The sequence below is a fragment of the Candidatus Competibacteraceae bacterium genome, from assembly GCA_016713505.1.
GTDB lineage: Bacteria > Pseudomonadota > Gammaproteobacteria > Competibacterales > Competibacteraceae > Competibacter_A.
In genome coordinates this window covers 401,473-457,734 of record JADJPA010000002.1, presented here as the reverse complement: position 1 = coordinate 457,734, position 56,262 = coordinate 401,473, and the positions used below count along the sequence as shown (strand labels likewise).

Sequence of the window (56,262 nt, the reverse complement as noted above, 5' to 3'; positions counted from 1 at the left end):
CATGCAAATTCTTGAGGGGAGGACCGGGCGGGTCAACCTTGTTTCCCAGGGCGTTCGCTCGCCCTTTGCCCATCAAATACAGCTTCACTGATTGCCGCGCGGTGCTCTTGCCATAGACGACATATAGTGGCCGGCCCTCTTTTCCCGACACGAATTGATACCAAAACGTAGCGTCGTCGGGCTTGGCGTTCGCGCCGTACAGGCAATCAAACCCCCAGCATTCCTGGAGCCTCGATCGGTATTTACCCAACGTTCCAACGAGCTTGCGCATCCCGGCCCCGCCTCCGGAATGGCACGCGATCACTAGGTTCTTGACATCGAAAGCCGGCGGGAACGGCGGTTTTTGAGACTTGGCCAAGGCTTCGAGAATCCCATCGAGATAGCGCTCGCCCCATTTTCCGTCTCCCAGATCCTTGACAGTGTAATCTCCATAAAAGTTACCCTCACCATCCACTTCCTCATCGCCCAAGAAAGGTGCGATGAGCACCACATTCTTGCCGGACCTGAGCACCTGCTCCCGCACGCGCGCCGCATCGTTGAAAAAAAGAAACTTGTGATTTTTGACATAAAACCCGTGCAACCACAAAACCACGGTTAAATCCTTTTTTTTGGTCTCCAGATACTTCGGCGGCAGATAAACCGCCGTGGGTTTCAAACAAGCGTTGTCCGACCCCGAAAACAGCGTGAGACCCGGAAGCGTGCTGGCGGGATATTCCTTGAGGTTGCAGGGCATGAAAGTATCCTCCGGGATTTCAGCGGGCTAGGGCGGCGTCGCCCGCAGCGTGCAGCCGTCGAGATAATCCGCCGGCTCGATCAGATCCGAGCGCCGCTGGTAAGGCGGATTGGAGCGGACCGTCAGCGGACCGGACCCGCTCCCTTCGTACAATTCGAAATGCAGCATCGAGCTGACGTACATCTTGCCGACATAAGCGATCAGATTGCCCTCGGCCACTGGAGATCCCTTCTTGATTCCTGGAGCCAGTTTCTCGATTTCGCAGTAGCGCACTAGCTTGCCCGAATCCAATCGGAACTCGATAGCGTAGGTTCCCCGATAAAACAAGTAGGGTTTGGTCGCGACAACCCCGTTCTCGACGGCATAAATTTTGGTCCCTTTCGGCGCGATGAGATCGCAGCCCGCATGTTTTCTGTTGCCGCCATCGCGGTTCGCTCCGAAGCGGCGGCCGCCGCTTCGGTAGCTGAGAGTGGGTTTAAACGGTAACGGGAAAGTGGCCATTATTTTTTTCTCCTTCACTCAATCGTTGTGTGGAATTTTTTGACCCGAAAGCACTTTCTTAACCTGCTGGCGGAAAGCGCGTCCGTCGAACGATCCGCCGTAAAATTCGACGTGAAGTCGGCCGCCTTTCAGATAGGCCGCCGGTTCCGTCGCCCCGGCGCTCATCTCGAAGACGATGCTTTTCGCTCGATCTTGCAAACGCTGGTTCGCTGTCTTGTCTTGCTTGCAAAGGGTGTCCAGCTCGGCCCGCAACGAAGCGACAGACTTATGAAAGGCTTGAATGTCCTCGGCGCTCGCCACGTCCGTATCCAGAACGTCGCCGGTCTTGGCGGGGACGCTCGTACAAACGGCGGCGCCGCCATCGGTTGCGGCGGGTTGAGCGATAGTTTGCCCCGCAAAAAAAGCCAGTACGGCGATAAGCGTCAGGCAGGCGGGTTTCAATAACGGTCTTGTCATGCTTGAAACTCCTCGGTCATTACAAAAAGGCGGGAATAAAGGTGCGCGGGAAAGCGTCGTGCGCGAGGCTCACCACACCGACATCGGCGTTTGGCAATGCCGCGGCGCGAATTTTTTCCGCTTCCGCGCGGGGCTTGCGCGACCATTGATGCGTCGATGCTCGCACCCGCAGCCGCTTGGACGCATTGGCCCGACACCAATCGATCCACTGGCGTCCTTCCCCCCAGTACATGCAATCGAGCGCCCAGACCTGCTCCACTAAAGGCAGGTAAACGGACGAGGATTTAGCCGCCGCCAGCAACGCAAAACCCCCACCCGAATGCGCGGCCAAAATCACCGAAGGCGGATTGGGCACATTGACCGGACACGGGCGCGTCGGGTTGGCGTTTTCGATCAAGACCCGCAAGCCGCCCTCGATCAAGGCGGTCAGCCCCGCACTGGTCTGAAACTGAAGAAAGCTGGATCGATGCCCTCCCCAGGGCTGGATCAGGGCCACCCGTTTGCCGCTCAATAAGGGCCGTAAATCCCGATTGGTTGGATTCGAGCGTAAATAAGCCCCCAGATTGGCCGTGTTGTTATGGCCGTGGAAATAAACCAGCGTGGGAACGGTTTCGGCCAACGCCACTCCTGACGGTAAAAACGCCATCGCGTCACCGATGGCGGACCCACCCCGATAGACTGGAAAAAAGTGTGTGGTCCCATTGGCATCGGTCGTGGTGGTCACCATGCTTTAAGATTCCTGTGGCTACAGCTACTCAAATTCCAGCACTCAGCGTAACAATGGCCTATCAACCGATGGCGTTTGTACACCGTCAGGCTATAGCATTTTCTGTACCAAGAGGTTTTTAATCGGCCGAGGCTATAATCGCGCTGAAATTCATCATTGCTGACCCCAACATGACTCAAGCGACCGTGACCGCGTTCCAAATTAAAACCAGCCAGTCCAGCATGAACAGATCAGAATGGCCCTTTAAGCTGCTCGCTGTCTTGCATGGAGCCAGATCGGACCGGCTGGAAAAGACCGCTAAACTTTGTTCAGATAGGGTGTGACGTTCCATCCCGTAGCGAGGCAAACGACAGATGACCGAGCCAACCCGCATCGCCAACCCGCAACAGCTGATCGCGTTCTGGTTCGCGGAACCGGCGCAAGCGCTGTGGTTCAACGCCACGCCGGAATTCGACCGAAGCTTGCGCGAGCGCTTTTTGCCGACCTATCGCGCGGCGGCGGCCGGCCAACTGGCGGAGTGGGAGCAAACGCCTTCCGGCGCGCTGGCGCTGGCGGTTGCGCTCGATCAATTTCCGCTCAACATGTTTCGCGGCCAGCCGGAAAGCTTCGCCACTGAAGCCGCCGCCCGCGCGGTGGCGGAGCGGGCGCTGGCGCGCGGTTTCGATCGAGAACTCACGCCAACAGAGCGGCTGTTTTTATACCTGCCGTTCATGCACGGCGAAACGCTGGCCGATCAGGAGCGTTCGGTGCAACTGTTCGAGCGGCTGGGTTTGGATGACAGCACGCGCTTTGCCCGCCACCACCGCGACCTGATCGTCCGTTTTGGCCGCTTCCCGCATCGTAACGCTATACTGGGACGCGACAGCACGCCCGAGGAAGCCGCTTACCTAAACTCGCCCGACGCGTTCCACGGCTGAACAGGCCCTGTCAGCAAACCGCAGTTCATACCCTTTACCGTTGACCCCAGGAGGGACCGCATGGCCGGCACCAGCCTTTTGGCGTTGCTCGATGACATCGCCACCATACTCGATGACGTGGCGTTGATGACCAAACTGGCGGCGAAGAAAACCATCGGGGTTCTGGGCGACGATCTGGCGCTGAACGCCGAGCAGGTCGCCGGGGTGCGGGCCGAACGGGAATTGCCGGTGGTGTGGGCCGTCGCCAAGGGTTCGATGGTGAACAAGCTGATCCTGGTGCCGGCGGCGCTGCTGATTACCGCCGTAGCCCCTTGGGCCATCACGCCGTTGTTGATGATCGGCGGCGCTTTCTTGTGTTATGAGGGTTTCGAGAAGGTCGCGCACCGATTTTCGCATCCCAAGGAAGCCATCGCAGCGGAACACGCTCATGCAATCGAGGTGTTGGACGATCTCACTATCGATCTGGTCGCATTCGAGCAGCAAAAGATCAAGGGCGCGATCCGCACCGATTTCATCCTCTCGGCGGAAATCGTGGTGATCGCGCTAGGCACCGTGCAACAGGCGTCTTTTCCGGTTCAAGTGGCGGTCATCTCCGGCATCGCCGCGCTCATGACGGTCGGCGTCTACGGGATCGTGGCCGGCATCGTGAAAATGGATGACGCGGGCGCGTATTTGATGCAAGTGGAAGACGGCACGGCATCAGGCCGCCTCAAGCGCGGCGTGGGCTATCTGCTGTTGCAACTTGCCCCGTACCTGATGAAATCGCTGGCCTTCATCGGTACGGCGGCCATGTTTCTGGTCGGCGGCGGCATCCTGCTGCACGGCTTGCCCCACTCGCACGAGATCGTGCAACACCTCGAAGCCGCCATTCACGGCCTGCCGGGCTTCGGCGGGCTGCTGGCGGCCATCGCGCCTGCCCTGCTGAACATGCTCGTCGGCATCGGCGCGGGCGCGCTGTTGCTGGCGGCTATCAACAAGCTCGCCGCCTTGTTCGGTGGTCGCAAGAATCAGCCCGATCCGGCATAGCGCACCCACCAAATTCCCCCCGTCGAACGACTTCATTTCATCAGGAAGCCCACCATGCCGAAAACCCGTTCAGGCCACGCTAGATCCGCCGCTGGCGAACCGGAGAATTATCTGACGGCCCTACGAGTGCCGCCCGGCAAGAAGATCGTTTTGGCCAAGGATTACGACCCCGCGTTTACCGCCGGTTTCTCCGACAAACAAGCGGCCAAAAAGCAGTTGGAGGACAACACCGCCGCGCTGGCCGCGTATCAGGACATTCTTTACGCGCAAGACACTTACGCGCTGCTACTGATCTTTCAGGCGATGGACGCCGCCGGCAAGGACGGCGCGATCAAGCACGTCATGTCCGGCGTCAACCCCCAAGGCTGTCAGGTGTACAGTTTCAAGGTGCCTTCCACCGAGGAGTTGGATCACGATTATCTGTGGCGATCCATGAAATGTTTGCCGGAGCGGGGCCGCATCGGCATCTTCAACCGCTCTTACTATGAAGAAGTGCTGGTGGTGCGGGTCCATCCCGAATTTCTGGACAGTCAGAAACTGCCCGCCTCGGCCCGCAAAAATACTTGGCGCCATCGTCACGAACAGATCAATGCGTTCGAAAAATATCTGGTCGAAAACGGCATCGTCGTGTTGAAGTTTTTTTTGAACGTCTCCAAGGAAGAACAGAAACAACGCTTTCTGGCCCGCATCGACGAGGCCGAGAAGAACTGGAAATTTTCCGCCGCCGACGTCAAGGAACGGACCTTCTGGGACGATTACCAACGCGCGTATCAAGACTGCCTCAACCAGACCAGCACCGAATGGGCGCCGTGGCATGTCATACCCGCCGACCGTAAATGGTTCACCCGGTTGGCCGTTTCGCAAATTATCGTCAACACTCTGAAACAACTGAAATTGCGCTATCCCGAAGTCAGCGAGGCGAGGCGGCGGGAATTATTGGACATCCGCAAGCTGCTGGACGCGGAAGGCTGAACGGTGGACGCCCGGATCGCGCTCGTCACCGGCGGCGGTCAGGGCATCGGGCGCGGCATCGCCGAACGGCTACTGCGCTCGGGCTGGCGGGTGATTATCGCCGAATTCGACGACCAAGCGGGTCAGGAAACCGCGCGGGAACTGGCCACGCACGGGCAAATCGTTCATCTGCACACCGATGTGGCTGATGAGGAATCGGTCCGCGCGACCTTGGAAGCGGTCGCGCGACGCTTCGGCCGGCTGGATGCCTCGGTCAACAACGCTGGAATCGCTCGGCCGCTCGGCGGGCCGGTGGAGACGCTGGCGCTGGCCGATTGGAACCGGGTGATCGGCGTCAATCTGACCGGCTGTTTTTTGTGCGTCAAGCACGCCGCGCCGCTGCTGCGACCGCGCGGTGGGGCCATCGTCAACATCGCCTCGACTCGCGCCCTGCAATCCGAACCCAATACGGAAGCTTACGCGGCTTCCAAAGGCGGGATAGCGGCGTTGACGCACGCCTTGGCGATCAGTCTGGGACCGGCGATCCGGGTCAACTGCATCAGTCCGGGCTGGATCGACGTGAGCGCGCTGCAAAAAGCGGGTCGGCGGGATTCGTCGCCATTGCGGCCGCTCGATCATACCCAACATCCCGCGGGCCGAGTCGGACAGGCCGAAGATGTGGCGGCGCTGGTGGAATTTTTGCTGTCGGCGGACGCTGGCTTTATCACCGGCCAGAATTTTTTGGTGGATGGGGGTATGACTCGGAAGATGGTTTATGCGGAGTGAGATAACCGCTGTTGTAAACTCTGATTTGAGAGATTTATACAAAGACTGTTTCATTTGTGGAGGAGACAAGATCGCGCAACGCTAGCGCGGCTGTTCGACCGAAACCGCTAACCGGTGCGAAAGAGCCGCGTTACTTTGCGTTAGTGAGCTGAAAATGCTCGGCTTGGCCGCCTTGTCTGGATACCCAAGAATGAGGGAGCGGTGAGCTGAAGCCCGTGTTTTCCTGAACTCAATGCAAGGAGATTTCCCATGGGACTCACGCAACATTACGACGATCTACCCATGCACTGGGTCGGCGATTGGGCGGGACGCCGCGCTGCCCTGACCCCCCAGCGGACCGCGCTTTACGACTCATTCACCAAACAGACCTACACCTTTCAGGACATCGACGACCGGGCGTGCCGGGTCGGGACTTATCTCAGCGACGTGCTGGGCTTGCGCAAAGGCGATGTGCTCGCCCTGATTTGTCGCAACCGCATCGAAGCCATCGACCTTTATCTGGCCTGCGGAAAACTGGGCATCATCCTGGCCCCGTTGAGCCAACGGTTGAAAAAACCGGAGCTGGACGACCTGCTGGCGCGGCTCCAGCCCGGCGTTCTGGTTTACGAACACGCCTTTGCCGAGCTGGTTTCGAGCTTGGCGGTTCCGGCGTCGATTCGGGCGGTCACCGACATCGATGACGACAAAAACATTTTTGAAAACATCATTTTAAAGACCGATCCCAGGGCGGTGAACGTGCCGCTGGCGATGAATGATGTGTGCCTCTACGTCCACACCGGCGGGACGACGGCGGTTCCGAAAATTTGCATCGTGTCGCACCGACAGATGATCTGGAACTCGTTCGACATTCTCGCCACCGGCATCATCGGCTTTTACAAAACGGTGCTCATCACCTTTCCGTTCTTTCACATCGGCGGCTGGAACACCTTCACGCCGCTGTTTCACGCCGGCATCACCAGCGTTTTGCTGCGCGAGTTCAATCCCGGCTTGATCCTCGAACTGATCCATGAAGGGCGGGTCGAGAACTTCGGCGCGGTCGAAGCCATGCTGCAATTTTTGATCGCTCATCCAAAATTTGGCGAAACCGATTTTTCCAAAGTGAAGGCCATCACTACCGCCGCCGCGCCGTGCTCGAAAGCGGTCATGCAAGCCTTTCTGAACAAAGGCATTCCGATCAGCCAGACTTACGGCATGACCGAGGCGGGCCCCTCCAACTTCGCCTATATCCCCCGCTCCGACTCGTTGGAAGAATTGCTCGATAATTCAGCAAGCATCGGCACCTCGATGTTCCATTGCGACGCCAAGATCATCGATCAGGAATCAGGTCGGGAAGTCGAGCGCGGCAAATTAGGTGTGCTGTGCCTGCGCAGCCCCCACAATTTTGACGGCTATCTGCACGATCCGACCCGGACTGAGAAAATCCTCAACGAGCGAGGGTGGATTTATACCGGCGACCTCGCGATGCAGGATCAGGAGGGTTTGGTGTTCGTCAAGGGCCGCGCCGATAACATGTTCATCTCCGGCGGCGAAAACGTCTCCCCGGAGGAGATCGAACAAGCTCTGATGAAACATCCCGCCGTCGCCGGAGCGATTTGCGCCGGTGTTCCCGATCAAAAATGGGGGCAAGCGCCGGTCGCGCTGGTGGTTTTCCACGCCGGAACCAGCGTTTCGGAAGATGCGCTTACCGCGTTCTGCCGGGAGCATTTGGCCGGTTATAAGGTTCCCAAGCACATCCGGCCGGCCACCGAACTGCCGCTCACCGGCGCTGGCAAACTGAACCGCAACGCCGTGATTGCGATGTTTGCCTAGAGGGTGTCACGCACCTGACAAAAGGTTGCTTGCCCGCTGTGGAGGACTTCACAACCCGTAGAGCAAAGCGGGAGGAAAAAAGCCTTCTAGCGCTTTCCTCAGCGCCACGGCTCGTCGATCAGCGCCACGGCGCGGGAATGAACTCGGTTTCGCCCGGCACCGGCGCGAAACGGCCCTCCGCCCAATCGGCCTTGGCCTGCTCGATGCGCTCCCGGCTGCGCGCCACAAAATTCCAATAAATGAAGCGCTTGCCGTCTAGCGGCGCGCCCCCCAGCAGCATCAACCGAGACGGTGCGCGGGCGGTGAGGCGAACCGTCCGACCCGGCTCCAACACTGCAAGCCCGCTGTCCATCGGGCTGTCATCGACCATCAGCCGGCCTTCGCTCAAGTAAACTCCCCGTTCGGGATAATCCGGCGACAGCTCCAAGGTCGCGCCTTGCGCCAGTTCGACATCGGCCTGCCAAGTCGGCGAGTAGCTAACGACCGGCGATTCAAGGCCGAAGGCCGCGCCGATCAGCAGGCGCAGCGACACGCCCTCGGCCTGAAACACCGGCAAGGCGTCGGCCGGATAATGCTGGAAAGCCGGCTCCATCTCGTCGCGCTCGGCCGGCAGCGCCAGCCAGATTTGAATGCCCTGCACCGCGGTTTGCTCGGTGCGGACATCGGCCGGTACCCGCTCCGAATGGACGATGCCGCGCCCGGCCGCCATCAGGTTGACCGCGCCCGGTTCGATGCGTTGGACATAACCCAGGCTGTCGCGATGCAGCATCGCGCCGGAGTACAGATAGGTCACGGTGGCCAGGCCGATATGCGGGTGCGGGCGCACGTCGCCCGCCGTGCCCTGACGGGCGAAACGCATCGGTCCCATATGATCGAAAAACACGAAAGGGCCGACCGATTGGCTTTCGGCCGCCGGCAGCAAGCGCTGGACCGGAAACCCGACATCGCTGACCTTCGGTAAAATGAGATGTTTGATGGCGCTCATCGCTTTGTTCCTCGTGCTGGCCTGGCTCAACCTGGGTTTTCAGGAACCCTCACCCGCTAGCGGGCTAAGAGTTTCACTGGCCGTCATCACTTCATGACTGGCGTGGTCGGGGTGGCGCATCCGCCCCGCCAGCCTATGGATTACGCTCTCGAAATCACCATGATGCGAGTGGTTCGGAAAGCCGGCCAGGGAGTAGTATCTAATGATTGACCGCTTGCGGATCACCTTTAATCCGGTGGTAGCGGGAGAGGGGAATGCCGGGCGGCGGCAGATATTACTTTATAACGCTTTAGCACAGGGGAAAGCATGATGCGGGAGCGAAACGAAGCGGCGTGGCCGGCGCTGATCCAGCTAGATTCAGTGCGGAAACAGCTAGTTCGCGGGCTGCGAATCGGCTTGCTTTGGCTGGTGGCCGGGCTGACCGTTCCCGCTTGGGCGGCGGATCAGATCACCGTCCTCGCCGCCTCCAGCGTCACCAACGCCTTGCAAGACCTCGCCGCGCTGTACGAACAGGAGAAAGGCGTCAAGGTCATGACCTCTTTCGCCGCCAGTTCCGCACTGGCCAAGCAAATCGAACTGGGCGCGCCGGCGGACGTGTTCGTGTCCGCCGATTCGAAATGGATGGATTACTTGGATGGCAAGAACAAGATTATCAAGTCCAGCCGCCGCAACCTGCTCGGCAACCGGATCGTGCTGATCGCTCCCAAGGGCAAGGCGTTTCCGGTGAAGCTGGAAAAAGGCTTCGATTTGCCCGGTGCGTTTCAAGGCCGCTGGTGCTCTTGTGATGCATCGGTGCCCATCGGCCAATACAGCCAACAAGCCCTGACGGCGCTCGGCTGGTGGACGGCGCTGGAACCGCGTCTGGCCGCCGCGGCGGATGTGCGCTCGGCGCTGGCCTTCGTGGAGCGCGGCGAATGCGCCGCCGGCATCGTTTACGAAACCGACGCCAAGCTGTCCGATAAGGTGGAAGTGCTCGGCGTCTTTCCCGCCGACACGCATTCGCCGGTGCTCTATCCGGCCGCGCTGGCGCAAGGAAGCAAGCCGGCGGCAACAGAGTTTCTGGATTTCCTGCGCGCGCCAGCGGCGGCGAACGTATTCCGCCGGTACGGCTTTACCGTGCTCGATTGACCCGACGTGTGGGCGTCGCTGCAACCCACGCCCGAAGAACTGACCGCGGACCAGCACGAGTTACACCTGCCGCTGTCGGCGCTACCGCCGGGGCCGAAACCTGGATCGCGCTGCGCGCCGCCGATGTCGCCCTAGCCCGCCGTCCCATCGCCGATATCACCATCCAGAATCAGGTCTCGGGCCGCATCCTCGGCTTGCGGCGGATCGCCGACCGGATGCTGGCGGAAGTGGATGTCGGCGCGCCGATTCTGGCCGAGGTCACCGTCAAGGCGGTCCGCGATTTGGATTTGAACGCGGGCGATACAATCTATTGCCTGTTCAAGGCGCGCGCTTGGCAGTATCTGGAAGCGCGCTGATTTTTTCCGATAGCCCGCGCGAGCGGTTCGATATCGCATTCTGCCGGGCCGGAAACTCGGCCGGCTCCTCAGCGCACCCAAAACACCTCCCGCGCCTGCGCGTAACTGGCAATCGCGCCTATCGCCTTGCCGAGCAATTTCGGCTCCATCGAACCGGAGGTATCGAGCACCACGCCAAACACCCGCGCCTGGCGCTCCTCCTCCGGCGGCTTCAAAATCGACGGCCGGGGAATCTCCCGGTTACTGCTCTGCCGCCGCGACGGTCGCGCATAACTGTCCGGCGCGAGTCGGCTGCCCAGCAGCGACACGCATTCCAACCCCACCGCCGCCGCGAAACGGTTCACCAAGGCCGTCTTGCCGATACCCGGCGCACCCCACAGAAAGACCGGCCGCACCACCGCGACGTGGAGCAGAAAATCGAAGGATTGCGCGAGCGTGAGTTCGATGGCGGAGTTCAAGAGAAGCGCTGGGGTTGGAACGTAAAGACCCGATTTTCACTGCCTGAAAATCGGCGTGACCGTACCATTGGCAACTGGTTATTTTTTGCTCAATTTGCGCTCCGGTTATCAACCTCGCGTTTTTGCTAGCCATGCCGCTCCAAGCTTGCCGCCACCCGGCGAGTTATCCACAGTTTTTGTGGATAACTCGCCAGACCCCTGCCCGGATGGTCTCATGGTCCGAATCCAGCGCAAATTGAGGGCTGGCGGCCCGAGCTAACCAATGAATTCCACGACTTGCCGCGCGATGGCCAAGGATGCCGTCAAACCCGGCGATTCGATCCCGAACAAATGGACCAATCCCGCCACGCCGTGCTCGGCCGACCCTTGCAGGATGAAATCGCCGGCCGCTTCGGTCGGGCCGGTCACCTTGGGCCGGATGCCGGTATAGCCCGGCTGTAACGACCCATCCGGCAATTCCGGGTAATAGCGGCGGATCGCCCGGTAAAACTTCGCTTCCAAGCCGGGCTCGAACTCGTAGTTTAGCGCCGCCGGCCAACCGCTCACATCCGGCCCGAACTTGCACTGACCGCCCAAGTCGAGCGTGACGTGAATGCCCAAGCCGGCATGATCCGGCATGGGATACACCAAATGCCGGAACGGCGCGCGTCCGCTCAGGGTGAAATAGTGGCCCTTGGCATAAAAGGTAGGCGGTACTTGTTCCGTCGGAAATCCAGCCAAAGACCGCGCCAGCTCCTGCGCCCGCAAGCCGGCCGCATTCACCAACCGACGGCAGCGCAGCTCGAACGGTTGCTCGCCCCCGGTGCGCAGCACGACGCCATCACGCTTGATCCGGCCCGCCACCACCGGCGCATGAGTGACCAGCGTCGCGCCCGCCCGTTCGGCGTCGCCCAACAGCGCCAGCATCAAGCCGTGGCTGTCGAGGATGCCGGTCGATTCCGAATACAGGCCGGCGACCGCCCGCACCGCCGGCTCCAGTCGCCGGATATCGGCGGCGGCAAGCGGCTGAAGCGGCACGCCGTTCGCGGCCGCCCGTTCGGCGTAACTCGCCAGCGCCGGCAATTCCGCCTCAGCGCAAGCCACCAGCAACTTACCGATTCGCCGGTGGGCGATGCCGCGTTCGGCGCAGTAGCGATAAAGCCGCTCCTTGCCTTGCACGCACAGCCGGGCCTTGAGCGAGCCCGGCGGGTAATAGAGGCCGGCGTGGATGACTTCGGAGTTATGGGCTGAGCTTTGGGTGCCGAAACGCTCCAGCGCCTCCAGGATCAGCACTTCATGACCGGCCAGCGCCAGCTCGCGGGCGACCGCCAGACCGATCACGCCAGCGCCGACCACCACGCATTCCACGGTTTCCATGCGGCGCGCTCCCAATCGACAACGTGGCAACCGCTCGCGGCCGACGGCGAACGGGCAAAAGCGCCGGCTCGCTTTACTTTGGCTTGGACACCCGGCCGAGCAGATAAAACTCGTCGTTAGGGCGCAGGCTCGTCATGTTCGCCAGCCGGTTGGACATGGCGAAAAACGCCGAAACCGCGCCGATATCCCAAATGTCGGCATCCGTGAAGCCGTGGCCGCGCAAGGTCTCGTAATCGGCGTCGTTGACCGCGTAGGCTTCCCGCGAGACTTTCAAGGCAAAATCCAGCATGGCCGTTTGGCGCGGCGTCAGGTCGGCTTTGCGGTAGTTGATCGCCACCTGATCGGCGATCAGGGGGTTCTTGGCGCGCACCCGCAAGATGGCGCCGTGCGCGATCACGCAATACTGGCATTGGTTGGCGTTCGATGTCGCCACCACGATCATTTCCCGCTCCGCCTTGCTCAAGCCGCTCTCTTTCTCCATGAGGGCGTCGTGATAGGCGACAAAGGCGCGAAACTCCTCGGGCCGGTGCGCCAGCCCCAGAAAAATGTTGGGGATGAAGCCGGTTTTTTCCCGCACCGCCAGAATGCGGTCGCGCACGTCTTCGGGCAGCGCGTCGAGCGACGGGATCGGGTAGCGGCTGATGGGGCGGCTCATGCGGTTCTCCTGGCTGGCTGGAAGGACCGCGCTAGCGTAGTGCAACACGCCCCACAGAGAAAGCGGTTCGACTCAGGACGGGGCCGGCTCGACCCGCGCACCTTCCAGTTCGGGCGACCAGTCGCTATCCAGCAAAGCGCCCAACATCTCCTCGGGCGTATGGCACGCGCCCAACGCGGTCGTCGCGCCATCCAGGCGGCGAAGCTGATAATCGCCAGGACCGCGCCAATCCGCTTCCACGGTCACCTTGCGTTCCTCGTCGGCATGAAAATTAACGGAAAAGCCCATGATGCCACCCCTCGATACGCTGGAAATGTAGTGTGCTGGAATATCTTGGCCAGTAGTTAGACCCGCGAAACTCAATACGGGATTCGATGCGACCAAACCGGTCAATGCCACCGGTCGAGAGGGTCGCGCCACGCCGGCTGGCCCCGGCTGAACGCCAGGATCGGAAAGCCGGTGTGAATATGAATTTTGTAGTTCTGTTCGCCTTCCCAGATGCTTTCGACCAGCAGCAGCACCCCGTCGATGGTGATGGTGCGCTTGCTCTGTGGATGAGGGACGAAACGCGCCCGAAAAGGCTGGACGCGCGCCTCGATCGTGACGCGAGCGCCTACAAACACGCCATAGCCATCCAAATATCCGAGCGCGGCTTGTCCCTCTGGCGCATTCAGCGCTTCGGTCACCACGCGAACGGCGGTCGGCGTATCGCAAAAAGCCGTCATCGGCTTCACCACGCCCCCGTTCCTGGTCTTATCGTAGGCGGCTTGCCCGCGTTCCAGCAGCGCATCGCCCGTGATCAGCACATGCTTTTCGCCTGTGTGACCGGGCATTCCGGTGACGCTTATTCTGGATTCGCTCGCACGGAGAATACTTCTTACTTCGCTTTCGGTGTACGCGCGCCGTCGATTCATGATGCCATGGCCTTCGGAAGCAAAAACTATTCGAGGGATTGTTAACAGTTTTCGTGCCAATAGGCTTCAGTTGCCGAGCTCTGCCAACAAGTGGTTGAGCAACCGGCAAAAGTATTTAAATCAAAGGTTGGATCGACCACTCGCGACGCTTTGGCGACAAGCGGGTGGACGCTCGCCCGGTCAAAACGGCCGGTTCAAATCGGTCGGATCGAACCGGGCGGGGAACAGCGCCCCGCAAAGGCGCAAACCTTTCGTCCCGACGCTTCGGACCGCCGGGCTTATCTCGGTCGCCGGGGAACTATTGAAACAAATCGCGTATCTAGCATAATCAGAATAACCAAAGAGGATTACGACCGAAGCTTTTCAGACCCAAAACCACCCGTTCCCAATCCTAAAAAATCCTGTTTCCGGTAGCCGCTGTTACCTGGCAAAGGTCGATTATGAACTATAAACCATTCTTGATTGCAGGACTGCCCATGCTGCTGGCAGGCTGCGGTGACGAACCACCTCCCCCCAAGGCGCCACCGGCCCGACCTCCCGTCGTGCAAGCGCCGGCCGCCCCTGCTCCCCAACTTCGAGCGCCGGGCAGACAAGAACAATTCTTGGCGCGAATCAAACAGTCGGCGGCGGGCAACAACGTCATCCGCGACGCGCGGATGAACGGCGATAACGAACTCGGCGTCGTGTTCGATACTCAGGTCAAACTCGATCAAGTGCGGCCGCTGATGACGACCCTGCTGCGAGAGATGCGGGACGAATTTCCGGGTCGGCCCTTGACGGTGATCAGCTATGCCCCGAACGGCCAGCCGATGGCGACCATGCGTTATGACCCGTCGGCTCCGGCCGACGCCAACGTGACCTACAAACCTAATTTTTGATTTTTACCGTTGACCCTTCACAGTATCTAACTCATTTCAAAGAGGATTGAACCATGGCCATAGATAACAAAACCGAAAAGTTTGGTTTGGATGACGATGCCAACGTCGAGGACTTCATGAGCCGGTTTTCGAATCCCGACACCCACGTGTCGCCTTCGGAAGCCTCGCAACGGTTCCAGCAGCTCAATCAGGCCGGCCATCCCGAATTAGACCAAGCCGTTAAATCTTATATTTCGCAAGCCGATCCTGATACCTTCACTCGGGCCGCGCAAAACCTCAATCCGGAAGAGCGCACAGGTCTGGCGGCGGGGCTGAAGAACGCGCTGCAAAGCGCCGGAATCGATATCGGTGGCATCGCGCGTTCGCTGGGGTTATCTTCTGACGATCCTCGAACCATGCAGCCCGACGATCTGGGGCGACTGGCGGGGTACGCGCAACAAAATGCGCCCAAAGCGCTGCAACAGACGGCTCAAGAGCAACCGTTTTTCCTCAAGGCGCTGGGCAACCCCCTGGTTCAGGGCGCTTTGGCCATTATGGCGGCGCGCTATTTGTCCAAGCGAAATCGTTAAGGTTTCGCCGCTTGAAGGATTTAGTGTCGTATCCGACAAGCCTTTTTTAAATCTTGGGAGGAGCGTGATTTATGGGTATTCTGTCGTGGTTGATTTTTGGTTTGATCGCTGGCGCCCTCGCTAAATTCATCATGCCTGGCAGCGATCCAGGTGGGCTGATCGTTACCGCGCTGATCGGCGTCGCCGGCGCCGTGGTGGGTGGTTTTATCGGCACCCTGCTCGGCTTTGGCGATGTGACGGGCTTTGACATACGCAGTCTTTTGCTGGCCATTATCGGGGCTCTCGTCCTGCTGTTCCTTTATCGGAAGATGAGAAGCCCCAGCGCGTGACCCGCCCGGAGCGCTGACGGCCAGCGCCGCGAGGCTCGGTCAGGGCGAATTCGGTTGCACCGCCAACATAGGCCCGCATCGATGGCGTTGGCTTTCGGGCCGAGGGCGCGGTGCGAGAGGCTCCAAACGGTCTCTCGCACCGGCCCTCATCAGGATTGAAAACCAGCCGTCACAGGTTATGCCGCTTGCGATAGCGTTCCAGAAAACGGCCGAAGCGGCCGATGGCGTCGGTCAGATCGTCTTCGTGAGGCAGGAACACCACGCGCAAATGATCCGGCAGCGGCCAGTTGAAGCCGCTGCCTTGCACCAGCAACACCTTTTCCTCCAGCAATAATTCCAGCACGAACTGCTGGTCGTCGGCGATGGGATACAGTTTGGGATCGAGGCGCGGGAACAGATACAGCGCCGCTTGCGGCTTGACGCAACTGACACCGGGGATTTCCGTGAGCAACTGGAACGCCAAATCTCGCTGCTTGCCCAAGCGCCCGGTAGGCAACACCAGATCATCGATGCTTTGATGGCCGCCGAGCGCGGTTTGGATCGCATGTTGCGCCGGCACGTTGGCGCACAGCCGCATCGACGCCAAAATGGTGAGCCCCTCGATATAATCCTGAGCGTGACTTTTTTCGCCCGACACCACCACCCAACCGGCGCGATAGCCGCAGGCCCGATAGTTCTTTGACAGGCCGTTAAAGGTCAAGCAGAGCACATCGTCGGCCAACGAGGCGATCGAGGTATGTTCGGCGCCGTCGTAGAGCACTTTGTCATAAATCTCGTCAGCGTAGACGATGAGCTGGTGCTGGCGGGCGATCTCCAGAATTTCCCGCAGCAGCTCGACCGAATACAGCGCGCCGGTCGGATTGTTCGGATTGATGATCACGATGGCGCGGGTGGACGGCGTGATCTTGCCGCGGATGTCGTCCAAATCCGGCGTCCAGCTCGATTGCTCGTCGCATAGATAGTGGCGCGGGGTGCCGCCCGACAGGCTGACCGCCGCCGTCCACAGCGGGTAGTCCGGGGCCGGAATCAGCACCTCGTCACCGTTGTTAAGCAACGCCTGCAAGGTCATCACGATAAGCTCGGACACCCCGTTGCCGATATAAATATCCTCGACTTGCACTCCAGGAATGGTTTTCTGCTGCGTGTAATGCATGACCGCCTTGCGCGCGGCGAACAGGCCCTTCGAGTCGCAATATCCCGAAGCGTCCGGCAGGTTGTGGATGACATCCTGCACGAGCTCGTCAGGGGCCAAAAAGCCGAACGGCGCGGGGTTGCCGATATTGAGTTTGGTGATCCGCTGCCCTTCATCTTCCATCTGCTTGGCGCGCGCCAGCACGGGTCCGCGAATGTCGTAGCAGACGTTGGCGAGCTTGGCGGACTTCAATATGGGTTGCATCTTGAATTTATCCTGCAAAGTGGTCGTTTGATCCTGGGAAAGACGATGCAGTGCGTGAATCGCACTGACAGGCCCATGATAACCGGAGTCGGAAAACATCGATATCTTGGCTGACGCGGCCTTTTCCAAGGCCAACCAGCGCCAGCAGCGCGGTTGAAACCCTAGATTCTCGTCACGATTAGGCTAGTGTTTTTAGACATCGGCGCGAATTTCATTGCTGTGACTCCATCAAGCTAGCGTTGAAGCGATGTCGGACATGAACCAACCGATCTTTGTGACATCCAGCACCTTTTTGCAGTGAACCCCACGCCTAGCGAGGAAACTTTATGGGTAACTGGAGCTGGTTACTTTTCGAACGCGCCCGTAACGCTTGTCTGGCGCTTTTCAAGATTGTCCCGGCCCACCTAGACCGGCCTCTGTCCGTTCGCTCGTCTGGCGCCGCACGGCGGTTTCAATGGGCGGTCTTTCTCGCGGGTGCGCTCACGGTTGCCGGCACGGAGGCGCAGCAAAAGGAATTTCCCGTCGTTCATCCTTTCTCCGGGACGTTGCAGAAAATCTATGATTCCGGGGTGATTCGCGTCGGCCATCGCGAGAACTCGCCGCCTTTCGCCTTTCTGGACGCCAAGCGGCATCCCATCGGCTACTCGCTCGATCTCTGTGAAGTAGTGGTTGAAGAAATCGCCCGCCATCTGCACAAGGAAGACCTTAAAACCGACTACGTGCCGGTGACGCCGGAAAACCGCTTCGAGTTGGTCAAAAGCGGCGCGGTCGACATCGAATGCGGTTCCACCACCGCCAGCGCGGAGCGGCGCGCCACCTTCGGTTTTTCCCCGACCCTGTTCGTGACCGGCGCTAAATTATTGGTCAAGCGCGGCAGCGGCATCGTGTCGCTGCGCGGGCTGCAAGGCAAGACGGCGGTGCTCACCAAAGGCACGATTCACGCCGAAACCATTCCGAAAATCGCCCAGCAACAAAATCTCGCCATCCAGTTCGTCTTTGCCGACGACCACAACCAATCGTTCGAGACGCTGGCGGCGGGCAAAGCCGACGCCTTCATCAACGACGAGGTGCAACTGCACGGCATGATGGCGGCGCGCGATGTCGAAACCGACTATCGCGTGGTGGGTGACTTTCTCACGTATGCCGACTACGCGCTGATGTTCCGTCGCGACGATAGCGAGTTTGCCGAGGTGATCCGGCACGCCTTCGAACGGCTGGCCGGCAGCCGGGAGATCAGGGCGATCTACCGCCGCTGGTTCCAGCGTCCGCTGCCTTCGGGCGTCAGCCTGAATCTGCCGATGAGCCCGCACCTTGAGCACGTGTTCCAACTTCAAGGCTTGGCGGCTGACTGAATCTGGCGCGCGGTTGCGCCAACCGACCAGAGCAGACGCCTGACCCGGCGTTGAGAGGCGCTTGAGGGCTCCCTGATCCAAGACCGCCCGAACGGCCAGAACACAACAAAAGCAACAGCACCAGAGGAAACCACCGTGGACGAACCCGTCAAGAAACAACCGTTCTACAAGTCGCTGTACCTCCAGGTCATCACGGCCATCGTGATCGGCGTCTTGCTCGGTCACTTCTTTCCCGAGACCGGCACGGCCATGAAGCCGTTCGGCGATGCGTTCATCAAACTGATCAAAATGATCATCGCCCCCGTCATTTTCTGCACGGTGGTGGTCGGCATCGCGGGCATGGAGGACATGAAAAAAGTCGGCAAGACCGGCGGTTATGCGCTGCTGTACTTCGAGGTGGTGAGCACGGTCGCCTTGATCGTCGGCTTGACCCTGGTCAACCTGCTGAACCCCGGCGGCGGCATGAACATCGATCCCGCCACGCTGGACACCAAGAGCGTGTCGCAATACACCGGGCCGGGCAAGATGCAAGGCACCACCGACTTCTTGCTGAACATCATTCCCACCACCTTCACCGACGCCTTCGCCAAGGGTGAAATGCTGCAAGTATTGCTGATTGCGGTGCTGTTCGGCTTTGCCCTGCACAAGTTCGGCGGGCGCGGCACGCTGGTGTTCGACATGATCGAGAAGTTCTCGCACGTGCTGTTCGTCATCGTCGGCTTCATCATGAAAGTCGCCCCCATCGGCGCCTTCGGCGCCATGTCGTTCACCATCGGTAAATATGGCCTGGGTTCCTTGACCTCATTGGCCAAACTGATGGGCACTTTCTATTTGACCTGTCTGCTGTTCATCTTCGTGGTGCTAGGCAGCATCGCGCGCTTTCACGGGTTTTCGATCTGGAAATTCATCAAATACATCAAGGAAGAACTGCTTATCGTACTCGGCACTTCGTCCTCCGAAGCGGTGCTGCCGCGCATGATGGCCAAGATGGAAAATCTGGGCGTGCGCAAATCGACCGTCGGCTTGGTGATCCCGACCGGCTACTCCTTCAATCTCGACGGCACCTCGATCTATCTGACCATGGCGGCGGTGTTTATCGCCCAGGCCACCAACACCCCGTTGACGCTGATCCAGGAGATCTCGTTGCTGGCCGTCCTGCTGTTGACCTCGAAAGGCGCGGCCGGGGTCACCGGCAGCGGTTTCATCGTGCTGGCCGCCACCTTGGCGGCGGTCGGCAACGTACCGGTGGCGGGGTTGGCGCTCATTCTGGGCATCGACCGCTTTATGTCGGAAGCCCGCGCCCTGACCAACCTGATCGGCAACGGCGTCGCCACCGTGGTGGTCGGCAAGTGGACCCACGATCTGGATACCCACCGCATGAACGCCGTTCTCAATAACGAGGCCGTCGCACTCGCCGAAGAGCCCGAGCAGGTGCTCGATGCGATCGACCAACGGCCCGCGCCCGCGAAAAGCTGAGGGCGCCCAAAAACACCGAGATACCGCCGAACCCAGCGCGCGCCCAAACTCAGTAACTCCGCCGCAAGCGGCGGGGCTGCTGAGCTGGAGCAAAAGCCCCACCCCCCGTCATTCCGGCACTTTGCTCGCCTCGCGACCTTCTTCCGCGCGCCGGGATAGCGCCGATACATTTTATTCGCTGTTAAATGATGATATAAAATCAGCGGATGTCAGAGAGGAAGCCCGCGTCGATGCCTGTTACCGACGATCACCTACTACGCCGCCAGCTCATTGAGGCTTACGAAGCGCTAACACCGTTGGAACAAGCCGTCCTGCAACTGCTGTCCGTGGTTTATGACGGGGCGGCCAAAAACTCGCTCTTGAATTGCGTGCGCCGCTGCGCTCTGCCGGCGTTCGCGGCCAAGGGCTTTCCGGTACCCGGTTTATCGTCCCTGCTCAACAAATTGGTCGATGCAAAGCTGGTGCTCAAATCGAACAATCAGTTACGTTGCCATCCCCTGCTGGTGGAAGAAGCGACGCGGCGGGCGGCTCGGGAAGGCCATTTCGAGGTCTTGGCGGCCGCCGTGCAAGACACCTTTCGCACGCCCGGCTGGGGCGGCGATTACCCCTATTTCTATACCTACCGGCAAGCGCTGCGCGAATTGCGCATCGCTTTCCACCGGCGCGACACCCAGCAGGCGCGGTGCCTTCTGGAAACCTGCGCCAAACAGTTTCCGAACGATTGTTACCACTATCCGCCGTGGTTGCTCATTTTCAACAATCCTTTCACCGCCGAAGGTTTGCGGGAGTTACCCGACGAGTTGCTGGGCGAAGCGCTGGCCGCCATCTTCACGGCGGGCGTGCGCGATTTCGAGCCGGCCACGGCGGCGCTGGCCCTGGCGGAAGCGCTGTTGGCCGAGAACCGTTGCCCCGACATCCTGCGCTACCATCTGGCCGAACACTGGCTGCTATGCGGAGAACCGGCGCGGGCGCGGCGCTATCTCAGCCCGGCCGACACCGATCATGGCGAAGCGCTGCGCGGTTGGCTGGCCTTCTTGGAAGGGGCCGACGAGGAGGCCATCCAGCACTACGAGGCCGCTCTGAAACTGCTGCGGCAGCGGACCCGCAAGCGCAAGATTTTCTTCGACCATCTGGCCGGGGTTTTTTTCATCCTGGCGCTGCTGGCCAGCGGCACCCCCGCCCGCTTGCGTCAGGCGGCGGACGCGATGGCGCCCGCGTTCGACAGAAACGCCCGCTACCCGTTCCTCCCGCTCTATCAAAGCCTGCGCGAGGTGGTCGAAATCCAGCAAGGCTTGCGTAAAGAACCTACACCCCTGGCCGGATCCGCGCCGCGACCGGTCGCCGACCGGTTTTTTCAACTGCTGGCGCTGTTCTGGGTAAACGCCGCCGAACTCCAAACCCTGCGCGAACCGGTGGAACTGCTGGCGCGGTTTGCCCGCAACAGCGCTTACCGCTGGTTCGAAAACGAACTGACCGATTTAGTCCAACAGGTGCAGCGCCAAAGAAGCAGCCAACCGGCTTCACTGCAACATCAAGCCGAAGGCAGCGGGCGTGCTCTGGTTCGGTTGTTCCGGCGCAAGGAATCCTGGGAACATGCCCTGAACGCCCTGCTGGACGTGAGCGCCGCACGGGAGCCGCCGCCGGCGGCAACCCAGACGCGCCTGGCGTGGGCGCTGCGCTGGCATGACAGCGGCCACTGTCTGGCGACCCCTCGCGAGCAGAAGCGCGATGCGCGCGGGCTGTGGACGCGCGGCCGGCCCATCGCCTTGAAACGGCTCTACTCCCGTTCGGAGCGCTTGGAGTTTCTCACCCCCCAGGATCTGAAAATCTGCGCCGCCATCCGTCAGAGCTATTCCGGCTACTACGGCGGCGCCAACTACGAGATCGACCTGCAAAAAGCGCTGCCGCTGCTGGTAGGCCACCCGCTCCTGTTTTGGGAAGACGCCCCCGAGGTACGCGTGGAGCTGGTCCGCGGCGAACCGGAGCTGCTGGTGGTCCCCGACGGTTCGCGCTGGCGGCTGGAGCTGTCTCCCAAAGCGTTGCCGGGCGACTCCCTGAAGGTGGTCAAGGAAACCAACACCCGGCTCAAGGTAATTGCGTTCAATGACACCCACCAGCGGATTCTGACGATCCTGGGCGAGGGTTTGCTGGTGCCGGCGGCGGCCGAGCCGCGGGTGCTGGAAACCGTGGCCGCCCTGTCTGGCGTGGTCACCGTGCAGTCCAGCGTCGGCGCGGGAGTGGACAGCTTGGAGGAAATCGCCGCCGACTCTCAGATTCATCTGCATTTGTTGCCCTTCGGCAGCGGGCTAAAAATCGAGCCGCTGGTAAAACCGTTCGCAACCGGCGGCCCTTACTACCGGCCCGGCGTCGGCGGCGAGCGGGTGATCGCCGAAATCGAGGGCCGCCGCCGGCAAGCCCGCCGCGATCTGAAACTGGAACGGCAACGGGTCGCCCAGCTCGTCACGGCGGTGCCGACCCTAGCCCGCCAACCGCCCGTCAGCGGCGAATGGTGGCTGGCCGATCCAGAAAGCTGCCTGGAAGCGCTGCTGGAATTGCAGGCGCTGGGCGATCAGGTGGTGCTGGAGTGGCCGGAAGGCGAACGCTTCAAGGTGAACCATCAAATCTCGCTCCAGCAACTGCGCCTGAACATCAAACAGCAGCGTGACTGGTTCGATTTCAGCGGCGAACTGCGGCTGGAAGATGACTCGGTGATGGATTTGCGCCGGCTGCTGGAGTTGCTCGAACAAACGCCCGGCCGGTTCGTGCCGCTGGGCGAAGGTCGATTCCTGGCCCTGACCCGCGAATTCCGGCAGCGGCTGGAAGAGCTGAGCGGCCTGGGCGAACTGACCGCCAAGGGCGTGCGCGTGCATCCGCTGGCCGCGCCGGCGCTGGAAACCTTCGCGGCGGAGGCCGGTTCCGCACGCGGGGATGCGGGCTGGAAAGCGCATCTGGCGCGGCTGCGCGCAACCGAGGCGTTGCGCGCCGTGACGCCTTCCACCTTGCAGGCGGAACTGCGGGATTACCAAGAGCAAGGCTTTCAGTGGCTGGCGCGCCTGGCGCACTGGGGGGTGGGCGCTTGTCTGGCCGACGATATGGGCCTGGGCAAGACGGTGCAGGCGCTGGCCCTGCTGCTGACCCGAACGCAGGACGGCCCGACGCTGGTGGTGGCGCCGACTTCGGTGTGCTTGAACTGGTTGGACGAAATCCGCCGTTTCGCGCCCACCTTGCACGCCGGCGTTTTCGGCGGCGGCGACCGCGAGCAAACCTTGGCCCGCCTGGGCGCTTTCGATGTGTTGGTGTGCAGCTACGGCCTGCTGCAACAGGAAGCGGAGCGCCTGGCGCAAATCCAGTGGCGAACTCTGGTGCTCGATGAGGCCCAGGCCATCAAAAATCCGGCCACCAAGCGCTCTCAAGCGGCTTTGGCCCTGCGCGGCGACTTCAAGATGATCCTCACCGGCACCCCGATCGAAAACCATCTGGGCGAGTTGTGGAATCTGTTTCGCTTCATCAATCCGAACCTGCTGGGCTCCCTGGAACGTTTCAACCAACGCTTCGCGACGCCCATCGAGCGGGATCAGGACGCGCACGCTCGCCACCGGCTAAAAAAACTGATTCAGCCTTTCATCCTGCGCCGGCTGAAATCCGAGGTGTTGGAAGCATTGCCATCGCGCACCGAGATAGTGCGCCGGGTGGAACTGGGCGCCGCGGAAATGACCTTGTACGAAGCGCTGCGCCAGCAAGTACTGGCCAAACTGGCCAAGCTGGACCAAACGGAAGGCCAGAAACCGCTGCAAATTCTCGCCGAAATCATGAAGCTGCGCCGGGCCTGTTGCCACCCTAGCCTGGTGCTGCCAGATATTGATTTGAGCGGCGCCAAACTGGCCGCGTTCGAAGAGATTCTGGATGAACTGCTGGAGAACCGCCACAAGGCTTTGGTCTTCAGCCAGTTCGTCGATCACCTCGCCCTGCTCCGCGCCGCATTGGAGCGGAAAGGGGTGGCTTATCAATATCTGGACGGGAGCACGCCGGGGCCGGAGCGCAAGCAGAGGGTGGACGCTTTTCAGGCCGGACACGGCGATGTGTTTCTGATCAGCCTAAGAGCGGGCGGTTTGGGCTTGAACCTCACCGCCGCCGATTACGTGATCCACATGGACCCGTGGTGGAACCCGGCGGTGGAAGATCAGGCGACGGATCGCGCTCATCGGATCGGCCAGCAACGACCGGTGACGATCTATCGGCTGGTGGCCCAAGGGACCATCGAAGAGAAGATCGTCGCCTTGCATCACCAAAAACGGGATCTGGCGGAACGTTTGCTGGAAGGAACCGGCGTCAGCGGCAAGATTTCAGCGGAGGAATGGCTGGAATTATTGCAACAGGGCTAAGTTCAAGCCGCGGGGCCGCGCGACTCCGTTCGGAAAAATTGGCGCGACTTGAGTCAAATGAGGCACGTTCCGCGCTGGATCATCTCTAAATAGCGACAGGGCTGGTCACTAAGCCCTGCCATCAACCACCCGCACCCAGGAGAATCCTCATGCGCATCCTCGTCATCGGCGCCACCGGCACGATCGGCCGGGCGGTAGTCGGCGCCCTTTCCGGCCGCCACGACATCGTTCCCGTCAGCCACGGCAGCACGCCCCTCACAGTCGATCTGGCCCAACCGGATTCGATTCGAGCGATGTTCGAAGCCGCCGGATCGGTGGATGCCGTGATCAGCGCCGCCGGTCTGGCTCGCTTCGGGCCGCTCGCCGGTCTGAGCGACGACGACTTCGAATTCAGCCTGGCGAACAAGCTGATGGGGCAGGTCAATCTGGTGAGAACCGGCTTTTTTCAGATTCGGGATGGCGGCTCGTTCACGCTGACCAGCGGGGTGCTGGCGCGCTCGCCGATGCCCGGCAGCGCCGCCATCAGTCTGGTCAACGCCGGGCTGGAAGGCTTTGTCCGCGCCGCCGCGCTGGAAGCGCCGCGCGGGATTCGCGTCAACGCGGTCAGCCCACCGTGGGTGACCGAGACGCTACAAGCCATGCACATGGACATTCGCGGCGGTCAGCCGGCCGCCACGGTCGCGCGGCTCTATGTTCAAAGCGTCGAAGGCGATGGCAGCGGCGCGGTGCTGGAACTTCCCGCCACCGCCTGAACTCCTTGTAGCGAGCGGGATGTCCGGCGCTGGCTGCCCGCCTGATCCCGCTGGCGGGCAGCGTCCGGCCGGGGCGAACGCGGACAGCGTATCCTCAGCCAGGCGGTGTCCCGCGCCGCCATAAGGTTGCGTGGCTTACGATGTATTGATATTTGCGGGCGTGCTCGCGGATGAGCAGCGGCACGTCGGCCTCGCGCAACAACTCGAAACCTTCCCCCCGCAACAACTCGCTGACCGCCTCGGCGCCGCCGACCGGTTCTCCAGCCCGCTCGCAGCCGCCCAGCCACGCTTCTCGTGGGGTAAACCGCTCCAGCCAACTATAGGGCGAAAAGATCGCCAACAAACCGCCCGGCTTGACCAGTCCGCGCGGCCCGCCGAGCCGCCCCAACAACGCCTTGGGGCTGGGCAACCGGCACAGCAGGTTGCCCAGCAAGACGGCATCGAACCCCACCAGTTCCGCCGGCAACGAACCGGCGTCGGCCTGCCGGAAGTTGACCCGACCGCGGTCGATGGCCGGATCGACCATCGCATTCAGCATCGCGCCCAGCTCGCCTTCATCCTTGCGGAAATAACGCAGTTCGCCATCGCGGCGCAACGCCTCGGCGGCGTCGATGAAAGCCCGGCTGAGATCGACGCCCAACACCTTCCGATAGCCGCGCGCCAGTTCGAAACTGGCCCGGCCCACCGCGCAACCGACATCCAGCGCCTGGTCGGTCGGAATTCCGTAATCGCGGGCGGCGTCGAGCAGCCAGCGGGCGCAGCGCGGCGGAAATTCTGCCGCGTCGCGCGGACCGAACGCATACGGCATCTGCTCCTCGGCCACGCCGTAGTGCAGCAACAAATACTCGTTGAGAATTTGTGGGTCTTCGTAGACCCGTCCCGACGTTCCGGCTCCATCCAGTCGCACCGCGCCGCCATCGCCGTCGCCGCGCGCCAGCCGGAAACCGGCGTGCTGGAAAAAATGCGGGCGGAAGTGGAAGCGCGCCCAGATACTCGCCTCAGCGCCGGTGGACACCCAGGAACCGCCCAGAATCATCTGATGCTGGCCGTCGTAACAGGGCGTGCTGAAATCGTCGTAATAAGGATGCACTCTGCCGCCGGGCAAGGGGTTGAAATGATCCTCCTGCCATTGCCAGACGTTGCCGAACACCTCATGAAAGCCGGCTTCGGTCGGTTGACCCGCATCGACCGGACTGGAAGAGCCGTGCGCAAGATTGAGATTCCAGCCGCACTCCCGCGCCAGCGCGTTGCCAGCGAAGCGCATCACCGGATCGCTCGCGACGCTTGCGGCAACCGCCGCGCGTTGGGTAGCGCCGCGCAGCGCCTGATGCTCCGCTTCGCTGGTCAAACGATAAGAGCCTCCTTCCCGCTCGGCGCACCAGGCACAGTAAGCCTTGGCTTCGTGGTAATTGACCTCGACCGGCCAATCCCACGGCATCTCGATGGTCTCGAACAGCGCGCGCAGTTTGTAGCGATGCAGGCCGGCCGGGCCGTCCAGCACCCAAAAGGTCGGCCCTTTCAGGTTGCGGAACGAACGCCACGCCCAGCCGGTTTCCGACCAGTAACGCGGCTCGCGATAACCGCCGGCCGCCACAAACGCATGGAACTCACCGTTGCTGATCGGGTAGCGGCTGGCCTGAAACGCGGGTATGGCCGTTTCGCGCCGGCCGTATTCGTTGTCCCAACCGTAGGAAGGCCAGTCCAACGGTTTGCCCAACCTCACCGCTTGTCCCGGCACCTCGATCAATTCGTTAGCGGGATAATCGCGCCCGACCCGCGGCGGGAAAGCCGCCGGCCGCGCGGCGCTCGGATGCGGCTTCGGCCACTCGGCGGGACGTTGCACCAAAGCGAGCGGCAGTTCGTGGATCAGCACCGAGGAGGTTTCCAGATGAATCCGCTCGTGTTCGAAACCCATGAACAGCGCCCACAGCGGATGCTGCTGGGTGATGGGCGCATGACCGACCGCCAAATCGGGATGCGTTTCGATGACCTCCCGCACCGTGCGATACACCTGCTGGCGGTAGGCGTGGACTTCCTGAATGCTGGGCCAGAGCATTTCGTTCTTGGACATGTCGTCCCAGCGCATCTCATCCACCCCGGTTTCGAACAACTGCTCGAAATAGGGATGCAACGGCTGGTCGATCAGACCGGCCACCCGCAGCTTGTTGACGTACAGCGCCGGAGGATGGCCGTAATAAAAGATCATCGGATGGCGCAAATGATGGTAAGGCGGCCGGAAAAAAGCGTCCTCGCTTCGCAGGCCGGAGAACAGGGTCTCGGTCAGGGTCCAGGTATTGTTGAAATAGTCCAAGACCTGCTGGCGGGCGCAGGTCGCCAAATCTGGCAGCGGCAACGAGGTCAGCGTGCCGTCCGCCCGCGCGCCGGGACACCCTTGCGGCGACAGCCCCGTCCACCACCAAGCGGGACGGGGACCGGTCAGCTCGGCGGTCAGTTCGTGGCGCAGGTTTCGCCGCCAGGGTTCGGCTACACCGTGTGGCGTTGCAGTCTCCGCAAGAGCTAAAGTCATGATCGCACCTGTCAAGCCGCTGAAAAGGGAACGAGCTTACCAAGCCAGGTAGCCGCTATGGCGGTAAAGCCGACGTTTAGAAAACCTTTCAAGAGTCAGGTTCCGCCGTGCCGCATTGAAACGCTGCCAGCCATCTCGACACACCGGACTCGATCCCTCAACTGCAACAGCCGCCTTGATGGCGCTACCCCCTCTCAAAACAATCGGGCAACGCTTCCAACCAAACCAGAATTTACATCCCGTAGTTATAAGGTGAGATCGCTATCCTGTCACCATACAGTCTACGCCCTTAAAAAGGACTGAATCAGTCCTCATTAAAAGGCATCATTGTCCCAAAGCTGGTCTAATCTTTGACCCGCTTCCGTCGGAGCGCCGCCGATTGGCTCATCGTGACGCTGGCCGGCATGGCGATCTTGCGGTTGGTGGAAGCAGCGAAAACTCGCTGGCGCAGGCTGGGCCGGAGGGCCTAAACGCTACTATCCTGGTGAAACGCCTTAAACCCGACCAGGTAGCGCCTCGCCACCCTTCAACCCGACATCCGCATAGCAGCGGGCAAGGAGCGCGCTTGTGGCTTTTCGGTTCGAAAGCGATAGCATGGGTGCGATTCAGGCGCCCGCCGACCGGTACTGGGGCGCGCAAACCCAGCGTTCTCTCCAGAACTTCAAAATTGGCGGCCATCGGTTTCCAGCGGCGGTCACCCGCGCTTTCGGCTTGGTCAAGAAAGCGGCGGCGCTGACCAATCGCGAACTCGCCACGCTGGGCCTGACCGGCCAGGAGGTTTTCACGATCGAGGGGGTGGATGCCTTGCTGGCGGCTGGGCCTAGCGGATGATCGGGAGGTCACCGTGCAGGCGACAACCGAACAGGGTCCGCTGAAAACCTTCACCGCTGTAGCCCGTATCGACACTCCCCAGGAGGCTCGTTATTACCAGCACGGTGGCATCTTGCCGTAGGTGCTGCGCCAGATGGGGTGAAGTTCGCGGAAGCCCCGGCTGTTGGTCGGAGCGTCCGCCATTTGACTTGATTGCAACATCAGGCGGTTAAATCTTTGATTTCAGTGCTTGAACCGTTTTGCTTGACCGAAGCGATCCCCCCGTCCCGCGAGCGCTGTTCGGCATACATCTGGCTCGTGCCGATGACCTGGTGATTGGCGGCGTTGAGCACAAAATAGAATTTGCCGTTGCTGGCCTCTTTTTTGGTGTAACGCTCGTCTGAGGCCGAATTTTTCTGGACCGACTCTATCCCGTTTTGCGCCGAGCTTTTAGCCTTATATAGCTCGCTAGAGAGAATAATTTCACCGTTACCCGCTTTTAAAACAAAGCGAAATTGCCCGTCTTTACTTTTACTCAACTCAAACCATCCGGCCATTTTAGTGCTCCTGTTTTGCTTTTAAAAACTCAGTCCGCTTCAGTAAAACTGCTATGCTTTAAACGCTTGGCCATGCGGCTGCCGGCCAGCGCGCCCACCGATCAAAAGGTTTATTTTTGGTTGAGCAGCGTTATTTTTCAAGCGCTTCTCGCTTTCACCCCCGCGTGAGGGTGGGACCTGCTTCCTACGGCGATCCGCCCGTCACGCCCGACCGTCTTGAGACACCGCCAGCTCTTCCCGTGGTATCTGAGTACCCAACGCACCGCGCAGGCATTGGGTGAGCGCATTCAGGGTATAAGGCTTTTGCAGGAAACCAGACAACCGCTTGCCCGCGAAACGCGGCGCGATTTCACTTTCGGTATAGCCGCTCGACATCACCACGCAGACGTTCGGGTCCATCCGGCGCAGCTCGCGGAAGGTCTCCTCGCCGTCCAGGTCGGGCATGGTCAAATCCAGCAACACCAGCGCGATATCGTCCGGTCGTGCCCGGTAAATTTCCAACGCTTCACGGCCGTCCGAGGCCGCCAGCACCTCAAACCCGACGCGCTCCAGCATTCGGGTTCCCATGATCCGCACCGACTCCTCATCATCCACCAACAGAATGGTACCCGCGCCTTTCCAAGCGCCTGTTCTTACGCCCAAGGTGCGATTCACCAGCGCTTTTTCCTCCAGCACGGCCGGGAACAAGACCTTGAAGGCCGTGCCTCGGCTCGGTTCGCTGTAAACCTTGAGCGCGCCTTTGTGGCCGCGCACGATGCCCAGCACCGCCGACAAACCCAAGCCGCGCCCGGTAAATTTGGTGGTGAAAAACGGCTCGAAGATGCGCCGCTGGATTTCCTGATCCATGCCGCAGCCGGTGTCGGACACCTCCAGCCACACATACGAACCCTCGGCCAGACTCTCATCCAGAAACGCTTCAGTCAGATAGTCGCGCGAGCACTCCATGGCGCCGGTCGAAATCGTAATGGCGCCGCTGTGTTCGCCGAGCGCTTCCGAGGCGTTGATCACCAGATTCATGATGACCTGACGGATTTGACTGGGGTCGCCGCGCAGCGGGGGCAAGCCGTCTTTCAGATTCAGGTTGAAGATCGCTTTCTTGCTGATCGAGGCCTTGAGCAGGGAAACCATTTCGCCGATCAGCTCGCGCATCCGGATGTTTTCGATGACGCATTGGCCCTTGCCCGAATAGGCCAGCATCTGCCGGCACAGCTCGGCGGCGCGCAGGGACGTTTCCTCGATCGCCAGCAGGCTGTCGCGAGCGGTGGTGATCGGTGGCAGTTCGTCTAGGGCCATGCTGGCGTTGCCCAGGATGACCGTCAGCAAGTTGTTGAAATCGTGCGCGATGCCGCCGGCCAACACCCCCAGGCTTTCCAATTTCTGGGTCTGCTGCATCTGGCGCTCCAATTGCAAGCGTTTTTCCTCCGCCCATTTCCGGGCGGTAATGTCGGTGACCGCCAAAAACAGCAGGGGAATGCTGTTCGACTGCTGGCGCCCCAGGGCGGTCGTGATGATGGTGCCTTCCATGTGCGCGTAAAACGCCGGGCCTTGCGCCCGCAAGATCAGCGCTTCCAGGCTTTTTCCCGCCGGATTGCTGAAAAACGCGCGATAGCGCGCCAGAAACACCCCCCGATCGTCACCCTCCATACACTCCGAGAACGGAGTTCCGATCAAGCGCTCCCGCGTGGCGTTCACCATCCGGCTGAAGGTTTCGTTGACCTCATGAATCAGGCCGACATCGTTCAATACCAGATAGCCGATCGGGGCTTGATGGAACAACAGAGAAAACTGATTGCGGGATTGTTCCAGTTCGCTCAGGACGCGGCGCAACTCTTCGTTTTGAATCTCCAGCTCGATCTGATGGACCTGGAGTTCGTGAATCAGCTTGCTGGGCTCAGCGGAAAATTCCAGCGCGTCCGCGCCGCGCCGCGCCGCGCTGGCTTCGGCTTTCTCCCGAAGGCTTTTTGCTTGATCCTGCTCGTTTTGCATCATATAGCACCCTGATTCCACTCAAGACATGATCCCGTTCGATCTTACCGAAGGCCATCGTTCTCCTCTGGCTCGGCCCGGCTAAGCTCGTGAGCCACCACGACGCGGGTCGGTCCTTCGCCGGGCAGCCGGATCACCCGTCCTACGAAGGAACGTTGTTCCCGCGCCAGATGGCAAGGATAACCGTACACGAACCGCTGGCAATCTCCGCGCAGCACGGCGCGAATGCCCGCGGCAAAAGCGGTGGCGTCGCTGGCGTCGCTGGCGCCGCCGCCCTGGACCCGATCGCACACCTCCAAATAATTGACGCCCTCGGCCACCTGCTCCAGCGCGCCACCGTTTTTCAGGGCAAATTTTCGCCACGCCCGATTGACCGTGAGAATCGTACCCGTTTCGTCGAGGATGGCGATGTGCGCGGTCAGCGCATCGAGCGCGGCGTGGGCCACGCGCTCCGACTCGCGCAGCTTGGCGAGTGCGCTCTCGCGATCCGACAAATCCAGCACGGCAAAGATCACCCCGTCGTCGGAATTTTCGGGATCGAGCACCGAACCGCTGATCAGTACCGGCATAATCATTCCATCCCGACGCCGCCAGCGCGTCTCCACCGTTCCGGTGCCTTGCTCTTGAATGCGTCCGTAAAAATCCTTGCCGGCGGATTCGAACGCCTCATCCGATAGGTATAGCACGCGCGTGCTCTGGCCGATCAGTTCTTCGCTGTCATACCCCAACATTTGACACAGCTGCTGGTTGGCTTCCAGAAACACGCGCTTGACGATCCGCCCGACCCCGACCGGCACGGCGCGATACAAGCTGGTCAGCCGCGTCTCCCGCTCCGACAATGCTTCCCGCGCTATCTTGAGCAAGCTGATGTCGGTAAAGGTCAGCACCACGCCGGAAACCATTTCCGCGCTGACATAATAAGGCAGGACCCGCATTAAAAACCAAGCGCCGTCCTCGGTGTGGACTTCGCGCTTCTGCTCGCCGTCGCCGCGCATCACCGTCCGAGCGAGTTCGTAAGGCTCCACGTCCGTTAGGGTGTGGAGCAGGTGGCTCACCGGACGCCCCACGTCGCCGTCCAGTATCTTGAAGATCTGTTTGATGCCCGGCGTGAACCGACGGATGATCATGTTTTCATCAAGAAACAGCGTCGCGATCCGGGTGCTGGTGATCAGATTGTCCAAATCATTATTTAATTCAATCAATTCAACGATTTTACTTTGATGCTCGGCGTTGACGGTGTGCAGTTCCTCGTTGACCGATTGCAGTTCCTCGTTGGTGCTTTGCAGTTCCTCGTTGGTGCTTTGCAGTTCCTCGTTGCTGGCCAGAAGCTCTTCATTGGTGGCTTGCAGCTCTTCGTTGGCTGTTTCCAGTTCCTCGATGGTGGCTTGCAGGTTTTCCCGCGAAAACTGGAGCTCTTGCTCCAAGTCGCGGATGCGCTGCTCGGCTCCGCGGTCCAGGTCGTAAACCGACGTCCCGACCGAGGCCGGCTCGGGCGGTTGCGCGACGCCCGCCTCGATAAGCACCACCGCCAGTACTTCCTGGCCCCGTTTGCCCGGCAACAGCCGGATGCGGATTTGCACGGTCCGCGTTCCATCGTGCTGTTTCACTCGGATGCCGCTGTATTTTAGTTCGTCGCCGACACTGAAAACCCGTTGCAAGCCGGTGGCCAGCGGGGTGGCCAAATCCCGCGCCACAATCTTGGTCACATCGTTTAGCATCTTGCCGGGCTGGAGCCGAAAGTAACCCTCCGGGTCGCCCAGGATGTACAGCGCCTCCCGCTGTTCGTTCACCACCACGGCCAGCGGCACATAGTCGTCGGCCAAGGCTTGCAAGAGGCGGTCCAGCAGGCGTTCCTCCTGGGGGTCGCGCGGCGGGGGACTGTTCGAAAAGCGCGGGCGGCCGTACTTCAGGCGCGGTTCGGAAAGCGTGGTAAATTCCAAGCTGTTCCCGGTCGGATTACGCTTGCCTTTGGATGCGTAGATTTTGAACTTCTGATGCAGCGTCTCGAAGGCGTCGCTCAAATCGCCCGGCGTTTCGCTGCTGCCCAGCAGCAACAGCCCCTGCGGGTTGAGCGAGAAGTTCATCAACTCCATGGCCTTGCGCTGCAAGATCGGCTGCAAGTAAATCAGCAAATTGCGGCAACTGACCAGTTCGATCTTGGTGAAGGGCGGATCCTTGATCAGATTGTGCTGGGCGAAAACCACCATTTCGCGCAAGGACCGATCCACCTGATAATGATGGTCTTGCCGGCGGTGAAAATATTTGCTCAGATAGCCCGGCGGCAGGTCGGCGACGATGCTTTCGGGATAGACGCCGCTGCTGGCGCGCAGGATGGCGTCGTGGTCCAGATCGGTGGCGAAAATCTTGATGTCGGTCCGCTTGCCCAGACGCTCCAGCACCTCGCGCCCCAGTATGGCCAGGGTATAGGCCTCCTCGCCGGTGGAACAGCCGGCCACCCAAAATCGGACTTCCCTGGTTTCGACGCGTTCGAACAGCTGCGGCAGGTGCTTGTTCTCCAACTCATCGAAGACTTCACGATCGCGGAAAAAGCTGGTGACGCCGATCAGCAGCTCCCGATAGAGCACCATCACTTCACCGGCGTAACTCTCCATGAACCTCACGTAGTCGCGAAGATCGTGGATTTGGTTCATCGTCATGCGCCGTTCGATGCGCCGGATCATCGTGCTGGGCTTGTAGTGCGTGAAATCCACCCGCGTGCGTTCGCGCAACAGCGCGAAGATGCGCGCCAGGCCATCCTCATCGGACAGCAGGGCCGGCGGCTGATCGGACTTGGGAGCGTAGGGATTGTGAATGAAGGACAGCAGCCGCTCGGGCATGGTGTCGGGCGGCAAAATGAAATCGGCCAGCCCGGTCGAAACGGCGGCGCGGGGCATACCGTCGAAGCGGGCCGACTCCTCGTTTTGCACCAGCACGACCCCGCCCGCTTCCTTGATGGCCCGGATGCCGCGCACGCCGTCGCTGCCGGTGCCGGACAAGATGATGGCGATGGTCTTCTCGGCCTGATCTTGGGCCAGCGAGCGCAAGAACACGTCGATGGGCAGGTTGAGTCCGCGATTGGGGTCCGATTCGCTGAGCAGCAACTTGCCGCGCACGATCGACAGAATCTTCTTGGGCGGGATGAGATAAACCGAATCGGCCTCGACCCGCATTCCTTCCTCGGCCCGCCGCACCGGCATGGTGGTGCGCTTGGAGAGCAGTTCGACCATCATGCTCTTGTAGTCGGGCGAGAGATGCTGGATGACGATGAAGGCCATGCCGCTGTCGGCGGTCATTTGCGAAAAAAAGGATTCCAGCGCTTCCAGACCGCCGGCCGAAGCCCCGATGCCTACGTAGTAAGCCGGGCTAGAAGGCTTGCTAGGGCCTTGCGAGTGATCGTCGTCTGGCATTGGGGAAACTCCACGGCGTAGCGGATCGCGCTGTGAATGGCCACGCTGGCGTCGGTCGCGCCGAGGGCCGTGCGATGGCCAATTTGCTTGACAAGCATGGCGCGCATCTTACCCTGAAACCGCCAAAAGGCTTACCGTCTCAGTTGGATTGGACGAAAGGAAATGGTCAGCGCCGGCGCGGCGGTCAGGATGCGGCGAGCGCTGGGAGGAGAAAACTCGCAGCGTCGCTCTTGCCGGCGACCGCCGGGCGCTCGCGACGGAGCGGGAGGGAAGGCACACGGCGGCCAAGCGGACCGCCGCGCAACGAGGGATTGTCGGCGTTCCTCAGCCGGCCATCAGTTCGGTGCGGCTGTCCGGCGAGCACCGGCGCGACCGACCGACTTTCAGCCGATCCCGATGCGTGTCCAACAGGCTCAGCGCATCATGGATGTAGTCGTGATCCGACAGATCGTCGGTGGCATAGCGGCGCAACAGGTCCAACCAGTGCTTGTGCACGGCGCATGGCTCGGTCGAGCTATCGTCCACCAGCGGACAATCGGTGCAGCGCGAACGGGACAGGGCCACGAACGCCGCGCGTTTCTGCCAGCGCTGGCGGTATTCGCGAGCGTGCATCTCGACCCACTCCATGGCGCGCGCCTGACGCTCCTCGGCTGAGTAGTGGCTGACGTACTCTTCGATGGCTTCTAGTTGCTTGAACAAAAATTCGGCATCCGACAAATTCAGGGAGCGATCACCTCCCGCGAATCGGACGAGCAACGCCAAGGTAGGATCATCTACGATGTACATGGCTGTTACGGTTATTGTTGACTAAATTAGATTGTAGCAGAATTTTGTGCGCTGCACAAAATCCATGATGAGTTCGAGAAGGGCCGCGGCGAACGCGCGTTTGCCGGCGGCCGATGCTTCGGAGGATTTGAGGTGCTTTACCGATTCCAGCGCTCGACCCGCCGCCTGCTCGCACTGCTCGCGTTGTTGCCAGCGGCGGTGCTGGTCCTGGGCAGTCTGTACATGCTCGGCATGCACTATTTGGAAGGCAACCCCCGGGGGTTCTGGGCCAGCCTTGAGTGGGCCTCCGAGACCCTGACCACCACCGGCTATGGGGCCGATGCCCGTTGGAGCCACCCGCTGATGACGTTGTTCGTCATGCTGACGCAGTTCATCGGGATGTTTCTGGTGTTCATGATCTTTCCGATTTATGTGCTGCCCTATTTTGAGGAGCGGTTCGAGGCGCGCTTGCCGCGCGTGCTGCCGCCGATGGCTGGGCGGACGCTGTTTTATCGCTACGGCCCGGCGATTGATTCCCTGCTGGAGGAATGCCAGCGGATCGGTTCCGCCTTCGTGATCTTCGAGGAAGACATGGCGTTGGCCCGCAATCTGCGCGAGCGTGATTATCCGGTCGTCTACGGCAGTCTGGATGAAGACCCGGAGGCGCTGGCGGGAGTGGAACAAGCACAAGCGGTGGTAACCAACGCCGACGATCACGCCAACGCCACTTGCATTTTGGTGGTGCGCGAGCGGGGCTTTGAGGGGCCGGTCTACGCGCTGGCCGACAATCCGCTCTATCGGCCGCCGATGCTGAAAGTGGGCGCCTCAGCGGTGTTCACCCCGACCCACGTACTCGGCGCGGCGCTGGCGGCTCGCGCCAGCACCCGTATCAACCCGCCGGCCGAAGGCTTGCATCTGTTGGGCGCACAGGTCGATTTGGCGGAGTTCCGCGTGCGGGCGGACAGCCCGCTGGCCGGGCAGTTGCTCGGCGACTTACACCTGCGCGAACGCCACGGCGTGACCGTGATCGGGCAATGGCACAGTGGTCGTTTCACCACGGTCAAGGGGCCGCACACGCGCATCGAACCGGGCGCGATTCTGGTTGCGGTCGGCACCCAGGCCCATCTGGTTCAGGTCGAGCGTCTGGCCGCGCCGATCCGCCGCACCGGTCCCATCGTGGTGGCCGGTTACGGCACGGTCGGCGGCAAGGTGGTGGAAATGCTGCGCGACGCCCGCGAAACCACGACCGTCATCGACGGACAGCTCGCGCCCGGTGTCGATGTGGTCGGCAACGTGCTCGAACACACCACGCTGGAACAAGCCAACGTGCGCGCGGCGAGCGCGGTGGTGCTGGCCCTGAGCAACGATAGCGAAGGGGTGTTCGCCACGGCGGTGGTCCGTGACTACGCCCCGGAGGTGCCGCTGATCGTGCGCGTCAACCGGGCGCCGAACGTTCCCCGCCTCTATCAGGCGGGTGCGGATTTTGCGCTGTCGGTCGGTCAGGTGGCCGGCGAAATCCTGGCTTACCATCTGCTCGGCGAACAAGCAGTGGCGGTCGAGCAACGGCTTAAGTTCATGCGGTTGGGCGCGGGTTTGCTGGCGGGCCTGCACCCGTGGCGAGCGCAGGTGCGCGAGCGCACCGGCGCGGCCGTGATCGCAGTGGAGCGGGGCCAGGATGTCTTTGTCAAATTCGACGATGAATTCCGGGTGCGCGCCGATGACGTACTGTTCGTTTGCGGCACGCTGGGCGGTTTGGACAAGTACGCCCGCGAGTTCAAAGCGACGCCGATCTGAACTCCTCTGCTTCGAACGACGGCGGCCGCCATGACGCCCTTCAAGAAACCACGCGATAAAAGTAGTAGGTGGCTGTGTAGGGCACTCGCACGAGCTGCTTCACATTGTTTGAAGAACAAAGTCGGGTGGGAGCGACACCGCCCGTGGTGCGGACCCGCTGAATGCTTTGGGTGCGACTGAGCTCGCCCGCGCCCGAGGTCGATTTGGCCTTTAAGAGCAGCCAGGGGATGGCGGACGGGTCTGGACCGGGATCGCGCGACGAAACCTCAGCCACTACGGCGCTGCCGTCGGCGGATTCCCAAGTCGGCCCGGCATAGTGTTTGCCGATGGAGCGACCCGTGCGATCCGTCAGCGTGGCCTCCGGCGCTTTAAAGGTCCATGCAAAACCGGACGGTTCGTCAGATTTGGCCGCGCACTCATAAATTTGCACTCCGGTCGCCAGCGCTTCCAGGAAGACCGATTGGCCCTGGGGAACACGAAGCGCCGCCGGTATGTCCGGCGGGATGAAGGGGTTCGACGTGCAGCCGGCCACCAGTAGGCTGAGCGCCACACGAAGACTGCCGCCGCCGCACGGCGGCCTCATCATTGAAGCCCTAGACCCAAGTCGGTACTGTGAAAGTCTCATCGTATTGATTTCCTTGAAACCACGGACTAGTTGAGGCCGGCAAGAAAGCGGCTAGCGATGGTTGCCCGGATCATCGTTTCCGGCACCGTTACCGGAATCATCAGCGCCACCGCCGCCGGTATGGTTGCCGGAATCATCGTTGCCGTTGCCGCCACCCGTTGGAGAGCCATCGTTGCCGTTGTTGGTGGCAACCACGTCGATCCGACCGTAGAGACCGTGAGCTTCGCCGTCGGGACCGGCGGTGAAAAACAAGGTGTTGGTCGGTTGGTTCGAGACGCCGTTGCCGAAACTCAAGCCCCAGAGTCCATCAATTCGCACGGGTTGACGGTCGGCCCGCTGGAGTTGGCCCCGAAACTTACCGCTAGCGAGATCGTAGGCATTGATGGCGCCGTCCCCGAAATTGCCGACCAGCAAGCGATTGCCGAACTGGCCGAAGCTGGCGGGAGCAACGGCTAGGCCCCAGGGTGCGTTGAGGTTACCGCGCGAGGCGAAGCGACGGACGAGGCGACCGTCGGCGTCGAAGACGTCGACAAAACCGAGGCCGCGACCCGCCACGTCGTCTTCTCGGTTTTGGTCCTGCTGGGCGTAGGTGACGTAAAGATCGCCGTTGAGATTTTGGATGCCGAAAGGAGCAAAGCCGGGGGGGATGGTGGGGTCACTGAAAGAACCGGCGGGTGTGACAGGCTTGAAATCCTTGTCGAATACATCGATTTTATTGTTATGAAAATCCGTGGCGTAGAGGAAATGTCCCGCACCGTTCGCGGCCAGGGCGAGACCCTTGTAAATCGCGCCGGCGGCGGAATTGTCGCGGACGGTGACGGCGGCCGTGGGCGGTGGAGAGGAAGGCGCGGGCGCCCAAGCCGCCAGGGTGCCGCTCTCAGTCGCGAAAATGAACCGGCTAGGGTTGCCGCCGGCGACGAAGTCGTTGGAGCCGTTGAAGACGATGCCGGTCGGATTGCCATCCGGGACGGTGACGACCAAGGTCGAAGGCGTTCCCGCGCCGTCGTAGAGCGTGGACGTTCCGGTGCCGGCGTTGGCCACCCAAACCAGAGCGTTGGGGTTGAAAGCGATGCCCCAGGCGTTGACCAGCTTGGGATCGGTGTTGGCCGAGCCGGGCTGATCGGCAACTAAATTCCTTGGCTCGTAAGCGCTGTTGCTCGCGTGCGCGGGTAACACCATGACTGAAGTTAAGACCAGCATCGAGGCAGTGAACGTTCTGGCAAACACGGTAATTCTCCATCGGTCGGTTGAAAGAGCGCCATCACCGTAGGTAGAGCCGCCAGCGGCTTCTTGGTAAGAAAGCGGCTGAATTCTCGGAAGAACCCGTTGGGAGTGGCCGGGGGACTTCGCCGGAGCCCGAGCTTTCGCTCGGCTCTCATAGGCGTTAACACCCGACGGTGCGCATTTATTCCCGCGCGGTGAATTTAAATGGGCGAGCGCCGGCGCGCTGGCGGGCTCGCGACTGAACTGCCCCGGCTTTCAACGCTTTCCAAGAAGACCATCATCCTGTCGCGGCGGTCGAAAAGCTGCTCAGCCATCTTGCGTCTCGCTGATCCCGCCGCAAGTGTTCGCGCAAATTGGTGGTGGCGTCGCCGCCGGTTTCGCCCCAGCGATCCAAATAGACCAAGTGTTCCAGCGGCAAGCGCTCGCGCCAGCCGGCCACTTCCAAATCCGGGCGGTTGTTGAAATGGCTGACGTAGCCCACACACAGATAGGCGACCGGGACGATGCGCGACGGGAGTTGCAAAATCTCGCGCAGCGCGGACGCGCGAAAGATGCTGACCCAACCGACGCCGATCCCTTCGGCGCGGGCCGCGAGCCACAGGTTTTGCACCGCGCACACCGTGCTGTACAGGTCCATCGCCTTGTTGTGCGTGCGCCCCAACACCACCGGGCCGGCCCGGTCCCGGTCGCAGGTCACGCACAGGTTGAGCGGCGCTTCGAGGATACCTTGCAGGCGCAATTGCTGGTAGCGCTCTCGGCGCTCTTCCTCGAACAGCAAGGCGGCTTCGGCGTTGGCGTGCAGGAAGGCGTCGTGCACTTGCTGCTTGATCGCCGGATCGCGCACCAGCAGAAAACTCCACGGTTGCATGAAACCGACCGAGGGCGCGAAGTGGGCGGCGGTGAGCAAGCGCGACAGCACGCCATCCGGGATCGGGTCGGATAAAAACTGACCGCGCACGTCGCGGCGAGAGAAGATGGTTTGATAGACGGCGGCGCGGATGGCGGCCGCGTGGTCGGAATCGGCTGGCGAGCCGAGCGGTTCGATCTTCATGGCGTCCCCTGAATGAAGGATCGCCAGCGGCCCGGCCTTGCCGCTGGTTGACGGTCTTGCGGGCCGGTCTTCTGACTTGGGTTCGACCCGGCCCAGCGCCTTCCCGACCGCGGTCAGTGGCGTGTTGCTGGAACGGTCCCCCTCACAGCGCTGGGCGCGTCGCGGAATCACACCGCGTTCCCGATTCTTCCCGCTGGGACACCCGCAAGAGTTGGATGGGCTCCGGCTGGTCGGAGCCTAGCGCTGTATAGCGCCAAACTGAGCTTGATTACAAGCAAAAGCCAAAGCTTTACTTCATGCCTCCAGCATTGAAAACGCCGTCAACACTTTTTCATGCTATCATGCGGCATGATTTTTTATCACGGGGCTAAGGGTATGGGACTGGTAAAGACGGTGGGTCAAAGCGGCCAAATTACGCTAGGCAAAGCCTATGCGAGGCGGCAGGTGCTAGTGGACGAACTAGAACCGGGTGTGTGGCTGCTTAAACTCGGCGAATTTATCCCCGACAGCGAGCTTTGGCTTCACACGCCTAAAGTGCGAGCCGATCTTGATGAGGCCATCGCGTGGGCCGAGTCGCACCCGCCGGCGGAAACCGATCTTGACAGTCTAGAATGCGGCTCGCCGTGAGCGCCCGCGCCGACCAACCCGACGCCGTTCGGCTCGATCTCAATAATCCGGTTTTTCAGCGACAGTTATTCGCGCTGGAGAAGGCCCAACAACTGGCGGTACTAGCGACATTGCGCAAGCCGTCGAGCTTACGCTGGGCGCAGGTTTATCAGGATCGGGGTTTGCGGTGGGAGGCGATCCATTCCCGTAGCGGCCCGGACGGCCACCGCTTGTATAGCTTGCGGATCAATCAGGGCTTTCGGGCTGTGGCGTATCAGGATGAAGGGGGTTGGCTACGATTGCTCTCGCTGTATCCCGATGATGATGCGGCATATCGCTCGTAAGTCATACCACTATGGATGGAGACAAGCTGACACAGCATTCGCGCAATCAATAAAATTTAACCGTTTTGGTTCCATTTTGGTGATACTGTCATGCTGACAACTTTAACGTTAAAAAATATCCCGGATGAGTTGTATAACCGGCTAAAAGCTTCGGCGGAATTGCATCGTCGCAGCCTTAATAGCGAAGCCATTTTGTGTTTGGAAACCACTCTTTTTCCTAAGAAAATCGATTCTAATGAAAGACTTCTAAGAGCGCGTCAACTACGTCATGGATTAAACGCCACAAACTTTCAGGCTCATGATATTGATGAATTGAAAAGGCAAGGACGGCCATGATTGTGGTCGATACCAACGTCCTCGCTTCCCTGTATTTGCCAGGCGAGCACACCACAGCGGCCGAGATATTGCTGACCCGAGGACCCAATTGGGCCGCTCCAATTTTGTGGCGCAGTGAATTTCGCAACATCTTGGCTGGATAATTGAGGCGGAAAAATCTGACGTTCGAGCGGTAACACCATATTCAGCTTGAAGCTGAGGATTTGATGGCGGGGTCTGAATATCAGATTGATTCGTTCAGCGTCTTGGAATTAGTACGCGATAGCGAGTGCTCCGCTTATGACTGTGAGTTTGTGGCGCTGGCGTTAAGGCTCAATACGAAATTAATAACGATGGATGGGAAAGTTTTAAGAGCTTTTCCAAACGTTGCTGTTTCGCTCGTGGGGGACTGATCAGTGCGAAACCAACGAAATTTCATCTACGCCTAAGGCTAACGTCGTCGCAAACTCATCAATTGTCGCTTGGCATCGCTTTCTATGTTTGTAGTATATCACTTCAGTATGAATAAGCTGATCTAGACATGTTACAGCCAATCTTGGCTTGATCGCCAATCCCGCCAACCGCTCCGCCTCCGTCAAATCCCTGGCGATGGCATCCCGCAGCACATCCAAATCCAACCACCCAAACCGCAACGTACCTTGCCAATCATTCGGAACATTGGTGGCATCCACGATGTCGGGATAGGGTTTTTCCGGCACTTCATGCGGCAGCGGCCCCGCACCGTGACGAGTTGTATACGGCCGCGTGACGTAAGTCACTTCAAGCTCGGTTAAATCCAACTCCCCCGCCAGCGCCAGCACATTACGCAATCCCGTATTCGAACGGGTGACGTATGGAAAAAAACCGCTATCTTGATCGAGCAGTAATCCTTGCGCGCCCTCAAACAACAAATGCCGCCCGCGCGTCGCCGTTTTCAAATCAGCCACCCTTGCCAACTGCAAAAACCGCTCGGTGTCATCGATGAAATGTTCCAATATTGAATCAGATAAAAACAGGTCACTGTTACTTTTGAAACCATCCTCAAAACCCAACCGAGCCAGCCGAGCCGGCGCGTAATCGCGACGGATCGCATCCAGTTTGTCGGCAAGCGCCGCCCGATCCACCAAATCCGCCACGGTCAGGGCATAAGCCGGCGTCAGATTGCGCTCGATGGTCTCGCCGAAACCGATACCGCAACTCCCATGCCGCTCCGCGCCCCGCTTCCGCTCGACGATCTGATTGATCATCATGTCGTAAGGCGTCGTCACCGGGCTTTGCGGGTCGACATAAACCGACGGCTGCACACCCTTGCCCGCCAAGCTCTCGATTTCCCTGAGAAACAGAATCGGATGGGAGACGAAAAACCGCGACAGGAAGGTAGCCGCGCCGACGAACGCGCCGCTGCCGACGTGACTGAACACATGGCGCACGCCCTCCGGCGTCACCACGGTATGCCCGGCCTGCGCGCCGCCGTTGAAGCGGATGACGATGCCCTCACCGCCCGCCCGCGCGGCGTAATAGTCGATCATGCGGCCCTTGCCTTCGTCGCCGAACTGCGCGCCGATCACGACTTGGGCGGTGTTGTGTAAAGCCATGACGCTGCTCCTGCCCGCCGCTCTCGCCCGTCCGTGAGCGAGCGCAACGGCTTACGATGAGAACTCAAAACCGCACCACTCCGGCGGCCGGACTCCGGCCCGCGGCCAGCGCGCCCACGGCCCGCTGCACCACCAGCGCGGTCTGTTTGCTCCAGCTCTTGACCACCTGATTCCGGTCGCGGCCTTCGTTGACCTCAATGGCGGAGACGATCACCTCCGCCAGTTTGGTGTGATCCGACAGACCGATGACGCGCTGGCCCAGCAGATCGGTCCAGCGGTCGCGCACCCCGCGCGGGTCGTGGCGGGCGTGCGAGCCTTCCTCCACGATGACGTGAAAGACGTGGTACAGCCGGCTCACCAGCGTCAGCAGTTCGCGGGAACTGAAATCGCGTTGCGGCGGATCGCCGAGAAAGCGGGTGATCGCCGTTCCCGGCAAATCCAGCGGCGGTTCTTCGTCGCCGACCGTGAACAGATAACCCTTTTTGCCGCGCTTCTCGAAACAGTCGATGGCGGTGTGCATCGCGGCGAAATACCACGGCAGGGTGTAGGACTCGCAGGAGTTGCCGCCGCCGCCCTTTTCCAGCCACAGTTTTTCCAGTTGCCGGGCGATGCGGATGTCGGCCTCGAACTGGGTCACCTGCAACGGGGCTTGATCGCACAGCACATCGCCGATGCCCATGCACAGAATGTGCGGGTCCGAGACCGGCTTGCGGGCCAAAATTTCCTCGACCATGATGCCGAGGCCCTCGCGCGCCAAGGCATCGGCGATCATCCCCATCGAGCCGGTCACATCCAGCCCGACGATGATGGCGGTCGATGCCGGATTCAGGTCGGAATCGCGCGATTCGCGCAGCGCGACGCCGAACGGGTTCAGGTCTTGGTCGATCCCCCGCGCCGCGAACACGGCATCGGTGCTTTTGCCGGCGGTGGAGGCCGCGTATGCGCTCCAATCCGTAGGATTCCAGCGTGCGGTACCCATGATGCTTCTCCTTTTCAATCGATCAATAAAGTTCTTCGACGTTGATATCCAGCTTCACGAACCGGCGTTCGCCGAAACTGTCCTTCAGCACCTGGCTCATCCAGGTCTGATAATCGCGGACGGCGCACCCGTCCGCTGGCCGCCGCAACCAGTCGATCATCGGTGGCGGCGCGGCGTTTTCGCGGGCGAGTCGCGCGCCGCTGGCATCGCCCAGCAGTTCCCGGCCCAGCGCCCGAATCAATTCCAAATCGGTCCGACGGTCGCCGCGCCGATGTTCCATCACCTCAAACGGCGCGTGCTGCACGGTGGCGGCCGGCGCGGCCAACATCGGTTCACCCTGGCGCACCGCGTACCACCAGCCGCCCAGTAAAGCCCCGCCGTGCTGAGACGGTGAAACGAACCAGCTATCGAGCGTGATGGCGTTGTGCGCCAGTTGCGCGTAATCCAGATAGCAGGCGAGATTCAGCAAGGAACTGACGATCCAGGCCACATGCCGGGCGTCCATCCGCCCGCCGAGATGGTCGAGCAGATCGCGCAGCGGCACTTGATCGGCGGCCTTGCGCAACACCAGCACGCAATGCGCCTCGGTCTCGAAACGGCGGACGATTTGCGGCAGAGCGCGCCCGACTTCGGCCGCCATGCGGGCATCGGCGCACGGCAAGCGGTCGAGCGTTTGGAGCGCGTTCTCAAACAAATCCGCGTGCTCTTTTTCGACCACGTAGGCCGCGATTTCCCGGCCGACGAACAACCGGCCCAGCTCGAACGCGCGCTCCTGGCGATAGCGGACCTTGTAGCGCGCGCCGTCGCGCGCCCGCAGTACCAGCAATCCCGGCGTTTGCCAGAGGCCGCCCCGCAGCTTGCGCAGCGCCGCTTCGTACAGCCGGCTGACGTGCTGGAATACCTCGGTCGCTCCTCGCGCCGGGCAACGATCCGGGTGCCAGCGCGCCGCCAGCGCCCGAAACTCCCGTTTCGCGGTCTGTTCGTCGCCGCCGAACAACCGTTCCGGTTCGGTCAGCCCGATAGCCAGCAGCGCTGGCGCGGTCAACAGGCTTATGTCGTTCATCACCATCACCTCCATGAGCGCAAACATTAACAGACTTAATTGTATTTTACAAATAACAATTAAATATTTTTTGGTGGACCTCAACTACGAAAAACGCTTAGAATGATTTTTGTTATTTATTAATAACATCAAACTCTAGTGGAGAACGGCGCGTGGAACAGAACTACCCGCGACCCTGGGTGATGGTGGACATGGCGCTGTTCACCATCCGCGACGAACGCCTGTGCCTGATTCTGGCCCGACGCAAGGAACCGCCGTTCGAAGGCTTGCACGCGCTGCCGGGCGGTTTTGTCCACGCGCAGGAAGACGCCGATACCGAAGCGGCGGCCCGGCGGGTGATTCGCGGCAAGATCGGTTTCGACGCCCCCTATTTGGAGCAGTTGTATACCTTCTCCGGGACCGTTCGCGACCCGCGCGGTTGGTCGGTCAGCGTCGCCTACTACGCGCTGATCCCGTGGCCGCTGCTAGAGCAGAGCGCGTCCGCCGAAGCCTTTCCGGTGGAGGCCCTGCCGCCGCTGCCCTTCGACCACCCTCGGATCGTCGCCAAGGCGGTCGAGCGCCTGCGCGGCAAGGCGACTTATTCATCCTTACCCGCTTTTCTGCTGGCGGCCGAGTTCACCATGAACGACCTGCACCGCATCTACGAGCAAACCATCGGCGCGCGGCTGGACAAGGCGTCGTTCCGCCACAAGATTCTGGAGCAGGACATCATCGAGGAAATCCCGAGCCGGTTCCGCACCGGCGCGCATCGTCCGGCCCAGCTTTACCGGCTGTCGAGCAAGGCGCTCACCGCCTTCGAGCGCAAGATTTAACACCGGCTCGCGCCGGAAAGCGCGCGATCCGATGAGGAGCCACCTGCGCCGCTCAAGCCAGCGGCAAGGCCGTCTTACGACACACCGTCCTCAGCGCGAAGCTGGACCGCAGGCTGGCCACGCCGGGCAAGCGCGATAAATAGGTGCGGTGGATCCGCTCGAAATCCACCACATCGGCGGCGATCACCCGCACCATGTAATCCGGCACGCCCGCCATCAAGTAGCACTCCATGATCTCGGGGCATTCCGTCACGGCGCGCTCGAAGGCGTCCAGCATCTCGTCGTTCTGATTGACCAAGGTAATCTCGACGAAAATGTTGGTCGGCTTGCCGATGGCCCTCTGGCTCAACAACATCCGGTAGCCTTCGATCAAGCCTTCTTCCTCCAGCCGCTTGACCCGTCGCAGGCAGGCCGACGGCGATAAATTGACCCGTTCGGCCACCTCGGCGTTGCTCATCCGGCCATCCGCTTGCAGCAGCACCAAAATCTGCCGGTCGGTGCGATCCAGCTCGATCATTGCAATAAAGTTCGCCAAAAGAGTTCAACCGCTCGATAAAATTCTAATCAATCGCTGCTCAGCGACAATAATAGCAATACAATTCGATGAAAAAAAACATATTATTCTGACGCTACCCAAGGGTTGGCAACCACCAAACAAGAGGAAGAACGTCATGCTTATCGGCGTACCCAAAGAGATCAAAGTTCATGAATACCGGGTCGGCTTGACGCCGACCAGCGTGCGGGAATTCATCGCCCACGGCCACCAGGTCGTGGTGGAAACCAACGCCGGCCTCGGCATCGGCAGTTCGGACGAGGTCTATCGCGCCGCCGGCGCGGCCATCGCCGCCGCGCCGGCGGATATTTTTGCCAAAGCCGACATGATCGTGAAGGTGAAGGAGCCGCAAGCGGGCGAACGCAAGCTGCTGCGCCCGGACCAGATTCTGTTCACCTACCTGCATCTGGCTCCAGACCCGGAGCAAACCAAGGATTTAGTCGACGGCGGCGCGGTCTGCATCGCCTACGAAACCGTCACCGACGGCCAGGGAGGGCTGCCGTTGTTGGCCCCGATGTCGCAAGTGGCGGGCCGGCTGTCGATTCAGGCTGGCGCGGCGGCGCTGGAGCGCGCCAAGGGGGGACGTGGCATCCTGCTCGGCGGCGTGCCCGGCGTGGCCCCGGCCAAGGTGGTGGTCATCGGCGGCGGCGTGGTCGGTGAGAACGCCATCGAAATGGCCTTGGGCATGGGCGCTGACGTGACCGTCCTCGATAAAAACGTGGGCGTGCTGGCCCGGCTGGCGCACCGTTTCGGCGCGGCCCTCAAGACCGTGTACTCGACGCGGGCCTCGCTGGAAGACTATGTGCTGCAAGCGGATCTGGTGATCGGCGGCGTGCTGGTCGCCGGAGCCGAAGCGCCCAAGTTAGTTTCCCAGGATATGGTCAAGCGGATGAAAACGGGCGCGGTGCTGGTGGATGTCGCCATCGACCAGGGCGGCTGCTTTGCCACCTCACACCCGACCACCCATGCCGAACCGACCTATGTGGTCGATGGCGTCGTCCATTACTGCGTCGCCAACATGCCGGGCGCGGTGCCGCACACCTCCACCCACGCCCTCAACAACGTTACCCTGCCCTACGCGCTGGCGCTGGCCGACAAAGGCTACAAGAAAGCCTTGCTGGACAATCCCAATTTCCTGGAAGGACTCAACGTCTGCCAGGGCAAGGTGACCTACAAAGCCGTCGCCGACGATCTCGGCTACCAGTACGTCGATCCGCGCGTCGCGCTCGGCGCTTGAGCGGCGGTAACGGTCGCTCGTTTCAGGGCCGTCGCCGGTAACCGGTCAGAGCCGCTCGCCCGCCGGCGGGCGAGCGGCTGACCATTTCGAGCGTCAGCCGATAGTCGCTCGCGTGGTTGGCGGTATCATGCTCCGGTTGCCACAGGGGAGATGAAGGAATGAAGCCCGTCACCACCGCCACTATCGATCTGGCCGCCCTGCGCCATAACCTGGCCCGCGTTCGCGCCGCCGCGCCCGGTTGCCGAGTGGCGGCAGCCCTCAAGGCGAACGCTTACGGTCACGGTATGCTGCGCGCCGCTCGCGCGCTGGAGGCGGCGGACGTGTTTGCCGTGGCGCGCTGCGATGAGGCGATGGCGTTGCGGGAGGCGGGCATCGGCAAGCCGATCCTAGTGCTGGAAGGGTTCCTGCAACCCGAGGAAATAGAACTCTGCCGCCGGCATGGCTTGCAAGCCACGATCCATCACGAGTCGCAGTTGCGGATGCTGGAGCTGGCCCCGCGCGCCCAGCCCATCGAGGTCTGGCTCAAGATCGACACCGGGATGCACCGCCTGGGCTTCGCGCCCGAGCGGGTGCCCGCCGCGCTGGAACGGCTCGCGGCCTGCCCCAACGCCGCCCCCAACCCGCGCCTGATGAGCCATCTGGCCAAGGCGGATGATCGGGACGATCCGTACACGCGCCAGCAGCTCGATACCTTCAACACCGTGACCCAAGGCAGAGCGGCGGAACGTTCCCTGGCCAACTCCGGGGGGATTCTGGGTTGGCCGGAAACGCATTTCGATTGGGTGCGACCCGGCATCATGCTGTATGGCTGCTCGCCGTTTGGCCAGCGCACCGGCGCGGATGAGGATTTGCGACCGGTCATGACGCTGGCGAGCCGCTTGATTGCGGTTCAGCACTATGCGGCGGGCGAGCCCATCGGTTATAGCGGCACCTGGGTCTGTCCGCGCGCCAGCCGCATCGGCGTGGTCGCCATCGGCTACGGCGACGGCTATCCCCGCCACGCGCCGTCCGGAACCCCGGTATTGGTGAACGGCCGCCGCGCCCCGCTGGCGGGCCGAGTGTCGATGGATATGCTGACCGTCGACCTGAGCGAATTGCCGGAGGCCGAGGTCGGCGATCCGGTGATTCTGTGGGGGCGCGGCTTGCCGGCCGAGGATATCGCGCGCACCGTCGGCACCATCACTTACGAGCTGTTTTGCAAGATCACCCCACGGGTAGTAGTGCTTGAGAGCGCTGTCGATGCCTGAACGTCAGGGCGTTTTCCCTCCCGCCCAGCCGGGAGGGAACGAGCGGGCGTCGAGGTCGCCTTGATTCAACGCGGAATAAATGTTGCCGGCCGGTATCATAACGGGCGACGCGCCCAACGCGGTCAGGATTTCTGCGCCAAATCCCACAATGCGCATCCGAAACCCTTTGATATCCTCCAAAGACTTGATTTCCTTGCGCGACCAGCCGCCCATTTGGGTGCCGGTATTGCCGCCCGGAAAATTGACCGCATTGAATTTAGCGAAGAATTCCCGACTCAACGCCAACCCTTGGCCTTCAGAATACCACGCGTTCAACTGACGGGAGCCGAGGCCGAAGGGAATGCCGGTGTCGATTGAAAACGCCTTATTGGTATTATGAAAATAGAAGCAGGCGGTATGAATGCAATCCACGGTATTTTTTTGGATCAACTCCATGAAGTTGGCAACTGGTACACTTTGTTCGCCCACCAAAACTCGGATTTCGAATTTGTTGTCGGTTAATTCGGCCACCCGCTTGGCTAACATCACTGAACCGTCGCCACGCTGGCGGCAGCTAAACTAAGACTCGTTGTTTTAATAAATTCGCGCCGTTTCATTTTTAAAGTCTCCTTGTTGCTGCTAGTGATGAAGTCCGACAGCAGACCTTATACCAAGCAACCCTAATATTGTTAAGTCATTGGACAAATCTCACTGACTCATCTGACTTGATCCGTTCGAGACCCTGTTGCAGTCGAAGTCCCAAACAACGCCAGCCTGCCTGTCGATCGAACGTTCTTCCAGTCTGAAGGTCGCAATAGCCTTCCAGCTTATCTCGCGGAGCTTCGCCTATGTCGGATACCCTCGGTCTCAAACAGCGCTGGCAGCGCTTCGCCGCCGTCCCGCCGGGCCAGCGCTTCAGGGCGCATTTCAAACAACGGCAGCAACACCAACCGAGCGCCTTTCACCAGAAGATTCTCGCCATCGGGGCCGGCATCCTCATCATGGGTTTGGGGGTTGTCATGTTGGTCGCTCCCGGACCGGGCATCGTCGTCCTCATCATCGGGGCTATGCTGGTCGCCCAGGAGTCCCTTGCCGCCGCGCGGTTCATGGATTGGGCTGACCTCAGATTGCGCAGGCTGCTGATTCGAGGTTTGCGGGTATGGCGGCGTTTCTCAGCGCCGCCGTCGCGCTAATCCGGTAGGGCTTCGAACGACGCAATTACAGCTCGCGGGCTGGCCCAGCCGAAACGCTGGTCGTTCTTTCGTCGGGTGAACCTGGGCTTTTCCAGCTACAATCCGGCCATGATCCCTGCAACAGGCTGGTTGTACTGGGCGTTGCTCTCGGCGATGTTTGCCGCCTTGACCGCCATTTTCGCCAAAATCGGCATTCAAGGCGTCGATTCGGATCTGGCCACCCTCATTCGAACCGCCATCATCATCCTTGTCCTGGCCGCCTTTGTCTGGTTGGCCGGCAAGTGGACCAACCCGCTCGCGTTGTCCGCTAAAACCTGGCTGTTTCTCACCCTTTCCGGCCTGGCTACCGGAGCTTCCTGGGTCTGTTATTTTCGCGCCCTTCAGATCGGTGAAGCCTCGAAGGTCGCGCCGGTCGACAAGTTCAGCCTGGTGCTGGTCGCGGTTTTCGCGTTTGCCTTTCTCGGCGAACGCCCCAGCGTTCAGGAATGGCTCGGGATCGCGATGATCGCCGGCGGCGCGCTGGTCTTGGCTCTGAAGCAGTAGCCACGCTCAAAATCTATTTCCCACGAAACTGCTAAAATATTCGGGAGGCGTACTGCTTTTTCCCTGATGTACTACGTATCGAACACGACGAGGCGAAGCTTGACATGCTGGACCAGATTCCCGAATCCAGTTATCTGATGCGGATGGCCGATGGGACCATCAAACAAGTCAATCCGCTCACCGGAACCGAAGTGTGGACCGTACCCGGTCGGGGCAATCGCCCGCTCGGCGTGCTGAACGCAAATCCCGCTCCGATCGATCCGACCAAGACCGACGCCTATTGCTCGTTCTGTCCTCGGCTCTATCTGGAAACCCCGCCTGAAAAGGCGCGCCTGATTAAGGCCGGCGATCAGTACACCTTGCTGCGCCATCTCCAGGTCGACGCTTTGTTCGATACGGTGGCCGAATTCCGCCGCGTCCCCAACTTGTTCGAAATCATCTCCTTCAATTACTGGCAGAAAAATTTCGACTACCGCCTCCCGGACGCCCTCGAATCGCACAAGCTGACCTATCTGGCGTCGGTGGCTGGCCGCCAGCACGTACTGCGGATGTCGGAGCAACGGCTGAAGGCGGTCGGCATCGATGAATCCGCCTGGGAGCGGATGTCCCTGGACGAGCGCTTGCAGTTCGCCAACGCCTTCTTCGGCGGCGGTCACGAGTTGATCGTCGCCCGCCGCCATTTCGTCGATGGCGCCACTCATGACCACCAACTGGCCTCCTCCGGAGCCTTGACTCCCGAGGAGCATTATCAGTACCTGCACTTCACCATCGACGCCCTGCGCGACATCTACGCCAACAACCGCTACGTCCGCTACGTGGCGGTATTCCAGAACTGGTTGAAACCGGCCGGAGCGTCCTTCGATCACCTCCACAAGCAGCTGGTGGCCATCGACGAACGCGGCGCGCAAAACGGGCTGGAACTGGAGCGGGTGCGAGCCAACCCCAACCTCTATAACGAAGCCGGCGTCAACTTCGCCATCTACCGCAACCTGGTGGTCGCCGAAAACGACCATGCCATCGCCTATGCCGGCTTCGGCCACCGCTTTCCCACGCTGGAAATCTATTCCAAGAGCGAGCGCAGCCAGCCGTGGAATCATTCCGCCAGCGAACTGCGCGGCATGTCCGATCTGGTGCAGGCTTGCCACGCCGCCACCGGCGCGGACGTGCCTTGCAACGAGGAGTGGTACTACAAACCGCCCGATGTGGATGTCCCCATGCCGTGGCGGGTGCTGATCAAATGGCGGGTCTCGACGCCGGCCGGTTTCGAAGGCGGCACCAAGATCTATGTCAACACCATCGATCCCGAAACCATCCGCAACCGGGTGATCTCGCGGCTGCTGCAATTACGCAACGAGGGCCGCATCGCGGCCATCAAAATCGGTACCGAAAGCCCCGGTTTGCCGAACTGTCTGCGCTATAACCCCGCCGTCAGACAGCAGGAATCGGCGCATCCCGAATTTCCGCCGCTGTCGGTCGGCCCGCAGGACGGCTAACGCTAAAATGTCGAGCCCGCTCCCAAGCATCCCGCCTTTAGGAGCGAGCTCGCTGACGGTTTGCGGGCGCCGCTGAAGCGCCCGAACCGACCCATGCGCGCGCCTCACTGTCCGCCGACCGCGCCATCACGGCGCCGGTCAGCGCCGCCCAGGAAGCCCCTCTCGATCGCCTGAATGACGCCCAAACCGCTAACCTGTTCAACGAAGTCCACCCCGTGCCCACGCGCGGCGAGAGCTTGTGCCAGCGCTTCGGCGTCGTAGCCCAAGGTCACGCCTGGAATCGGCCGCTCCAGCTCGGTTCGGCCGTTGCGGTTCATGTAGTGCGGGACATCGATCGCCTCCTGCGGATCGAGCCCGAAGTCGATGACGTTGACGAGCGACTGCGCCACGTAGCCGATGATGCGCGACCCTCCCGGCGAACCGGTCAGCCACTCCAAGCGGCCGCGCGCGTCGAACACCAGCGTCGGGGCCATGGAACTGCGCGGCCGCTTGTTGGCTTCCACGCGATTGACGATCGGCGCACCGTCATCACCGCGCGGCGCGAAGGAAAAATCGGTGAGCTGGTTGTTGAGCAGAAACCCCCGGCCGGGAACCATGACGCCGTTGCCGAAAGAGCTCTCGATCGAGGTGGTCATGGCCAGCGCGTTGCCGTAACGGTCGACGACGGAGATGTGACTGGTCCCGGTGGTATTGGTCGTGCGGTCGGGCGCCGCCGGCTCGACAGCGCCCGGTGGCACGCCGGGGCTTACCGTACCCAGATCGCGGTCGCCGATCAGCGCGGCCCGTCCGGCCAGATAGGTTTTATCCAGCATCCCCCGGACGGGAACCGGCACGAAATCGGAGTCCGCCACATACTGGTTGCGATCCGCGAACGCCAGCCGGCCGGCCTGGGCAAAAAGGTGGACCGCCTCGCTATCCAGCGGATTCGAACCGAGATCGAAGTGTTCGAGGATGCCTAGCATCTGGCCGACCCCCAGTCCCCCCGAAGACGGTGGTCCCATGCTGCATACCGTGTGGCCACGATAGTCGGCGCACACCGGTTTTCGCTCGATGACTTGATAGGCGCTCAAGTCGCTGAGAGTCATATCGCCCGGAAGCGCCAAATCGCCCCGCACGGCCGCCACGAGATCGGCCGCCACGGAGCCGCTGTAGAAACCCGCCGCGCCCCAAAAGGCGATCAGTCTCAGCGTATTGGCGTAATCCGGGTTGCGCGTCCAGGTTCCGGCCGGTTTGGCGGTGCAATCCGCCGCGTTCGCGAAATACTCGAAGGCGGTCCGGTCGCGGAAGAACAACCGTTCTCCGTCCGCGCAAGACGGATTGAGAGCCAGCAGTCCGCCGACTTGGTCGCTGGTGTTCTCGGTCAGTGGGAAGCCTCCTTGGGCCATGAAGATGGCGGGTCCAAACAACGACCACCACGGCAACCGCCCGTAACGTCGGTGCATCACTTCGAGCAAGCGCGGCACGCCCGGAACACCGACCGCCAGGCCGCTTTGCCAAGCCGCCACGAAATCGAGGGGGTTACCATCCTCGGTCAGGAAGCGATGCTCGGTCGCGGCGGCCGGGGCCTTTTCCCGGCCGTCGAAGCTGGTGACCGTCCGAGATCTGGCGTCGTAGTAAACCACGAACGCCCCCCCGCCGAGGCCGCTCGCCTGCGGTTCGACCAGACCCAGCACCACTTGCGCCGCAATCATCGCATCCGTCGCGGTTCCGCCGATTCTGAGCATGAAGGCGCCGGCTTCAGTGGCCCGCGGGTTGGCGGTGACGATCATCTCGCGCTGCGTGCGCACCGCTGGGGACAGTTGTTGTGCGCCACCCAGGGTCGGGATCAAAGCCGTCGCGCCGAGCAGCGCTGCGATCACCGTAAAGCGGAAAGGTTTCATCCTGCTCTCCTCACTCGTTGTTGCGAGCCACACCAGGAAAAAATAGGGGTTTTGTATCATCATCAGGAACTAGATTCTCGTTCTGAAGACCGTCCTGGTAGACGATTAATCAATATTTTGCCTTTTAAGAATACACTATTGCGTTAAAAATCGATGCCGCGCCCGTGACTCACGATTCGAGGGTGGGTGCTGGACGTGGCGGCGGGCAACGGCAACGCCACGCTGGCCGCCGCCCGTCGCTTCGCGCAGGTCACTTCGACCGACTACGTGCCGCAACTGCTCGAAAAAGGCGCGGCGCGCGCCAAAGCCGAAAGTTTGGAGGTTCGATCCAACGGCGGATGCCGAAAAAACCTCCCCTTCGACGCCGGTTCCTTCGACGTGGCGCTCTCCACCTTCGGCGCGATGTTCGCGCCCGATCAGGCCAAGACGGCGCGAGCTGTTGCGCGTGGTGCGCGGCGGCGGCCGCATCGGGTTGGCGAATCGGACGCCTGAAGGGTTCATCGGTCAGCTCTTTCGGATGATCGCCCGCTATATTGCGCCACCGGCGGGTCTAAAATCTCCGGCGCTGTGGGGCTCCGAAACGCACCTCGATCAACTGTTCGGCGAGGCGGCCAGCGCCATTCACTGCGCGCGGCGACATTTCAACTTCCGCTACCGCTCGGCCGCTCATTGGATCGAGGTGTTCCGTCATTACTACGGGCCGACGCACAAAGTCTTTGCCGCGCTTGAGGCGGCTCGTCAAGCTGATTTGACCGCCGACCTGACGGCCCTGCTCGAAGGATTTAATATCGGCGGACCCCACTCCTTGGTGGTACCGGGCGAATACCTTGAAGTCGTGATCGCAAAAAAGCCGGCCCCGTGATCGATTGCGGGCGTTCGCGTGGGTAACGACCCCGCACACCTTTCCAGGCTTTTCCGCCGGCGGATTCGCGGCTACTGACCGCAATTCTTACTGTTCACCACCGCTACCGCCCCTCCCCTTCAGCCGTGTGGGGTCAGGTCCAGAATCACGTTGAAGGTCGCCATCAATTCGGCGCCCGCCCCCTGCGCCGGCGTGAAATTCGCCAGCACCAACTCACGCCGGTCTGCTGGAATGTCGTTGAACAGCCCATCACGGGCGTTCAGCGGCTCGCCCCGCACGTAGAGTTGGGTGACGAAAGGCCGCTCGCCTTCGGGAAACACCGCAAAGTGAATATGCGGGGTGCGGCCTGGATACGGCACCGGCCGGATGGTGCGAAAGCGATAACGGCCTTCGGCGTCGGTGACCGTATGCCCGAAGCCCTGAAAATTGGCATCGCGTCCGCCGGCGCGATCCGAGGGATGGTGATAGCGCCCGTTGGCGTCGCATTGCCAGATCTCGATGCGCGTCCGCTCGATAGGCTTGCCGTTACGGTCGAGCAATCGCCCGTTCAAATCGGTGCTGCGCCCTTGAGCGATGCCGCTCGCGCCGCGCACGCGAGTCAGATCGTTGTCGTCATCGAGCGGCGGTTCGGTCGGATAGAACGGGCCGGCGGTTTGAGCCGGCGTGGGCTCCAAGCGCGCGGCCGCCCGCGCGCCATCCGCCAACAGCCAAGCTCCAACAGTCCATAACAACCGGCGCCGCCCTGGATCGGGATTCATGGAAAGCCTCCTCCGTCGAGATCGATAGTCAATCACAGTTGGTTACTTAGATGCGGCTCCGGCCCTTGAGGTTGCGCCCGCCGCAAGACCTCCTCAGCCGTTCGGCGGCCCAAGTGAAACAGCTTTAAAAATCATCCTGCCGTTCTCGCTCGTCACTCCTTGTTCGCCCCAGCAGTTTTTTGCGCTCCCGCCCGTGCTGGAAACGCTTTAAGCCGGAGCTAGCCGAAACAAATGAAACGAAAACGCCAGTTGCTGAAATCGGTCGGAAATCCGGCATCGCTAATTTAGTTCTCGCAGGATCACCCGCCACTTTTTTTGATGGCGGCAGCCAGCCCGCATCAAAAGCCGCGTTTGGGCTTTGCTGTAACCACTTTCAACCAGGAACGAACCTACGATGAAATCCATCTTCACAACCGGCGCGGCAGTGGCCGCACTCGCCGCCAGCTCAGCGATCAACGTCGCCCGAGCGAGCGAGGATATCCGCTTCGATCTGACGCCTTCCGGGGGGGTGCGGCAATGCCTGCCGAACGCCAGGGGCGAGGTGAGCATCGACGCCGGCGAAAGCGCGGAGCTGATGAGCGTCAAGGTCGAAGGGTTGCCCGCCAATACCGCCTTCGACGTGTTCGTCATCCAGGTGCCCAACCTCCCGTTCGGGCTGTCCTGGTATCAGGGCGACCTCACCACCAACGCCAAAGGCAAGGGCAAGGCCCGCTTCGTCGGCCGCTTCAACATCGAAACCTTCATCGTCGCGCCGAACGTCGCGCCGGCCCCGGTCGTGCACGAGACGCCCATTCCCGACGCCGACGCCAACCCCCCCACCGGCCCGGTCCACACCTATCATCTGGGCCTCTGGTTCAACTCGCCCGCCGACGCCCGCGCCGCCGGTTGCGCCGACACCGTGACGCCTTTCAACGGCGAGCACAACGCCGGCATCCAGGTCCTCAACACCGGCTCCTTCCCGGACGATCAAGGCCCCTTGGCCCAGTTGCGGCCCTGAGCGAGCGGTGAAGGGCAGCAATACAGCCGTGTGTGGTGTTGCTGCCTTACTGATGCGCCAATGACCGATAAAATTTAAGGAGTTCGACGCCTCCAGAGTTCGATGGTCGGCGCTCAACCCAGCACCTGCTGCACGGCCCGGATCACCTCGCTAGGAATAAAGGGCTTT

Annotated in this window: 53 protein-coding genes, 2 pseudogenes and 1 riboswitch (2 of these 56 cut by a window edge); of the genes and pseudogenes, 28 read left to right on the top strand and 27 right to left on the bottom strand. The window is 61.2% G+C overall.

The features are described 5' to 3' along the window. From IPK09_17070 to IPK09_17055, 4 genes are all read right to left on the bottom strand, one after another. Positions 1-523: the 5' portion of a hypothetical protein gene (locus IPK09_17070; GenBank protein MBK7985309.1), read on the bottom strand. The gene continues 278 nt to the left of window position 1, outside the view; only the first 523 of its 801 coding nucleotides appear in the window; it begins with the start codon at positions 521-523; its stop codon lies off the left edge, out of view. Between the two features lie 237 nt (positions 524-760). Next, a complete protein-coding gene (locus IPK09_17065; protein MBK7985308.1) occupies positions 761-1,234 on the bottom strand; it encodes a M23 family metallopeptidase in 474 nt (157 codons plus the stop codon). An 18-nt stretch (positions 1,235-1,252) separates the two neighbouring features. Further along, a complete protein-coding gene (locus IPK09_17060) occupies positions 1,253-1,690 on the bottom strand; it encodes a hypothetical protein (GenBank protein MBK7985307.1) in 438 nt (145 codons plus the stop codon). A gap of 19 nt (positions 1,691-1,709) precedes the next feature. Next, on the bottom strand, positions 1,710-2,417 hold the full coding sequence (locus tag IPK09_17055; GenBank protein ID MBK7985306.1) for a hypothetical protein: 708 nt from the start codon (positions 2,415-2,417) through the stop codon (positions 1,710-1,712). Positions 2,418-2,770: 353 nt separating this feature from the next. Here IPK09_17055 and IPK09_17050 point away from each other — a divergent pair, with 353 nt between their 5' ends. From IPK09_17050 to IPK09_17030, 5 genes are all read left to right on the top strand, one after another. Beyond that, a complete protein-coding gene (locus tag IPK09_17050) occupies positions 2,771-3,334 on the top strand; it encodes a DUF924 domain-containing protein (GenBank protein MBK7985305.1) in 564 nt (187 codons plus the stop codon). 60 nt (positions 3,335-3,394) lie between these two features. Then, positions 3,395-4,360, top strand: coding sequence for a DUF808 domain-containing protein (locus tag IPK09_17045; protein MBK7985304.1), 966 nt, complete (start codon positions 3,395-3,397; stop codon positions 4,358-4,360). A 54-nt stretch (positions 4,361-4,414) separates the two neighbouring features. Continuing rightward, positions 4,415-5,332 carry a polyphosphate kinase 2 family protein gene (locus tag IPK09_17040; protein ID MBK7985303.1) on the top strand — a complete coding sequence of 306 codons (918 nt, stop codon included), beginning with the start codon at positions 4,415-4,417 and terminating at the stop codon, positions 5,330-5,332. A gap of 3 nt (positions 5,333-5,335) precedes the next feature. Beyond that, positions 5,336-6,097, top strand: coding sequence for an SDR family oxidoreductase (locus IPK09_17035; protein ID MBK7985302.1), 762 nt, complete (start codon positions 5,336-5,338; stop codon positions 6,095-6,097). 249 nt (positions 6,098-6,346) lie between these two features. Further along, positions 6,347-7,906: an AMP-binding protein gene (locus tag IPK09_17030; GenBank protein MBK7985301.1), complete on the top strand. Its 1,560-nt coding sequence runs from the start codon at positions 6,347-6,349 to the stop codon at positions 7,904-7,906. Between the two features lie 118 nt (positions 7,907-8,024). Here IPK09_17030 and IPK09_17025 read toward each other — a convergent pair whose 3' ends face one another. Next, entirely contained in the window at positions 8,025-8,891 is an 867-nt protein-coding gene (locus IPK09_17025; GenBank protein ID MBK7985300.1) for a pirin family protein, read from the bottom strand. A gap of 309 nt (positions 8,892-9,200) precedes the next feature. On the opposite strand from IPK09_17025, the gene modA reads away from it, so the two are divergent. Beyond that, entirely contained in the window at positions 9,201-10,019 is an 819-nt protein-coding gene (gene modA / locus IPK09_17020) for a molybdate ABC transporter substrate-binding protein (GenBank protein MBK7985299.1), read from the top strand. A gap of 8 nt (positions 10,020-10,027) precedes the next feature. Next, positions 10,028-10,375 carry a TOBE domain-containing protein gene (locus IPK09_17015; GenBank protein MBK7985298.1) on the top strand — a complete coding sequence of 116 codons (348 nt, stop codon included), beginning with the start codon at positions 10,028-10,030 and terminating at the stop codon, positions 10,373-10,375. Between the two features lie 278 nt (positions 10,376-10,653). Here the strand turns inward: IPK09_17015 and IPK09_17010 are convergent. The 5 genes and pseudogenes from IPK09_17010 to IPK09_16990 form a co-directional block, all read right to left on the bottom strand. Then, positions 10,654-10,833: pseudogene (locus IPK09_17010) on the bottom strand (MoxR family ATPase). 255 nt (positions 10,834-11,088) lie between these two features. After that, complete coding sequence (locus tag IPK09_17005) at positions 11,089-12,189, bottom strand: NAD(P)/FAD-dependent oxidoreductase (protein MBK7985297.1); 1,101 nt, start codon at positions 12,187-12,189, stop codon at positions 11,089-11,091. A 73-nt stretch (positions 12,190-12,262) separates the two neighbouring features. Continuing rightward, on the bottom strand, positions 12,263-12,844 hold the full coding sequence (locus tag IPK09_17000; protein ID MBK7985296.1) for a peroxidase-related enzyme: 582 nt from the start codon (positions 12,842-12,844) through the stop codon (positions 12,263-12,265). Between the two features lie 72 nt (positions 12,845-12,916). Next, a complete protein-coding gene (locus IPK09_16995) occupies positions 12,917-13,132 on the bottom strand; it encodes a hypothetical protein (protein MBK7985295.1) in 216 nt (71 codons plus the stop codon). A 101-nt stretch (positions 13,133-13,233) separates the two neighbouring features. Beyond that, positions 13,234-13,677 carry a hypothetical protein gene (locus IPK09_16990; protein ID MBK7985294.1) on the bottom strand — a complete coding sequence of 148 codons (444 nt, stop codon included), beginning with the start codon at positions 13,675-13,677 and terminating at the stop codon, positions 13,234-13,236. A gap of 521 nt (positions 13,678-14,198) precedes the next feature. On the opposite strand from IPK09_16990, the gene IPK09_16985 reads away from it, so the two are divergent. The 3 genes from IPK09_16985 to IPK09_16975 all read left to right on the top strand — a co-directional run bounded on the left by IPK09_16985 (position 14,199) and on the right by IPK09_16975 (position 15,534). Next, positions 14,199-14,636: a hypothetical protein gene (locus tag IPK09_16985; protein MBK7985293.1), complete on the top strand. Its 438-nt coding sequence runs from the start codon at positions 14,199-14,201 to the stop codon at positions 14,634-14,636. 53 nt (positions 14,637-14,689) lie between these two features. Continuing rightward, positions 14,690-15,205: a hypothetical protein gene (locus IPK09_16980; protein MBK7985292.1), complete on the top strand. Its 516-nt coding sequence runs from the start codon at positions 14,690-14,692 to the stop codon at positions 15,203-15,205. Positions 15,206-15,276: 71 nt separating this feature from the next. Next, entirely contained in the window at positions 15,277-15,534 is a 258-nt protein-coding gene (locus IPK09_16975; protein MBK7985291.1) for a GlsB/YeaQ/YmgE family stress response membrane protein, read from the top strand. Between the two features lie 169 nt (positions 15,535-15,703). On the opposite strand, the gene IPK09_16970 is transcribed toward IPK09_16975, so the two are convergent. Next, positions 15,704-16,930, bottom strand: coding sequence for a pyridoxal phosphate-dependent aminotransferase (locus tag IPK09_16970; protein MBK7985290.1), 1,227 nt, complete (start codon positions 16,928-16,930; stop codon positions 15,704-15,706). A gap of 326 nt (positions 16,931-17,256) precedes the next feature. Here IPK09_16970 and IPK09_16965 point away from each other — a divergent pair, with 326 nt between their 5' ends. From IPK09_16965 to IPK09_16950, 4 genes are all read left to right on the top strand, one after another. After that, positions 17,257-18,282 (top strand): amino acid ABC transporter substrate-binding protein, encoded by a 1,026-nt coding sequence (locus IPK09_16965; GenBank protein ID MBK7985289.1) that lies wholly within the window; start codon positions 17,257-17,259, stop codon positions 18,280-18,282. 135 nt (positions 18,283-18,417) lie between these two features. Continuing rightward, positions 18,418-19,758, top strand: coding sequence for a dicarboxylate/amino acid:cation symporter (locus tag IPK09_16960; protein MBK7985288.1), 1,341 nt, complete (start codon positions 18,418-18,420; stop codon positions 19,756-19,758). A gap of 230 nt (positions 19,759-19,988) precedes the next feature. Next, positions 19,989-24,140 carry a DEAD/DEAH box helicase gene (locus IPK09_16955; GenBank protein ID MBK7985287.1) on the top strand — a complete coding sequence of 1,384 codons (4,152 nt, stop codon included), beginning with the start codon at positions 19,989-19,991 and terminating at the stop codon, positions 24,138-24,140. Positions 24,141-24,289: 149 nt separating this feature from the next. Next, complete coding sequence (locus IPK09_16950) at positions 24,290-24,892, top strand: short chain dehydrogenase (protein ID MBK7985286.1); 603 nt, start codon at positions 24,290-24,292, stop codon at positions 24,890-24,892. Positions 24,893-24,986: 94 nt separating this feature from the next. On the opposite strand, the gene ovoA is transcribed toward IPK09_16950, so the two are convergent. Continuing rightward, positions 24,987-27,419 (bottom strand): 5-histidylcysteine sulfoxide synthase, encoded by a 2,433-nt coding sequence (gene ovoA, locus IPK09_16945; protein MBK7985285.1) that lies wholly within the window; start codon positions 27,417-27,419, stop codon positions 24,987-24,989. Positions 27,420-28,013: 594 nt separating this feature from the next. On the opposite strand from ovoA, the gene IPK09_16940 reads away from it, so the two are divergent. Next, complete coding sequence (locus IPK09_16940; protein ID MBK7985284.1) at positions 28,014-28,250, top strand: hypothetical protein; 237 nt, start codon at positions 28,014-28,016, stop codon at positions 28,248-28,250. Then, positions 28,219-28,371: a hypothetical protein gene (locus IPK09_16935; protein MBK7985283.1), complete on the top strand. Its 153-nt coding sequence runs from the start codon at positions 28,219-28,221 to the stop codon at positions 28,369-28,371. The genes IPK09_16940 and IPK09_16935 overlap by 32 nt, the downstream gene beginning before the upstream one ends. A gap of 79 nt (positions 28,372-28,450) precedes the next feature. On the opposite strand, the gene IPK09_16930 is transcribed toward IPK09_16935, so the two are convergent. The 4 genes from IPK09_16930 to IPK09_16915 form a co-directional block, all read right to left on the bottom strand. After that, positions 28,451-28,786: a YegP family protein gene (locus IPK09_16930; protein MBK7985282.1), complete on the bottom strand. Its 336-nt coding sequence runs from the start codon at positions 28,784-28,786 to the stop codon at positions 28,451-28,453. A gap of 201 nt (positions 28,787-28,987) precedes the next feature. Then, on the bottom strand, positions 28,988-30,775 hold the full coding sequence (locus tag IPK09_16925; GenBank protein ID MBK7985281.1) for a response regulator: 1,788 nt from the start codon (positions 30,773-30,775) through the stop codon (positions 28,988-28,990). Between the two features lie 41 nt (positions 30,776-30,816). Next, on the bottom strand, positions 30,817-34,179 hold the full coding sequence (locus IPK09_16920) for a PAS domain-containing protein (GenBank protein ID MBK7985280.1): 3,363 nt from the start codon (positions 34,177-34,179) through the stop codon (positions 30,817-30,819). 324 nt (positions 34,180-34,503) lie between these two features. After that, positions 34,504-34,965, bottom strand: a complete 462-nt coding sequence (locus IPK09_16915; protein ID MBK7985279.1) for a hypothetical protein — start codon at positions 34,963-34,965, stop codon at positions 34,504-34,506. A gap of 132 nt (positions 34,966-35,097) precedes the next feature. Here IPK09_16915 and IPK09_16910 point away from each other — a divergent pair, with 132 nt between their 5' ends. Beyond that, on the top strand, positions 35,098-36,738 hold the full coding sequence (locus IPK09_16910) for an NAD-binding protein (GenBank protein ID MBK7985278.1): 1,641 nt from the start codon (positions 35,098-35,100) through the stop codon (positions 36,736-36,738). 40 nt (positions 36,739-36,778) lie between these two features. Here the strand turns inward: IPK09_16910 and IPK09_16905 are convergent, their stop codons facing one another. The 3 genes from IPK09_16905 to bluB all read right to left on the bottom strand — a co-directional run bounded on the left by IPK09_16905 (position 36,779) and on the right by bluB (position 39,638). Next, positions 36,779-37,321 (bottom strand): DUF3455 domain-containing protein, encoded by a 543-nt coding sequence (locus IPK09_16905; GenBank protein MBK7985277.1) that lies wholly within the window; start codon positions 37,319-37,321, stop codon positions 36,779-36,781. A 93-nt stretch (positions 37,322-37,414) separates the two neighbouring features. Further along, positions 37,415-38,563, bottom strand: coding sequence for a TIGR03118 family protein (locus tag IPK09_16900; protein MBK7985276.1), 1,149 nt, complete (start codon positions 38,561-38,563; stop codon positions 37,415-37,417). Positions 38,564-38,864: 301 nt separating this feature from the next. Beyond that, positions 38,865-39,638 carry a 5,6-dimethylbenzimidazole synthase gene (bluB, locus tag IPK09_16895; protein ID MBK7985275.1) on the bottom strand — a complete coding sequence of 258 codons (774 nt, stop codon included), beginning with the start codon at positions 39,636-39,638 and terminating at the stop codon, positions 38,865-38,867. Positions 39,639-39,681: 43 nt separating this feature from the next. Further along, a riboswitch (cobalamin riboswitch) is annotated at positions 39,682-39,859 on the bottom strand. 154 nt (positions 39,860-40,013) lie between these two features. On the opposite strand from bluB, the gene IPK09_16890 reads away from it, so the two are divergent. The 3 genes from IPK09_16890 to IPK09_16880 all read left to right on the top strand — a co-directional run bounded on the left by IPK09_16890 (position 40,014) and on the right by IPK09_16880 (position 40,924). Next, entirely contained in the window at positions 40,014-40,265 is a 252-nt protein-coding gene (locus tag IPK09_16890) for a hypothetical protein (protein MBK7985274.1), read from the top strand. Beyond that, the gene (locus IPK09_16885; protein ID MBK7985273.1) at positions 40,250-40,588 is read left to right on the top strand and encodes a hypothetical protein; all 339 of its coding nucleotides are present in this window, start codon (positions 40,250-40,252) and stop codon (positions 40,586-40,588) included. Before IPK09_16890 ends, IPK09_16885 begins: the two co-directional genes overlap by 16 nt. Positions 40,589-40,678: 90 nt before the next feature. Next, a complete protein-coding gene (locus IPK09_16880) occupies positions 40,679-40,924 on the top strand; it encodes a plasmid stability protein (protein ID MBK7985272.1) in 246 nt (81 codons plus the stop codon). A 392-nt stretch (positions 40,925-41,316) separates the two neighbouring features. Here IPK09_16880 and IPK09_16875 read toward each other — a convergent pair whose 3' ends face one another. The 3 genes from IPK09_16875 to IPK09_16865 form a co-directional block, all read right to left on the bottom strand. After that, on the bottom strand, positions 41,317-42,498 hold the full coding sequence (locus IPK09_16875; GenBank protein ID MBK7985271.1) for an adenylosuccinate synthetase: 1,182 nt from the start codon (positions 42,496-42,498) through the stop codon (positions 41,317-41,319). Between the two features lie 64 nt (positions 42,499-42,562). Further along, entirely contained in the window at positions 42,563-43,477 is a 915-nt protein-coding gene (locus IPK09_16870) for a hypothetical protein (protein MBK7985270.1), read from the bottom strand. A 22-nt stretch (positions 43,478-43,499) separates the two neighbouring features. Beyond that, the gene (locus tag IPK09_16865) at positions 43,500-44,540 is read right to left on the bottom strand and encodes a J domain-containing protein (GenBank protein MBK7985269.1); all 1,041 of its coding nucleotides are present in this window, start codon (positions 44,538-44,540) and stop codon (positions 43,500-43,502) included. 182 nt (positions 44,541-44,722) lie between these two features. Between IPK09_16865 and IPK09_16860 the strand changes: the two genes are divergently transcribed. Continuing rightward, positions 44,723-45,352 carry an NUDIX hydrolase gene (locus IPK09_16860; GenBank protein ID MBK7985268.1) on the top strand — a complete coding sequence of 210 codons (630 nt, stop codon included), beginning with the start codon at positions 44,723-44,725 and terminating at the stop codon, positions 45,350-45,352. Positions 45,353-45,404: 52 nt separating this feature from the next. On the opposite strand, the gene IPK09_16855 is transcribed toward IPK09_16860, so the two are convergent. After that, on the bottom strand, positions 45,405-45,869 hold the full coding sequence (locus IPK09_16855; GenBank protein MBK7985267.1) for an Lrp/AsnC family transcriptional regulator: 465 nt from the start codon (positions 45,867-45,869) through the stop codon (positions 45,405-45,407). Positions 45,870-46,023: 154 nt separating this feature from the next. Between IPK09_16855 and ald the strand changes: the two genes are divergently transcribed. Continuing rightward, on the top strand, positions 46,024-47,142 hold the full coding sequence (gene ald, locus IPK09_16850) for an alanine dehydrogenase (GenBank protein MBK7985266.1): 1,119 nt from the start codon (positions 46,024-46,026) through the stop codon (positions 47,140-47,142). Positions 47,143-47,300: 158 nt separating this feature from the next. Continuing rightward, positions 47,301-48,389, top strand: a complete 1,089-nt coding sequence (alr, locus tag IPK09_16845) for an alanine racemase (protein ID MBK7985265.1) — start codon at positions 47,301-47,303, stop codon at positions 48,387-48,389. Between the two features lie 3 nt (positions 48,390-48,392). Here the strand turns inward: alr and IPK09_16840 are convergent, their stop codons facing one another. Continuing rightward, the gene (locus tag IPK09_16840) at positions 48,393-48,914 is read right to left on the bottom strand and encodes a hypothetical protein (protein ID MBK7985264.1); all 522 of its coding nucleotides are present in this window, start codon (positions 48,912-48,914) and stop codon (positions 48,393-48,395) included. Between the two features lie 302 nt (positions 48,915-49,216). Between IPK09_16840 and IPK09_16835 the strand changes: the two genes are divergently transcribed. The 3 genes from IPK09_16835 (at position 49,217) to IPK09_16825 (ending at position 51,597) form a co-directional block, all read left to right on the top strand. Next, entirely contained in the window at positions 49,217-49,561 is a 345-nt protein-coding gene (locus tag IPK09_16835; protein MBK7985263.1) for a hypothetical protein, read from the top strand. A 108-nt stretch (positions 49,562-49,669) separates the two neighbouring features. Next, positions 49,670-50,104: an EamA family transporter gene (locus IPK09_16830; GenBank protein MBK7985262.1), complete on the top strand. Its 435-nt coding sequence runs from the start codon at positions 49,670-49,672 to the stop codon at positions 50,102-50,104. Positions 50,105-50,208: 104 nt separating this feature from the next. Continuing rightward, positions 50,209-51,597, top strand: coding sequence for a DUF4921 family protein (locus IPK09_16825; GenBank protein MBK7985261.1), 1,389 nt, complete (start codon positions 50,209-50,211; stop codon positions 51,595-51,597). A 104-nt stretch (positions 51,598-51,701) separates the two neighbouring features. Here the strand turns inward: IPK09_16825 and ggt are convergent, their stop codons facing one another. After that, positions 51,702-53,477: a gamma-glutamyltransferase gene (ggt, locus tag IPK09_16820; protein MBK7985260.1), complete on the bottom strand. Its 1,776-nt coding sequence runs from the start codon at positions 53,475-53,477 to the stop codon at positions 51,702-51,704. A 174-nt stretch (positions 53,478-53,651) separates the two neighbouring features. Here ggt and IPK09_16815 point away from each other — a divergent pair. Then, a pseudogene (locus IPK09_16815) lies at positions 53,652-54,339 on the top strand (class I SAM-dependent methyltransferase). Positions 54,340-54,458: 119 nt separating this feature from the next. On the opposite strand, the gene IPK09_16810 reads toward IPK09_16815, so the two are convergent. Next, positions 54,459-55,097 (bottom strand): intradiol ring-cleavage dioxygenase, encoded by a 639-nt coding sequence (locus IPK09_16810; protein ID MBK7985259.1) that lies wholly within the window; start codon positions 55,095-55,097, stop codon positions 54,459-54,461. A gap of 394 nt (positions 55,098-55,491) precedes the next feature. Here IPK09_16810 and IPK09_16805 point away from each other — a divergent pair, with 394 nt between their 5' ends. After that, entirely contained in the window at positions 55,492-56,094 is a 603-nt protein-coding gene (locus IPK09_16805; GenBank protein ID MBK7985258.1) for a hypothetical protein, read from the top strand. A 113-nt stretch (positions 56,095-56,207) separates the two neighbouring features. Here the strand turns inward: IPK09_16805 and IPK09_16800 are convergent, their stop codons facing one another. Continuing rightward, a protein-coding gene (locus tag IPK09_16800; protein ID MBK7985257.1) for a response regulator crosses the window boundary here: on the bottom strand, positions 56,208-56,262 show its final stretch. The gene runs 2,396 nt beyond the window's last position; 55 of the gene's 2,451 nt are visible here — the last part of the coding sequence; its start codon lies beyond the right edge, outside the window — the gene reads right to left on this strand; the stop codon is at positions 56,208-56,210.

What these genes read in the sequence shown, in the direction of transcription:
- IPK09_17065 (MBK7985308.1), bottom strand. Translation starts at nt 1,234, where the DNA reads ATGGCCACTTTCCCGTTACCGTTTAAACCCACTCTCAGCTACCGAAGC.
- IPK09_17060 (MBK7985307.1), bottom strand. Translation starts at nt 1,690, where the DNA reads ATGACAAGACCGTTATTGAAACCCGCCTGCCTGACGCTTATCGCCGTA.
- IPK09_17055 (MBK7985306.1), bottom strand. Translation starts at nt 2,417, where the DNA reads ATGGTGACCACCACGACCGATGCCAATGGGACCACACACTTTTTTCCA.
- IPK09_17050 (MBK7985305.1), top strand. Translation starts at nt 2,771, where the DNA reads ATGACCGAGCCAACCCGCATCGCCAACCCGCAACAGCTGATCGCGTTC.
- IPK09_17045 (MBK7985304.1), top strand. Translation starts at nt 3,395, where the DNA reads ATGGCCGGCACCAGCCTTTTGGCGTTGCTCGATGACATCGCCACCATA.
- IPK09_17040 (MBK7985303.1), top strand. Translation starts at nt 4,415, where the DNA reads ATGCCGAAAACCCGTTCAGGCCACGCTAGATCCGCCGCTGGCGAACCG.
- IPK09_17030 (MBK7985301.1), top strand. Translation starts at nt 6,347, where the DNA reads ATGGGACTCACGCAACATTACGACGATCTACCCATGCACTGGGTCGGC.
- IPK09_17025 (MBK7985300.1), bottom strand. Translation starts at nt 8,891, where the DNA reads ATGAGCGCCATCAAACATCTCATTTTACCGAAGGTCAGCGATGTCGGG.
- modA (MBK7985299.1), top strand. Translation starts at nt 9,201, where the DNA reads ATGCGGGAGCGAAACGAAGCGGCGTGGCCGGCGCTGATCCAGCTAGAT.
- IPK09_17005 (MBK7985297.1), bottom strand. Translation starts at nt 12,189, where the DNA reads ATGGAAACCGTGGAATGCGTGGTGGTCGGCGCTGGCGTGATCGGTCTG.
- IPK09_17000 (MBK7985296.1), bottom strand. Translation starts at nt 12,844, where the DNA reads ATGAGCCGCCCCATCAGCCGCTACCCGATCCCGTCGCTCGACGCGCTG.
- IPK09_16995 (MBK7985295.1), bottom strand. Translation starts at nt 13,132, where the DNA reads ATGGGCTTTTCCGTTAATTTTCATGCCGACGAGGAACGCAAGGTGACC.
- IPK09_16990 (MBK7985294.1), bottom strand. Translation starts at nt 13,677, where the DNA reads ATGCCCGGTCACACAGGCGAAAAGCATGTGCTGATCACGGGCGATGCG.
- IPK09_16985 (MBK7985293.1), top strand. Translation starts at nt 14,199, where the DNA reads ATGAACTATAAACCATTCTTGATTGCAGGACTGCCCATGCTGCTGGCA.
- IPK09_16980 (MBK7985292.1), top strand. Translation starts at nt 14,690, where the DNA reads ATGGCCATAGATAACAAAACCGAAAAGTTTGGTTTGGATGACGATGCC.
- IPK09_16975 (MBK7985291.1), top strand. Translation starts at nt 15,277, where the DNA reads ATGGGTATTCTGTCGTGGTTGATTTTTGGTTTGATCGCTGGCGCCCTC.
- IPK09_16970 (MBK7985290.1), bottom strand. Translation starts at nt 16,930, where the DNA reads ATGCAACCCATATTGAAGTCCGCCAAGCTCGCCAACGTCTGCTACGAC.
- IPK09_16965 (MBK7985289.1), top strand. Translation starts at nt 17,257, where the DNA reads ATGGGTAACTGGAGCTGGTTACTTTTCGAACGCGCCCGTAACGCTTGT.
- IPK09_16955 (MBK7985287.1), top strand. Translation starts at nt 19,989, where the DNA reads ATGCCTGTTACCGACGATCACCTACTACGCCGCCAGCTCATTGAGGCT.
- IPK09_16950 (MBK7985286.1), top strand. Translation starts at nt 24,290, where the DNA reads ATGCGCATCCTCGTCATCGGCGCCACCGGCACGATCGGCCGGGCGGTA.
- ovoA (MBK7985285.1), bottom strand. Translation starts at nt 27,419, where the DNA reads ATGACTTTAGCTCTTGCGGAGACTGCAACGCCACACGGTGTAGCCGAA.
- IPK09_16940 (MBK7985284.1), top strand. Translation starts at nt 28,014, where the DNA reads ATGGGTGCGATTCAGGCGCCCGCCGACCGGTACTGGGGCGCGCAAACC.
- IPK09_16935 (MBK7985283.1), top strand. Translation starts at nt 28,219, where the DNA reads ATGCCTTGCTGGCGGCTGGGCCTAGCGGATGATCGGGAGGTCACCGTG.
- IPK09_16930 (MBK7985282.1), bottom strand. Translation starts at nt 28,786, where the DNA reads ATGGCCGGATGGTTTGAGTTGAGTAAAAGTAAAGACGGGCAATTTCGC.
- IPK09_16925 (MBK7985281.1), bottom strand. Translation starts at nt 30,775, where the DNA reads ATGATGCAAAACGAGCAGGATCAAGCAAAAAGCCTTCGGGAGAAAGCC.
- IPK09_16920 (MBK7985280.1), bottom strand. Translation starts at nt 34,179, where the DNA reads ATGCCAGACGACGATCACTCGCAAGGCCCTAGCAAGCCTTCTAGCCCG.
- IPK09_16915 (MBK7985279.1), bottom strand. Translation starts at nt 34,965, where the DNA reads ATGTACATCGTAGATGATCCTACCTTGGCGTTGCTCGTCCGATTCGCG.
- IPK09_16905 (MBK7985277.1), bottom strand. Translation starts at nt 37,321, where the DNA reads ATGAGGCCGCCGTGCGGCGGCGGCAGTCTTCGTGTGGCGCTCAGCCTA.
- IPK09_16900 (MBK7985276.1), bottom strand. Translation starts at nt 38,563, where the DNA reads ATGCTGGTCTTAACTTCAGTCATGGTGTTACCCGCGCACGCGAGCAAC.
- bluB (MBK7985275.1), bottom strand. Translation starts at nt 39,638, where the DNA reads ATGAAGATCGAACCGCTCGGCTCGCCAGCCGATTCCGACCACGCGGCC.
- IPK09_16890 (MBK7985274.1), top strand. Translation starts at nt 40,014, where the DNA reads ATGGGACTGGTAAAGACGGTGGGTCAAAGCGGCCAAATTACGCTAGGC.
- IPK09_16885 (MBK7985273.1), top strand. Translation starts at nt 40,250, where the DNA reads ATGCGGCTCGCCGTGAGCGCCCGCGCCGACCAACCCGACGCCGTTCGG.
- IPK09_16880 (MBK7985272.1), top strand. Translation starts at nt 40,679, where the DNA reads ATGCTGACAACTTTAACGTTAAAAAATATCCCGGATGAGTTGTATAAC.
- IPK09_16875 (MBK7985271.1), bottom strand. Translation starts at nt 42,498, where the DNA reads ATGGCTTTACACAACACCGCCCAAGTCGTGATCGGCGCGCAGTTCGGC.
- IPK09_16870 (MBK7985270.1), bottom strand. Translation starts at nt 43,477, where the DNA reads ATGGGTACCGCACGCTGGAATCCTACGGATTGGAGCGCATACGCGGCC.
- IPK09_16865 (MBK7985269.1), bottom strand. Translation starts at nt 44,540, where the DNA reads ATGAACGACATAAGCCTGTTGACCGCGCCAGCGCTGCTGGCTATCGGG.
- IPK09_16860 (MBK7985268.1), top strand. Translation starts at nt 44,723, where the DNA reads ATGGTGGACATGGCGCTGTTCACCATCCGCGACGAACGCCTGTGCCTG.
- IPK09_16855 (MBK7985267.1), bottom strand. Translation starts at nt 45,869, where the DNA reads ATGATCGAGCTGGATCGCACCGACCGGCAGATTTTGGTGCTGCTGCAA.
- ald (MBK7985266.1), top strand. Translation starts at nt 46,024, where the DNA reads ATGCTTATCGGCGTACCCAAAGAGATCAAAGTTCATGAATACCGGGTC.
- alr (MBK7985265.1), top strand. Translation starts at nt 47,301, where the DNA reads ATGAAGCCCGTCACCACCGCCACTATCGATCTGGCCGCCCTGCGCCAT.
- IPK09_16840 (MBK7985264.1), bottom strand. Translation starts at nt 48,914, where the DNA reads ATGTTAGCCAAGCGGGTGGCCGAATTAACCGACAACAAATTCGAAATC.
- IPK09_16835 (MBK7985263.1), top strand. Translation starts at nt 49,217, where the DNA reads ATGTCGGATACCCTCGGTCTCAAACAGCGCTGGCAGCGCTTCGCCGCC.
- IPK09_16830 (MBK7985262.1), top strand. Translation starts at nt 49,670, where the DNA reads ATGATCCCTGCAACAGGCTGGTTGTACTGGGCGTTGCTCTCGGCGATG.
- IPK09_16825 (MBK7985261.1), top strand. Translation starts at nt 50,209, where the DNA reads ATGCTGGACCAGATTCCCGAATCCAGTTATCTGATGCGGATGGCCGAT.
- ggt (MBK7985260.1), bottom strand. Translation starts at nt 53,477, where the DNA reads ATGAAACCTTTCCGCTTTACGGTGATCGCAGCGCTGCTCGGCGCGACG.
- IPK09_16810 (MBK7985259.1), bottom strand. Translation starts at nt 55,097, where the DNA reads ATGAATCCCGATCCAGGGCGGCGCCGGTTGTTATGGACTGTTGGAGCT.
- IPK09_16805 (MBK7985258.1), top strand. Translation starts at nt 55,492, where the DNA reads ATGAAATCCATCTTCACAACCGGCGCGGCAGTGGCCGCACTCGCCGCC.